At 58.7% G+C, this 57,671-nt stretch carries 40 protein-coding genes and 12 pseudogenes (2 of these 52 running past the window's edge); 25 read left to right on the top strand and 27 right to left on the bottom strand.

The features are described 5' to 3' along the window. The 4 genes from P9217_RS29130 to P9217_RS29115 all read left to right on the top strand — a co-directional run. Window positions 1–758 carry the 3' portion of a hypothetical protein gene (locus tag P9217_RS29130; protein WP_024505382.1) on the top strand. Its footprint begins 133 nt before the window's first position, so only the last 758 of its 891 coding nucleotides appear in the window; its start codon lies beyond the left edge, outside the window; the stop codon is at window positions 756–758. 232 nt (window positions 759–990) lie between these two features. Then, window positions 991–3,054 (top strand): type III secretion system export apparatus subunit SctV, encoded by a 2,064-nt coding sequence (gene sctV, locus P9217_RS29125; protein ID WP_063169272.1) that lies wholly within the window; start codon window positions 991–993, stop codon window positions 3,052–3,054. Window positions 3,055–3,107: 53 nt separating this feature from the next. Beyond that, on the top strand, window positions 3,108–3,650 hold the full coding sequence (locus tag P9217_RS29120) for a tetratricopeptide repeat protein (protein ID WP_082826568.1): 543 nt from the start codon (window positions 3,108–3,110) through the stop codon (window positions 3,648–3,650). Window positions 3,651–4,544: 894 nt separating this feature from the next. Then, window positions 4,545–5,015, top strand: coding sequence for a MucR family transcriptional regulator (locus P9217_RS29115; RefSeq protein WP_024505385.1), 471 nt, complete (start codon window positions 4,545–4,547; stop codon window positions 5,013–5,015). A 228-nt stretch (window positions 5,016–5,243) separates the two neighbouring features. On the opposite strand, the gene P9217_RS29110 is transcribed toward P9217_RS29115, so the two are convergent. Further along, window positions 5,244–5,456 carry a cold-shock protein gene (locus P9217_RS29110; RefSeq protein ID WP_008874821.1) on the bottom strand — a complete coding sequence of 71 codons (213 nt, stop codon included), beginning with the start codon at window positions 5,454–5,456 and terminating at the stop codon, window positions 5,244–5,246. Between the two features lie 1,543 nt (window positions 5,457–6,999). After that, entirely contained in the window at window positions 7,000–8,121 is a 1,122-nt protein-coding gene (locus P9217_RS29105) for a DUF418 domain-containing protein (RefSeq protein ID WP_063169274.1), read from the bottom strand. A gap of 751 nt (window positions 8,122–8,872) precedes the next feature. On the opposite strand from P9217_RS29105, the gene P9217_RS29100 reads away from it, so the two are divergent. The 7 genes and pseudogenes from P9217_RS29100 to P9217_RS29070 all read left to right on the top strand — a co-directional run bounded on the left by P9217_RS29100 (window position 8,873) and on the right by P9217_RS29070 (window position 19,025). Then, on the top strand, window positions 8,873–9,331 hold the full coding sequence (locus tag P9217_RS29100; RefSeq protein WP_224570033.1) for a response regulator transcription factor: 459 nt from the start codon (window positions 8,873–8,875) through the stop codon (window positions 9,329–9,331). A 244-nt stretch (window positions 9,332–9,575) separates the two neighbouring features. Further along, window positions 9,576–10,008 (top strand): annotated as a pseudogene (locus tag P9217_RS29095) (helix-turn-helix domain-containing protein); the annotation flags it as partial. A 619-nt stretch (window positions 10,009–10,627) separates the two neighbouring features. Continuing rightward, window positions 10,628–11,287, top strand: a complete 660-nt coding sequence (locus tag P9217_RS29090; RefSeq protein WP_024505389.1) for a response regulator transcription factor — start codon at window positions 10,628–10,630, stop codon at window positions 11,285–11,287. Further along, window positions 11,284–12,612, top strand: coding sequence for a HAMP domain-containing sensor histidine kinase (locus tag P9217_RS29085; protein ID WP_063169275.1), 1,329 nt, complete (start codon window positions 11,284–11,286; stop codon window positions 12,610–12,612). The genes P9217_RS29090 and P9217_RS29085 overlap by 4 nt, the downstream gene beginning before the upstream one ends. Window positions 12,613–14,562: 1,950 nt before the next feature. Next, window positions 14,563–15,867 (top strand): annotated as a pseudogene (locus tag P9217_RS29080) (pitrilysin family protein); the annotation flags it as partial. 9 nt (window positions 15,868–15,876) lie between these two features. After that, complete coding sequence (locus P9217_RS29075) at window positions 15,877–17,142, top strand: pitrilysin family protein (RefSeq protein WP_128311092.1); 1,266 nt, start codon at window positions 15,877–15,879, stop codon at window positions 17,140–17,142. A gap of 415 nt (window positions 17,143–17,557) precedes the next feature. After that, window positions 17,558–19,025: pseudogene (locus P9217_RS29070) on the top strand (NAD-dependent succinate-semialdehyde dehydrogenase). Between the two features lie 784 nt (window positions 19,026–19,809). Here the strand turns inward: P9217_RS29070 and P9217_RS29065 are convergent. Beyond that, on the bottom strand, window positions 19,810–20,325 hold the full coding sequence (locus P9217_RS29065) for a DUF2285 domain-containing protein (RefSeq protein ID WP_224570032.1): 516 nt from the start codon (window positions 20,323–20,325) through the stop codon (window positions 19,810–19,812). 793 nt (window positions 20,326–21,118) lie between these two features. On the opposite strand from P9217_RS29065, the gene P9217_RS29060 reads away from it, so the two are divergent. Together P9217_RS29060 and P9217_RS29055 are read left to right on the top strand one after the other, a co-directional pair. Then, window positions 21,119–21,574 carry a transposase gene (locus P9217_RS29060; protein ID WP_256748481.1) on the top strand — a complete coding sequence of 152 codons (456 nt, stop codon included), beginning with the start codon at window positions 21,119–21,121 and terminating at the stop codon, window positions 21,572–21,574. 763 nt (window positions 21,575–22,337) lie between these two features. Continuing rightward, a complete protein-coding gene (locus P9217_RS29055) occupies window positions 22,338–22,583 on the top strand; it encodes a tyrosine-type recombinase/integrase (protein ID WP_082826569.1) in 246 nt (81 codons plus the stop codon). Here P9217_RS29055 and P9217_RS29050 read toward each other — a convergent pair. The 3 genes and pseudogenes from P9217_RS29050 to P9217_RS29040 all read right to left on the bottom strand — a co-directional run. Next, entirely contained in the window at window positions 22,549–23,178 is a 630-nt protein-coding gene (locus tag P9217_RS29050) for a hypothetical protein (protein WP_063169279.1), read from the bottom strand. The genes P9217_RS29055 and P9217_RS29050 overlap by 35 nt on opposite strands. Window positions 23,179–23,370: 192 nt before the next feature. Beyond that, window positions 23,371–23,684: pseudogene (locus P9217_RS29045) on the bottom strand (ATP-binding protein); the annotation flags it as partial. 10 nt (window positions 23,685–23,694) lie between these two features. Then, a pseudogene (locus tag P9217_RS29040) lies at window positions 23,695–24,228 on the bottom strand (IS21 family transposase); the annotation flags it as partial. 516 nt (window positions 24,229–24,744) lie between these two features. Here P9217_RS29040 and P9217_RS29035 point away from each other — a divergent pair. Beyond that, a complete protein-coding gene (locus P9217_RS29035; protein WP_126066776.1) occupies window positions 24,745–25,104 on the top strand; it encodes a hypothetical protein in 360 nt (119 codons plus the stop codon). 569 nt (window positions 25,105–25,673) lie between these two features. Here P9217_RS29035 and P9217_RS29030 read toward each other — a convergent pair. Together P9217_RS29030 and P9217_RS29025 are read right to left on the bottom strand one after the other, a co-directional pair. Further along, window positions 25,674–26,990 (bottom strand): HipA domain-containing protein, encoded by a 1,317-nt coding sequence (locus tag P9217_RS29030; RefSeq protein WP_063169281.1) that lies wholly within the window; start codon window positions 26,988–26,990, stop codon window positions 25,674–25,676. Then, window positions 26,980–27,279, bottom strand: a complete 300-nt coding sequence (locus P9217_RS29025) for a helix-turn-helix transcriptional regulator (protein WP_210326673.1) — start codon at window positions 27,277–27,279, stop codon at window positions 26,980–26,982. Before P9217_RS29025 ends, P9217_RS29030 begins: the two co-directional genes overlap by 11 nt. 650 nt (window positions 27,280–27,929) lie before the next feature. Here P9217_RS29025 and P9217_RS29020 point away from each other — a divergent pair. Then, window positions 27,930–28,426, top strand: a pseudogene (locus tag P9217_RS29020) (aldehyde dehydrogenase family protein); the annotation flags it as partial. Between the two features lie 512 nt (window positions 28,427–28,938). Here P9217_RS29020 and P9217_RS29015 read toward each other — a convergent pair. Both P9217_RS29015 and P9217_RS29010 read right to left on the bottom strand, forming a co-directional pair. Then, a pseudogene (locus P9217_RS29015) lies at window positions 28,939–29,399 on the bottom strand (OB-fold nucleic acid binding domain-containing protein); the annotation flags it as partial. A 307-nt stretch (window positions 29,400–29,706) separates the two neighbouring features. After that, window positions 29,707–31,638 carry a potassium transporter Kup gene (locus tag P9217_RS29010; RefSeq protein WP_063169287.1) on the bottom strand — a complete coding sequence of 644 codons (1,932 nt, stop codon included), beginning with the start codon at window positions 31,636–31,638 and terminating at the stop codon, window positions 29,707–29,709. Between the two features lie 975 nt (window positions 31,639–32,613). On the opposite strand from P9217_RS29010, the gene P9217_RS29005 reads away from it, so the two are divergent. The 5 genes and pseudogenes from P9217_RS29005 (at window position 32,614) to P9217_RS28985 (ending at window position 39,037) form a co-directional block, all read left to right on the top strand. After that, window positions 32,614–32,892: an AlpA family phage regulatory protein gene (locus P9217_RS29005; RefSeq protein ID WP_063169289.1), complete on the top strand. Its 279-nt coding sequence runs from the start codon at window positions 32,614–32,616 to the stop codon at window positions 32,890–32,892. Continuing rightward, the gene (locus P9217_RS29000) at window positions 32,889–33,521 is read left to right on the top strand and encodes a hypothetical protein (RefSeq protein ID WP_127287488.1); all 633 of its coding nucleotides are present in this window, start codon (window positions 32,889–32,891) and stop codon (window positions 33,519–33,521) included. Before P9217_RS29005 ends, P9217_RS29000 begins: the two co-directional genes overlap by 4 nt. Window positions 33,522–34,223: 702 nt before the next feature. Beyond that, the gene (locus tag P9217_RS28995) at window positions 34,224–37,757 is read left to right on the top strand and encodes an autotransporter domain-containing protein (protein WP_082826570.1); all 3,534 of its coding nucleotides are present in this window, start codon (window positions 34,224–34,226) and stop codon (window positions 37,755–37,757) included. 243 nt (window positions 37,758–38,000) lie between these two features. After that, window positions 38,001–38,684, top strand: a pseudogene (locus tag P9217_RS28990) (integrase); the annotation flags it as partial. Between the two features lie 116 nt (window positions 38,685–38,800). Further along, entirely contained in the window at window positions 38,801–39,037 is a 237-nt protein-coding gene (locus P9217_RS28985) for a hypothetical protein (protein ID WP_063169293.1), read from the top strand. Between the two features lie 161 nt (window positions 39,038–39,198). Here the strand turns inward: P9217_RS28985 and P9217_RS28980 are convergent. Next, a pseudogene (locus P9217_RS28980) lies at window positions 39,199–39,399 on the bottom strand (SMC-Scp complex subunit ScpB); the annotation flags it as partial. A gap of 93 nt (window positions 39,400–39,492) precedes the next feature. After that, complete coding sequence (locus P9217_RS28975) at window positions 39,493–39,753, bottom strand: hypothetical protein (RefSeq protein ID WP_095769041.1); 261 nt, start codon at window positions 39,751–39,753, stop codon at window positions 39,493–39,495. A gap of 217 nt (window positions 39,754–39,970) precedes the next feature. On the opposite strand from P9217_RS28975, the gene P9217_RS28970 reads away from it, so the two are divergent. Next, the gene (locus P9217_RS28970) at window positions 39,971–42,133 is read left to right on the top strand and encodes a prolyl oligopeptidase family serine peptidase (protein ID WP_082826571.1); all 2,163 of its coding nucleotides are present in this window, start codon (window positions 39,971–39,973) and stop codon (window positions 42,131–42,133) included. Between the two features lie 38 nt (window positions 42,134–42,171). Further along, on the top strand, window positions 42,172–42,870 hold the full coding sequence (locus tag P9217_RS28965) for an OmpW family protein (RefSeq protein ID WP_063169295.1): 699 nt from the start codon (window positions 42,172–42,174) through the stop codon (window positions 42,868–42,870). 307 nt (window positions 42,871–43,177) lie between these two features. Here the strand turns inward: P9217_RS28965 and P9217_RS28960 are convergent, their stop codons facing one another. From P9217_RS28960 to P9217_RS28920, 9 genes and pseudogenes are all read right to left on the bottom strand, one after another. Then, window positions 43,178–43,378, bottom strand: coding sequence for a hypothetical protein (locus tag P9217_RS28960; RefSeq protein WP_244514237.1), 201 nt, complete (start codon window positions 43,376–43,378; stop codon window positions 43,178–43,180). A gap of 144 nt (window positions 43,379–43,522) precedes the next feature. After that, complete coding sequence (locus P9217_RS28955) at window positions 43,523–44,182, bottom strand: hypothetical protein (protein ID WP_063169296.1); 660 nt, start codon at window positions 44,180–44,182, stop codon at window positions 43,523–43,525. A 101-nt stretch (window positions 44,183–44,283) separates the two neighbouring features. Beyond that, window positions 44,284–44,939, bottom strand: a pseudogene (locus P9217_RS28950) (IS630 family transposase); the annotation flags it as partial. Between the two features lie 68 nt (window positions 44,940–45,007). Next, window positions 45,008–45,242 (bottom strand): annotated as a pseudogene (locus P9217_RS28945) (aldehyde dehydrogenase family protein); the annotation flags it as partial. 308 nt (window positions 45,243–45,550) lie between these two features. After that, a complete protein-coding gene (locus P9217_RS28940) occupies window positions 45,551–45,799 on the bottom strand; it encodes an aminotransferase class III-fold pyridoxal phosphate-dependent enzyme (protein ID WP_063169297.1) in 249 nt (82 codons plus the stop codon). Next, on the bottom strand, window positions 45,760–45,987 hold the full coding sequence (locus P9217_RS28935) for an aminotransferase class III-fold pyridoxal phosphate-dependent enzyme (RefSeq protein ID WP_263485461.1): 228 nt from the start codon (window positions 45,985–45,987) through the stop codon (window positions 45,760–45,762). The genes P9217_RS28940 and P9217_RS28935 overlap by 40 nt, the downstream gene beginning before the upstream one ends. Before the next feature lie 221 nt (window positions 45,988–46,208). Continuing rightward, window positions 46,209–48,191 (bottom strand): argininosuccinate synthase-related protein, encoded by a 1,983-nt coding sequence (locus P9217_RS28930; RefSeq protein ID WP_063169298.1) that lies wholly within the window; start codon window positions 48,189–48,191, stop codon window positions 46,209–46,211. Next, on the bottom strand, window positions 48,188–49,132 hold the full coding sequence (locus P9217_RS28925; protein ID WP_082826572.1) for a DMT family transporter: 945 nt from the start codon (window positions 49,130–49,132) through the stop codon (window positions 48,188–48,190). The genes P9217_RS28930 and P9217_RS28925 overlap by 4 nt, the downstream gene beginning before the upstream one ends. Window positions 49,133–49,789: 657 nt before the next feature. Continuing rightward, window positions 49,790–50,008, bottom strand: a complete 219-nt coding sequence (locus tag P9217_RS28920) for a helix-turn-helix transcriptional regulator (protein ID WP_029354714.1) — start codon at window positions 50,006–50,008, stop codon at window positions 49,790–49,792. A 109-nt stretch (window positions 50,009–50,117) separates the two neighbouring features. On the opposite strand from P9217_RS28920, the gene P9217_RS28915 reads away from it, so the two are divergent. Beyond that, entirely contained in the window at window positions 50,118–50,384 is a 267-nt protein-coding gene (locus tag P9217_RS28915) for a DUF2285 domain-containing protein (RefSeq protein WP_063169299.1), read from the top strand. Window positions 50,385–50,822: 438 nt separating this feature from the next. On the opposite strand, the gene P9217_RS28910 is transcribed toward P9217_RS28915, so the two are convergent. Then, on the bottom strand, window positions 50,823–51,056 hold the full coding sequence (locus P9217_RS28910; protein ID WP_082826573.1) for a helix-turn-helix transcriptional regulator: 234 nt from the start codon (window positions 51,054–51,056) through the stop codon (window positions 50,823–50,825). A gap of 115 nt (window positions 51,057–51,171) precedes the next feature. On the opposite strand from P9217_RS28910, the gene P9217_RS28905 reads away from it, so the two are divergent. Further along, window positions 51,172–51,453 (top strand): DUF2285 domain-containing protein, encoded by a 282-nt coding sequence (locus P9217_RS28905; protein WP_063169301.1) that lies wholly within the window; start codon window positions 51,172–51,174, stop codon window positions 51,451–51,453. Between the two features lie 438 nt (window positions 51,454–51,891). After that, window positions 51,892–52,848, top strand: coding sequence for an IS481 family transposase (locus P9217_RS28900; protein WP_063169302.1), 957 nt, complete (start codon window positions 51,892–51,894; stop codon window positions 52,846–52,848). Between the two features lie 175 nt (window positions 52,849–53,023). Here the strand turns inward: P9217_RS28900 and P9217_RS28895 are convergent, their stop codons facing one another. From P9217_RS28895 to P9217_RS28875, 5 genes and pseudogenes are all read right to left on the bottom strand, one after another. Continuing rightward, window positions 53,024–53,761 (bottom strand): LuxR family transcriptional regulator, encoded by a 738-nt coding sequence (locus tag P9217_RS28895; RefSeq protein ID WP_082826574.1) that lies wholly within the window; start codon window positions 53,759–53,761, stop codon window positions 53,024–53,026. A gap of 870 nt (window positions 53,762–54,631) precedes the next feature. Further along, window positions 54,632–56,038 carry an aminotransferase gene (locus tag P9217_RS28890; protein WP_063169303.1) on the bottom strand — a complete coding sequence of 469 codons (1,407 nt, stop codon included), beginning with the start codon at window positions 56,036–56,038 and terminating at the stop codon, window positions 54,632–54,634. Between the two features lie 190 nt (window positions 56,039–56,228). Next, window positions 56,229–56,649, bottom strand: a pseudogene (locus tag P9217_RS28885) (transposase); the annotation flags it as partial. 483 nt (window positions 56,650–57,132) lie between these two features. Then, window positions 57,133–57,639, bottom strand: coding sequence for a TIR domain-containing protein (locus P9217_RS28880; RefSeq protein ID WP_063169304.1), 507 nt, complete (start codon window positions 57,637–57,639; stop codon window positions 57,133–57,135). Window positions 57,640–57,648: 9 nt separating this feature from the next. Then, window positions 57,649–57,671, bottom strand: the 3' portion of a protein-coding gene (locus P9217_RS28875) for a DUF4231 domain-containing protein (RefSeq protein ID WP_063169305.1). 838 nt of this gene lie beyond the right edge of the window; 23 of the gene's 861 nt are visible here — the last part of the coding sequence; its start codon lies off the right edge, out of view; the stop codon is at window positions 57,649–57,651.

Genomic DNA, 57,671 nt, shown 5'->3' with positions numbered 1-57,671 from the left:
TGGCACCGCATCACCTTCGTGTAACTCTTCTTGGCAAGTCGATCGAACTGGAGGCGCTTGCACCCGGACTCAGTATCGAGGGCAACCGGAATATCGCCGCAGGCCAGTCCGTTGTTGTGCCCCTTCCTGTCGTCCTGCTCGTAGGCGAGATGTCCATTGCTTTGTCCGTGCAGGATGCAGAGCCGCCTGGTTCGACCGGCATACCGCGCCTACCGATCGGTGTGCTCGCCATGGTCATAATCAGCTCACTCGGGATCGGCGCGCTTTCAGGCACGATCTCCTATCTTGGCAATGCAAGTGGATCGAGCCCCAATTCACTTCGGGCTGAAGTCGCGTCCAGAACGATCAGTCACCGCGCTGACAATGAACTTACGGAGGCAGCGGCCCAAGAGCTGCAGGAGGAAGTCGATCGAGCGGGTCTTCTCGACGTCAAGATTGGGTCGGCAAAGGGTGTTGTGACCGCCGAAGGCACCGTCACGTCTGAATCGGTCATCAGTTGGCAGAAGCTTCAGCAATCGTTCGATCGTCGCACCAAGGGTACTCTAACACTGGTGAACGGAGTGCTCATCAAAGAGGAGAAGGCGCCATCCGCAATCGCGGTCGAAGCTGTGTGGCATGGGGTCCAACCATATATTGTCATCGACAGCGAGAAGTATTTTGTCGGCGCCATTTTGGCTGATGGATGGGTGGTCGAACGTATTGAGGACAGCCGTGTGCTGCTGAGCAGGAATGGCCGCATTGCTGCTCTCCAATATTGAAAGCTCGCAGGCCCCATCAAGCAGCACTCTATGGCCAGCCAAACATCCTGTCGCGCTCGGTGCTGACAAGCTGGCTGCGTTGGAAACATTTGCTGCCCAGCCATTTCGCGCCTGCTTGTGGCTCTCATGCAGGGTCACGCGCTGGCCAAGGCTGAGGCGCCTTCGGAGTTCGAAAGCCACGTTTCATGGCGTAACAGCAGAGTAAGTCTCAACCGATTGCAAAGGTGTCTCGATGGCCAACGTCCTGCGTGACTTCATCAAGCGTGCGCCGGCCAGCCCGGATTTAATGGTTGCGTTGATGCTGCTTCTGGCTGTCGCGATGATGGTCATGCCTATCCCGGTCGTGGTGGTCGACGCCCTGATAGGATTCAATATGGGGTTGGCCATACTGCTGATGATGGTTGCCCTGTATGTCAGTACTCCACTTGATTTTTCCTCTTTGCCCGGCGTTATTTTGATTTCCACTGTATTCCGTCTCGCGCTCACGGTCGCAACGACGCGACTGATCCTGGCCGAGGGGGAGGCCGGCAGCATTATTCATACTTTTGGCGATTTCGTCATTTCAGGCAATATCGTGGTGGGTTTCGTCATATTTCTGGTCGTCACCATGGTGCAATTCATGGTCCTCGCGAAGGGTGCCGAACGGGTGGCAGAAGTGGCGGCGCGTTTCACGCTGGATGCTCTGCCGGGCAAGCAAATGGCGGTCGACGCAGAGCTACGCAACGGCCACATCGATGCCAACGAATCCCGCCGGCGGCGCGCCGAATTGGAGAAGGAAAGCCAACTCTATGGCGCGATGGACGGCGCGATGAAATTTGTGAAGGGCGATTCCATCGCCGGGCTGGTGGTTATCTGCATCAACATGCTGGGTGGAATTTCGATCGGCCTGCTCTCCAAGGGCATGTCCTTCGGCGAGGTACTGCATCACTACACTCTGCTGACGATAGGCGATGCATTGATATCGCAGATTCCGGCCCTTCTGCTCTCCATTACTGCGGCGACCATCGTCACCCGTGTGACTGGGACGGCGAGGATCAACCTCGGTACAGAAATGGTCAGTCAGCTCACGGCCAGCACTCGAGCCTTGCGACTGGCGGCCGGCGTCCTGGTTGTAATGGGGTTCGTTCCTGGGTTTCCCCTCCCCGTCTTTCTGATGCTGGCCGCAGTGTTCGCTGCGGTAAGCATTGTCAAGGCTGATGTGCTGGGCGCCGGCACTGCCGATGCGAAAGGTGGAACTGCAGCGGAGCCTAAGCAAGCCGCGCCTGCGAAGGAATTCCCGATCGCATTTTTTCTAGCGCCAGATCTTATGCAGGCGGTCGATCAAGCCGAATTGCAAAAACATATTGGGCGCGTTTCGCTCCTGGTCACAGCCGATCTGGGCATTATCGTTCCTCGCATCCCTGTCTTGGTTGACGAGCAGCTGCCTGAATCGCAATTCCGAATTGATGTCGAGGGCGTGCCAGTCGAACAGGACGCCTTAGATCCAAACCAGATGGCGCTCCGAGCCGATGTAGCGCACGTCGACTCGAGCGGTGTCCCCCTTAGACGTGAGCCGAAAACGGACAGACTCCCGGTTGAACATACCCCTGCAAAGGCCCTTACGGGCGCCGGCACGGAGCATAGGGCTCCCGGCGAACTCCTCGCCTTGCGCGTCCATGCAGCGTTGACCCGCTACGCACCGCGATTGGTGGGCATCCAAGAGACCCGACATTTCCTGGGCCGAATGGAGCAGGAATATTCTGAGCTTGTGAAAGAGGTGCTACGCACGACGCCGATTCCTCGGATTGCCGATGTTCTGCGCCGCCTCCTGGAGGAAGGTATCCCAATCCGCCACACCCGTCTCGTGTTGGAGGCATTGGCCGAATGGAGCGAGCGTGAGCAGAACGTTGCCCTGCTGACGGAATATGTCCGTTCTGGTTTGAAGCGACAGATCTGCCACCGCCATGCCAACACGGAGGGCATCGTGTCCGCCCTGGTCGTCGAGCGCGAGAGCGAGGATGTGATGCGTGGCGCGGTTCGAGATTCGGATGCAGGCCCCTATCTCGCACTGGAGGATCGGCAAAGCGAAGCGATGCTATCACAGATACGTCAGGTCCTTTCGAACGCAGAACCGGGTCAAACCCGCCCTATTCTGTTGACGTCGATGGATGTCCGACGTTTCGTCCGCGGCTTTCTGACGCGAAACGGGGTTGATCTCGCCGTGCTGTCTTATCAAGACCTCGCCTCCGACTTTACAATTCGCCCCGCAGGATCCGTCACACTCCCGCACGGATCGAACAGCGGATTGTTAGAGTAGTCCCACCTTTCCTAACTGAACGCCACGCGCCTCCCCGATAACTGAGAGATAACATGAATAGTAATACAGTTTCTCCATCGCCTATGTTTCTGCGCCGGAACTCACTTCTTTTTGCCGTACTCGCCATTCTGCCTTTGGGCGGTTGCGCCAGCTGGCAAAAGCCGGCTCTTTCCGTGCAGGAGACATCTTCCCCCGAGTTGCTCAGCGCCGATCAAATCGATCCGGCTATGCGCGAACGCATTTTGCGCGAAGTTGGTCAGGATGTTCAAGAGCGGGCTTTGCGGGATGAGGTGAAGCAGCACCCGGACAATGTTGATGCGGCGATACGACTTACAAATGCCTTGGTGGGCCAGAAGCGCCCGCACGAAGCGGTTGAGGTGCTCGACAGCGTCTTGGTTGCAGCCCCAGGAAACGTACGTGCATTGAATGCGAAGGGCGTGATTTTGGACATTGAGGGGCGGCATGACGCGGCACAGGCCCTGTATCGGCGAGCTCTCGAAAACGAGCCAGGCAATCAGATGGTGCAGCATAACTTCAATCTGTCGCTTGCCTTTAACGGCAAGTCCGAACAACCAAGGTTAGCACGATCGCAATAGGTGGGCACAGTGCATGCGCAGCCTGTTCCCCGGCTCGAACACGCGCTCGGCTCCCATCATAGATGGCCCCCTGAAGAGAGCCATATCTATGCAAAACAGTTGCTCCAGATCTGGCCGGCAGAGATCGGCAGGAGAGCCGGATGACATCACGCGGCCACCCGCAAGGCCACCCGCCTCGCTTCGTTGCCAGAGCGCCCTCTCCCTCGCCGGTCACCGTCTCGCAATGCGGCGACCTGGCTTAAGGCGGTCGACCGAGCGCCCGATGCAGTAGCCATGAATACGTAACGCAGCGATGGACCCGCCGGATCGTGTCGCGCTTGTGCTGGCCGTCCCTGCCATTACAGCACGGTGATTGTAGCTGGATCATATTCTAGAGGCATCGATGGTGTGGATGCCTTCGATCCAAACAATCGATTTGTTGAATTCGTCCGCCTGAGGAAATTAGCTGCGGCGATCCGACTTCCGACGCCTGCAGGCGCAAAACCAACAGCGTGAGCGCTGCGGGTCCGGAGGCAGGCTGCAAAGTGCAATCACCAGCGCTGATAAGCGGCAAGTGAAGAATGTATCGCTCGGGCAACTCCTGTGTTGTGCACGGTTGCCCCGCGAGGTGAACTGTAGCAGCTTGGCAGCTCAGCGTTCACGAAAGGAGAAAAGATTTGGGGCCAAGCAAAGACCGGCTTTTTTGATTGTCTTGCTGTATCGCTATGGTGGGGCGGGCGCGACCGCTCCCATAATTCAATACGCTGCCTTTAGCGATGGACGATGACGGGATGCGTCGCCGAGACTTCAATGGTGGAGGAGCAGCGCACCCGTCGATCCATTTGCTTTCAGCGGCAACCGCCACTATGAAGCGACACTTCGCCCAACTGTGTTTCAAGCTGCCCGGAGAAGTTTATGACAGAAGAACCCCACAAGACCGACATCCTCATCGAGCTCACTGCCGATGTTGTATCAGCCTACGTCTCCAACAACCCCGTCCCGGCGGGGGAGCTTCCTGCCCTGATCGCCCAAGTGCACGGGGCTCTAAACGGCACGGCTGGACTCATACCGGCAGAAGAGCCTGTGCCTGTAAAAAAACCTGCTGTCCCGATCAAAAAGTCGATCGAACCGGACTACATCATTAGCCTTGAAGACGGCAAGAAATTCAAATCGCTAAAGCGCCATCTGGCGACGCACTATGGTCTGACCCCAGACGAATATCGCGCCAAATGGGGTCTGCCGTCGGATTATCCCATGGTGGCGCCGAATTACGCCGCTGCGCGCTCCGCCTTGGCCAAGACCATGGGACTCGGCCGCAAACCGAAAGAGCCGGAAGCCCCAGCCACGGCGCCGGCGAAACGGACCCGCAAGAAGGTCGCAGCCTAAATCCGTATCAACAGTCGTTCGGACGCGCAGCAGCCGTTGGCCCAATCTGCGCGGAATCAAAGGGCGGGGATGAGCCCCGCCTTTCCCGTCCAAGAGCCTCATTTCCAGAGTAATTCATGATGGCTCCAGCAATCCCTGCCGCGGCATTAACTTGCATGCTCCGGCCCGGGTTTCGAGCCGTCAATGCGTTCCGGCGATGACGAACCTTGCCAAGGCTTTCCCGGACCGTTAGCCAGCCTTGCTGAGGCTGCCTGCAGAGGACTTTCCCGTGCGGCGATCCTGTTCCACCTCGTAGTTGATCTTCTGGCCCTCATTAAGGGTCGACAGGCCCGCTCGTTCAACAGCGGAAATGTGGACAAAGACATCCTGACCGCCGTTGTCAGGCTGAATAAAACCAAAACCCTTCGTGCTGTTGAACCACTTCACCGTTCCAGTCGCCATATCCATTCCTTTGTAATAAGTCGCAACTTAGGCAGGCCATTCACGCCAGCCTGATTTGTACACGAGACTTTAGGCGCATCAAAATCGGAAAATTGCAAGGCCCACTCGATCGCCTGATCTCCAGCAGCAACTGCAACATATGCGAGGCGCGTGCCAGACGAGGCGTATGCCAGACGTTTCGTCGTGCGCTGTCGCTCGAACGTTGACAGAAACAATGACACACCTTGCAAACTCGGCACATCTTGTGGACGTGCTCGGGTCGCTTCTCGACTGCGATACCCGCTCCTGACCGGGTATCGTCGGCCAAAATGAGAGTTTTTGTCATGTGCCGCCAGACCGAAAGATCAGGCGCGCAGCGACCTGCACATTCAAACCGGAACCCGCGAACCTCGATTAGCTTCTGCCTGCTCCGAAGGGCGGTAGCCTGCTCTGAGGCGGGCCACTGTCGGGTTGAAAACCAACTGTCGGGTTCGGAACCCCAGATTGTCGGCAAGGTACGCGCCGCCCACTGGTTGGCCAAAGGGGCACTGGCTCCTGATCCTGCCGCCATGCTCGCCCGATCTCAACCCGATCAAGACAGGTCTGCTCAAAACTCAAGGCGCGGCTGCGGAAGAAGGCGGCCAAAACTTTCGACGCTCTCTGCGGAACTCTCGGCGATATCTGCCAGCTGTAGGAGCCAAATCAAAAACCATTAATTGCGACAGGTGATTTTATGACATTCATTGCGAAGAGGCCAGAATGAACAGCGGAAGAGAGTAGCAGCTCTCTGGTCGCGGCGAGGTGGATCGTCGACACGATCGGCACCTGGCCCGTGCGGGGATCGCACCGCAGCCAGCACCAGAGCCAGACCTTGACCGCTTGCCTTGCTCAGGCGCCACAACAACGAGTGGCTGGAAGCAGATCCACGTGAACTCAGCGATATCGATCAGACGATGCTTACCCTCATGAAAGCCGATCCCGACGCTGTCCAGCGCCGCGAAATCCTGACCAGCATATGGCGCATCGGATGCCACCGCCTGCACACTCACCATCGACATGCCGGAACTCGGAACCAAAGGCCGCAAGCCTCGCCGGCCTCGGCAAAATGGAGCGGCCGCGCCTTCATCCGGGGCGGCCGGGCCAATGTTCGCCAGGCCCTCTACATGCCCGGCCCTTCGCCCTGCGCTTCAACCCCGACCTCAAGGCAAAATACCAGGCGCTAAAGGCGGCAGGCAAACCCGCAAAGGTCATCATCTTGTTGCGAAAGCTCCTCATCCTAGCAAACGCTCTCCTCAAGGCGCAGCGAAAATGGCCCCTAAAACCCTTGACCGAAACGGATACCTTAGCCTTTCAGGTGAGGCGGGCCGAGATAGACCAACCGCGGGTTTAACTTCGCGAGTTTAAGCTGATTATGCCGATGCAACTCTAGCGCCTGCGCGACCGTTTTAGCTTCCATCAACAAGGCGGCAGGCTGGGAGGAAGTACCCTCCCCTGCCGCGAACAAGCTTTGGACAAAGCCCCACCTTGTCCGTAATGTGATCGGGAGGCCGGGGCGCGGCGGTGCTCAGCGGATGTGACGCGCGAGATCTGCGACCCTACCCATCAGCACTTCCATCGGTCCTCGCTGGAAGATGCGCAGCCAAAGCACCGCAAAAGTGCTGATAACCACAACGAAGCCAAAGAGCGTGGACAGGCTCTCGTCTTTGAAAATGTTTATCTTCATAAGATAGGCTATTCCCGCAATGTGCAGCACATAGGCCGTCAAAGACATCGAGCCGACTGCGATTATTGGCCAGACCAGCTTTCGCAGACGCGGGAGCGCATCCACAGCGAGCATGCAAGCCGCCAAGATGATCATTGCGCAACCGGTGCTGCCCACGATCGAAAGCGTCGTTTCGCTATGAGGTGCGGCTATCCATGACGACTTGACTATAAATGACGACTTGGAAGGCTCAAAAGCGCCGTCAACGTCAGACCACCACAAGGAGGTTTCAGTCAAAGCGCGGGAACTCAGCGCGAGCAAGGATCCCCCATGGCCCAACACGGCCAGCGCGACCCCCGCCAGACCAAGGCGCCAATGCGCTGCTAGCGTATTAAGATTAAGGCGCGCGATGGCCATGCCAGCGATGAGGAAAGGAACCCAGGTCACCGCGGGATAGTAGCCGTTGACCATGAGGTTGAAGACCGGGTCGAGGAGGTTGGGGGCAACCGACAGAAGGGAGGAACGGACTTGCGGGAGAACTAATGCCGTAGCGGCAGCGATCAAGCCCAGCTGATATGCGCTGAGCCGATGGAGCGGCAATACCAACAAGAAGCAAATTCCGTAGTATTCTAGGATGACTTCGACCTGGGTACCGAGGCAGCCCAGGATTGAGCCAAGCGCGAGCAAAACAAGGGCACGAATTGCGACTCTGGCGATGGCCTGTCTACCGGCTATCCCCGACTTCGGCGCCTTGCGACCTGTAATCAGGAGGATTGAAAAACCGGCCAATACGGCAAACAGGGCCGACGGCCGCCCATGGGTTAGTTCCATCAGAAACCCGACTAGTCCTCCTTCGCCGGGGTCGGGACCGAGATGGGCGGCATACATCCCGAAGACAGCCAGGCCCCGAGCGAGGTCGATGCCGACCAGCCGATCTACTACCGACCCATTCCTAGCGTCGGCAACCGGTGCCTTCATTACCATGGTAGATTCCCTTGTTGGGTGTGTGGATCGCGGGAGCCGCGATAGGAGAGCCGGTCGGCTGCTGCCGTCGCCTCGTGAAAGGGTTCAAAACATCGCGCCATCTGGCGCATCGAGCCGGCGACAGAGCTGTTCAGCCATTAGCCTGGGGTAAGAACAACAGATCGGCTCACAAAGCCTGTGTCACGGACCTGAAAAGTGGTGTCGCGGAACCGTCGTTTTTTGCATGATGGCTAAGCCGAGAGATCCACTGCACCGACGAGAGACTCAGCGACGTTAGATATCCGATCAGTACGCCGCGGCTCCGCCGGTGACGATCACCCCGGGTGTCAAGGCCAGGGCGTAAACCTGCCATAATCTGTGGTAGTGCGCCCGCGACCAATCCGTTCGACAAAGCTCGGCGCATGGTCGAGCCAATCATATTCTTCCATGTGGCTGTTGCCTGAAAAACCGAAGACGCCGTTCGCTGGTCCAGCTCCAGACCTCGGCCTGCGTCGGTCATTAGAACCGGCGCGCCTGTTTCCCAAATCAATTTGCTGATGCAGCCGCCGGGGGTCACATTGAGCAAAAGTGCCGAGTTCAGGACGGGTTTCATAGGGGCTCTTCGTTTGGCTTTGTTAACGACCCCTTTCTTGCAAGTTGTAGCTGACAGCAGCCTGAAAGCTCCCCAAATAATTCGCTGCCGCCGGTTCAGCCTATTGTCAGCTTCGACCAATAAGATGGGAGCCTTGCCCTCATACCGGAGCTCGGCAGCATGATGCGAATACTGCTCACTGAAGACGATAAGGACCTTGGAAGTGCTATGCACGATCATTTGGTGGCTGGTGGCCACGCGGTCGACTGGGCCAAGAACCTGTCCGAAGCGCGCGATTATGCAGCTGTGGTCGGCTACGACCTTATTTTGCTCGACGTTCACCTGCCGGACGGCAATGGGATCGACTATCTGCGGGAGCTGATCAAGGAACTTGAATCGGCACCGGTCATCATTCTGACAGCCTGCGATCGGATTTCGCATCGCATCGAGGGCTTCAACGCTGGAGCCGACGACTATTTGGTCAAGCCGTTCGATCTGGGGGAACTCTCAGCGCGTATCCATGCAGTGGCACGTCGCCATGGGCATTTTCCGGAGCCGCAATTTTCGGTTGGGACGCTTTCCATACAGGCAGCCGAGCGACGCCTCTTCCGCGACGGGCAGGAGGTCTACCTGACTTGACGCGGATGGGCGGTGCTCGACTACCGTCTGCCCCAGCCCTGCACGGTCGTTTCAAAAGGGAAGATCGTGGACGCGCTTTTCGGCAGACGGCGCTGATTCATACTCTAAAAGAAAATTCGGCTTCCAGTTGCCTTGGCCATGACTTTCCTTCCCGAGAGATGGGTGACAGTTCATTCCGGATAGATGGGTTACACTTTCGGCCCTTTGCAAGGAGAGCAAGGTGCCTTGGAAGGAGTGTAACGTCATGGAAGAGCGGCTGAAGTTCGTCGCCCGGCTGCTGGACGCGAGAAGATGGCGGTGCTTTGCCGGGAGTTCGATATCTCGCGCAAGACCGGCTACAAGATCCTCACGCGCTACAACGACAGCGGCCTGGAGGGCTGACGGACCGATCGCGGCGGCCCTATCGCCACGCCAATCAGCTTCCGTTTCAAATCGAGAAGCTGATTGTGCGCCTCAAGCAAGACAAGCCGACATGGGGTGCGCCGAAGATACGCGAGCGGCTGGCCCGGCTGTATCCGGATGTGCACCGGCCCGCGATCTCGGCCGTGCATGCCGTGCTCGACCGCCACGGCATGGTCGAGCGCCGCAAGCGCAGGCGCAACAGGGCGACGGGGACACCACTTTCAAACGGCTGTCGCCCTAACGATCTTTGGTGTGCCGACTACAAGGGCGAGTTCGGCAGAGAACACGGCCGGGACAGGGGATCACAAACACTTGACCGTTCCAGACCCTGGCAGTGGCGCATCGATTGACCGTTGGCTCTGTTCGTGGGCACCGAAAATAGGGCCTTCTTGGTCCTCGGCAGAGAATATGGCCCGGACGGGGGATAACAAACACTTGACCGTTCCAGACTCTGGCAGTGGCGCATCGATTGACCGTCGACTCTGTTCGCGAGCGCCGAAAATACGGACGACCCCTATGGTCAAAGTGCACTTCTGACCTGCTAGGCACTGTTCGATAACTGGAGGCACCCGCTACGGTGCCCTCGTATTTAAGACACCTGTCAGTTTCAAGCCTGGACATTGACGCGTGGCGCGGCTGCCATTCGTTGACCGCCACGTCGAATTGCCCGCCAACCAGTGTACAGCCGCCGGTGGTCACATTGAGCAAAAGTGCCGAGATCAGGAGGGGTTTCATAAGGCCTCTTCGTTTGGCTTTGTTAACGACCCCTTTCTTGCAATTGTAGCTGACAGCAGCCTGAAAGCCCCCAGATATTCGCTGGCGCCGGTTCAGCCTACTGTCAGCTTCGATCAATAAGGCAGGAGCCTTGCCCTCATACCGGAGCTCGGCAGCCTGATGCGAATACTGCTCATTGAAGACGACGACGACCTTAGAAGTGCTGTGCACGATCATTTGGTGGCTGGTGGCCACGCGGTCGACTGGGCCGAGGGCCTGTCCGGAGCGCGCGGTCATGCAGCTGTGGCCGGCTACGACGTTATTTTGCTCGACGTTCACCTGCCGGACGGCAATGGCATCGACTATCTGCGGGAGCTGATCAAGGGGCTTGATACAACGCCGGTCATCATTCTGACAGCCCGCGATCGGATTTCGCATCGCATCGAGGGGCTCAACGCTGGCGCCGACGACTATTTGGTCAAGCCGTTCGATCTGGGGGAACTCTCGGCACGCATCCGTGCAGTGGCACGTCGCCAAGGGCATTTTCCGGAGCCGCAATTTTCGGTTGGGACGCTTTCCATACAGGCAGCCGAGCGACGCCTCTTCCGCGACGGGCAGGAGGTCCACCTGTCTGGACGCGAATGGGCGGTGCTCGACTGCCTTCTACGCCGGCCCGGTTCGGTCGTTTCAAAGGGGAGGATCGAGCACGCGCTTTATTCATTCAATTCGGAGTTCGAGAGCAACACAGTGGAGGTTTATGTCAGCCGGCTCCGCAAGAAGATCGGCGGGGATAGAATAGCAACCGTGCGTGGCTCCGGATACAGGCTCGTGGTCACATGACGAACTCGAACAGCATGACGAGAAAGCTGATATCGTGGTTAGGCGGGGCAACGCTCCTGGTTTGGATCGCCGCCCCAACCATTGCTGCGTTCATTTTTTGCAATAATGTAAACGAAAGTTCGGATGACTTGCTCCAGGGGAGCGCAGAGTACAGAGAACCAGAGCTGATCAAGGTCTTGAATGGAAAACACGTTGATCAATACAATAACCACTTGCCAACTTATGAAAAGTACTGGACCTATCGTGAGCAGGTTATTAATAAGTACGGGGTAGTGCTTATTTCTGAACCGGAAGAGGGTCAGCAGCCCTTCCCTGATGCTCCCCTGAGTAACGGCTTTTGGCGAAACGCTGATTACCGCGTCTACACAGAGGAGATCCAAGACGGCGTGTATCATCAGTTGGCCGAACCGCTTGATGGCCGCCGTACCACAATCGCGAAGGGCGCACTTTTTGTCTTCCTTCCGACACTCGTGCTCCTGCCCTTTAGCTTAGCTGTTTGGTGGATCGTGATCCGGCGCTCGCTGCGGCCAATCGAGGTACTGCGACAGCAGATCGGATCGCGCGACGGCGGCAATCTGTCACCAATGGACTTGGGCGATTTCCCGGCAGAGTTGGCTCCAATCGCGGCATCCGTCAATCGGCTTCTCGATCGTCTGCGGGCGGCTCTCGAGGCCGAACGCGAGTTCGCCGCAAACAGTGCGCATGAACTGCGCACGCCGATCGCAGGTTCAATCGCTCAGATGCAGAGATTAGTGGCCGAGCTTCCCAATGGGTCGGCCAAAATGCGTGCGCGCGGCATCGAGCAAGCGCTGTCGAGCCTTGGCCGCCTTGTCGAAAAAGTGCTTCAGCTCGCTCAAGCCGAATCGGGGGTTGGCATGGCGGATCACGCGATCGATCTTGTCCGATCGGTTCGGCTGGAAATCGATGACCTGAGGAAAAAGCCGCAATATGCCGGACGCCTGCATCTTAACGTCGACGGCTGCCCCACTTTGATGCGCAAAGTGGATGTCGATGCGTTTGGGATCCTCCTTCGTAACCTGATCGAGAATGCGCTGATACATGGACTGCCCACTGTTCCGACAACAGTTTCCGTCCAAACTGATGGAACCATCGCTATTGCAAACGCCGGACCGGTGGTGCCCCTCCCCGACCTCGAAGGGCTTACAAAGCGATTTAGTCGTGGTGCTACTCCTGCTGCGGGCTCAGGCCTTGGTCTACATATCGCTAACATGGTTATCCAGCGGATCGGTGGCAGTCTAGAGCTTGCGTCGCCCGCCCGCGGTCGCAATGATGGTTTCGAGGCGATCATACGAATTCCTCAATGACACCGGTGAATTCGACGACAGTTGGACACAGGGCGGATTGCTGGCAAGGCTGCTGACAGGGCGAACTGTACGGCAGTATGTATACGGCGTAGAAATCGTACTTCACACAACGCATTTCGGCCGCGGCAATCAATGCCGCTATCATCGTCTGAGCAGTTCGATCGAAGCGACACGACATGATCGGCAAAATCGAAGGCTCCGCCTCACCGCTCGCTCGATTTCGCCCGGGGAGAAAAAAGGCCATCCGAGAAAGTGCAAGCCGCCGCGCAAAGGCGACGTGTCCAATTGTCTGGGTGCCCCTGTGCGCCGGCCCGATCGGGTTGGCGCAGGTCCAGTAAGGACCCGGACCAACCATTCCATTTAGACGACCGGCAGGTTTTAATCGGCGTCCGGATCGCCGTCCCAAAATGCCCCAAGTATACGGCTAGAAAGGCTGCCAACGATCGAGCTTTGGTCGGAGGCGTGCTTGTCAGCGTCTTGGGTGCTTGACCGGCCTTTGCAATGGCCATCGCCATCGCAAGTATCGTGCGTGGCCAGTGAGACCGCAATTTCATCAGCCTGGAGCCGACCGTATCGGTGCTTTTTTATGATTTAGGGATTTTTCGTTTTCCTCTTGGATCATCACGGGTTTGGAGAGGATCTGGTGTTAAGTGCCATTCGGAGCGCCGGCGAACGGCCCGAAATTAATGTGGTCGAGTGATGAAGCCTCCCGAATGCGTTAAACGAGACCCTTTATGGCGGCCCTGGCTGACAACAGTCTGAAAGCTGCAAGCGGCATGCGAAAATGGGGCGATCCTGAATGACGACAGATGCTATCAACATGAAAGAGGCTCGCCCTGAAAGCTGAGCACGCTTTATGCTCAGGCTGCTGACAAGGCCAAAGCAGCGTAAGTGCGTAGTGAAATCCAAGGTCCACATGGGTCGTCGCGCGTCCCATGCGCCTGGGAAGGCGCCGGCCCGGCCAAGCTTTCCCAGCTCGTCCGCATGATGCTTCGCTGAGCGTCAATGGACGTTGGCGCGAGACCAAGGCGTCGTGCGTTGCAATCCGGACGGTCCAGGGTATCAGGAGTTTCACGGCCTCGGCCCGCTTGGCTGGCCACAGTTGAAGCTCCAACGTACCGGCTGGCACCGGGAAATTGGGCTCTGCGCTGCCTCAACGCTGATGGCACGGTCAATGCTTGCCTACCGATGGGGCCGCCCATGCCGTGATGCTGTCGGTCGACGTTCGCAAACCAGACCCTCGCGAGACCCAGCGAAGGGGCTCGCCGGTACGACGAGGGACCTTACCTCTTTATGCGCGGCATCATTATCGAGGATGACATGTTGCCTTACACGTCGTCCCTCGCGCTCGGGTCTTTGTGGGGCGGATGAAGTCCTGATCGCGGTGGCACTGCTGCATGTTTGCGTAAGACCCATCCAGTCACGATCGCGCTGTCCTTCGATGTCGCGGTGCTGATAGGCGGGCAGATCGGTGTGCGCGGCGCCCGCCAAAGGATCGTCGTCACGCCGGAGGAGGCGAGCGTCATAGCCGGCGCGCCGGCGAAAGGCGCTTTCTGTCGGATGCCCGACAATGTCGGATATCGCAAGTATCAAGGTTGGATCAAACCTTGCGAATCGGGGCTTTCTTACTTGGCACGGGGCATGCTCAGGTATCCGCAAACACCCAATGGATAACGAGCAGACTTCCCATGGCCTCACCATGCCGAAAGTTTCCCGGACGCATCCAAAGATGAGGCTCGCGTCAGGCCCAGCAACACGCTGACGGCTCATGTGGCTCGGCGTCGCGTGCCGATCCACTTTCTCCCAATAGGCGTTCGGGAGACATAGATCCTTCAAAATGAGGAACAGATCACTTTGCCAGGAACGCAGCCCATAACCCCACTCTCCCTACCAGAACTACCAAGCAAGCCCCGCACTCATGGGCTTCGCAGGACGTCCGTTGCGTCCGAGTTGGTCGGCGCGGGGCCGGCTCCGATCCCCGTCGCATGGGAGGACGGCAAGGCGAGGGATTTCGTGCTCGACAACGGCATGGAGGTGGTCGTCATTCCCAACCACCGGGCGCCGATCGTCACCCACATGGTGTGGTACAAGATCGGCAGCGCCGACGAGCCGCCGGGCAAATCCGGCATCGCCCATTTCTTCGAGCATCTGATGTTCAAGGCGACGACCAACCATGCGGGCGGCGAATTCGACCGCGCAGTGTTCGAGATCGGCGGCTCCAACAACGCCTTCACCTCCTCCGACTACACCGCCTTCTATCAGACAGTGGCGCCGTCGGCGCTCGAGCTGATGATGAGCTTCGAGGCCGACCGAATGCGAAACCTCATCCTGACCGACGATGTCGTCAAGACCGAGCGCGATGTGGTCATCGAGGAGCGCCGCTCAAGCACCGACACCAACCCGCAGGACGTTCTCCATGAGGAGATCGACGCGACGCTGTGGCAGAACCACCCCTATCGCATCCCGATCATCGGCTGGATGCAGGAGATCGAGCAGCTGAACCGCGTCGACGCCACCGTCTTCTATGAAAAGTACTACTGGCCCAACAACTCCGTGCTGATCGTGGCCGGCGATGTCGAACCGGACACGGTGCGGGCGCTGGCCGAAAAGACCTATGGCAAGGTGGCGCGCGGACCTGACCTGCCGCCGCGCATCCGGCCGGTTGAGCCCGAGCAGAACACCAGGCGCACCGTCACGCTCTCAGACGCCCGCGTCAGCGTGCCCAGTTTTTCGACGCAGTGGGTGGTGCCGTCCTACCACACCGCCAAGCCGGGCGAGGCCGAAGCGCTCGACCTGCTGGCCGAAATTCTCGGCGGCGGTAACCGCGGCCGGCTCTACCAGGCGCTCGCTGTCCAGCAAGGTATCGCTTCCAGCGCCCGCGTCTATTTCCAGGGCACTATGCTCGACGACACCAAGTTCGCCATCTATGGCGCACCGCGCGGCGATGCCAAGCTGGCTGATCTCGAAGCGGCGGCCGCTGCCGAAGTTGCCCGCATTGCCGAGGATGGTGTCAGCAACGAGGAACTAGGCAAGGCCAAGGACCACTATTTGCTCAATATGATCTTTGCGGAAGACAACCTGGACTGGCTCGCCAGCATCTACGGCTCGACGCTGGCCACCGGCGGTACCGTGAAGGATGTCGAGGAACGGCCGAATCGCATCCGCAAGGTTACCCCCGAGCAAATCAAAGCAGTTGCCGCCCGCTATCTCGCGTTCGACCGTTCGACCACGGGCTATCTCTTGCCCAAGACGGAGAATCAAGAGATGACGCTCGGCGCTCGGCCCCATGCTGCGATGAACATCCAGGAGGTGAAGTCCGAAAAGGGCATCATCGCCTGGCTGGTGGAGGACCACACAGTGGAAATCGTCAACATCGGCTTTGCCTTCAAGGGCGGCACCAAGCAGGACCCGGTCGGGAAGGAGGGGATGGCCAAACTGATGGCCGGCCTGTTCATCGAAGGCGCTGGCCATTACGACAGCGGTGCCTTCCAGGTGAAGCTCGACCATGCCGGCGCCGAAATGAGTTTGGACGCGCAAAGCGACGACATCTACGGATCGATGTGCATGCTTTCCAAAAAGCAGGACGCGGCGTTCGGCCTGCTTCGGCTCGCGCTGAACGCGCCGCGCTTCGAGCAGGGGCCGATCGATCGCGTCCGCGCCGAGATTGTCTCCCGCATCGTCGGCAGCGAGCGAGACCCTAACGCCATCGCTCAGCGCAAATGGCTGCGCGCGATCTATGGCGCGCATCCTTGTTCAAGGCTGGGAGAAGGCACAAAAGAGAGCCTGCCCGGCATCACGCCGTCCGACCTCCGCGCCTTCCACCAGGCCATTTTCGCTCGCGACGGGCTCCATATTGCCGTGGTGGGTGACATTGACGCGAACACGTTGAGGGAAAGGCTTGACCAGCTGTTTGGTGATTTGCCTGAGCAACAAACCCTCGTCCCCGTCTACGATGTCGCGCCGAAACTCGGTCAACTGGTGGAGGAGAACTACGACCTGCCGCAGACTTCGCTGACGTTGGCCTGGCCTGGCGTGAAGCCTAGCGCGCCGGATTTCTACGCGGCCGTGCTGCTGAACGACATCCTTGGCGGCTCATACTTGACTTCCCGCCTTTACGAGGAGGTACGTCAAAAACGCGGCCTTGCCTATCACGTCAGCTCTGAACTAACCCTTGACTCGCTTCTGGTTACGACAGAGACACGCTCGGACTGCGCTGCCCAAACACTGAGCATCGTGCGAGATGTGGTAAAGCAGATGGCGCAGCAAGGACCGACCGGGGCCGAGCTCAAGGCGTCGAAGAAGCACCTGATCGGCGCCTATGCCATCGACCAACTGGGCTCGACCCGCTCGATTGCAGACCGGCTCCTGGATTTGCAGATTCACAAGGCCGACGTCGACTACAACCAGCGTCGCGCCCGCAGCATCGGTCGGGTGACGCTCAAACAGGTCAAGGCGGCGGCCAAAAAGCTGCTTTCGGCCGAGCCCGCCATTTTGGTGGTCGGCCCGCCGCTGGGCGGCAAGGATGAGTAAAGAAACTCATCTCACCTTCCTTCTTCATCGGGGCTTCTCGTGGGAAGAGCGAATGTGGAGGCCCGTGGGCCAAGCAGATCATGCAGACGCGCGGAGTCGTTTTCGCCGACCTTGCGCGGCATTGGCGGTCCGGCGGCCTCTCGCCGAAATGGCGCTCCTCAGCATGTATGCCGCCTTTTTGCAGAATTCAGTCGCATGCCACCAGCAGGCATGGTGGATGAAGCAAACATCCGACTGCTTAATCCATCAATTGATGAACCGCGGGCACTCAAACTAACGAAACTGCTGTCTTTTCATCGGGCTAGCGTGGTCTACCAGCTGCTTTGCCGAGGCCCTACGACGAACCCACTGGTGCAGAATACACACTGACGGCCTGTCGACCTGGATGTTCGCTGCGTTGAGGAGGAATCCGGTATTGCCCCTGTGCCTGCCGATGATCCGCCGTCTGAAATCCCCGCACCTGTTTGGAGCCATCGACCGCCTGCCGGCACTCGGCAGACCAGTTGGCAATAAGACGTTCGAGGTCGTCAATCCGTCGACCGGCGAAGTTTTGGCAGAGCTTCCCGATATGGGCGTGGAGGAGACACGTGCTGCGGTAGACAAGGCCTATGTTGCGCAGTCGGGATGGGCCGCGTTGACGGCCCGAGAACGTAGCGACGTTCTTTGGCGATGGCATCAGCTGATCATCGACCATGCAGGCGATCTCGCCGCGATTCTGACTGCGGAAATGGGCAAGCCGCTTGCCGAAGCCATTTCAGAGGTATCGCATGCGGCGGCGTATCTGCAATGGTATGCCGAGGAGGCCAATCGCGTCTATGGCGAGACGATCTCGGCACCCTCGACAGACCGCCGAATGCTAGTGATCAAGCAGCCCATCGGCGTTGTTGGCACGATCACGCCATGGAATTTCCCGGCCTCCATGGTGGCGCGCAAAATCTCGCCGGCCTTGGCTGCGGGCTGCACAATCGTGCTCAAGCCCGCTGAACAGACGCCGCTCGTGGCTGGCGCAATGTTCGCCCTCGCCCATCAGGCCGGCTTTCCCGATGGCGTGGTCAACCTGATCTATGCGTCCGAAGGTGATCGCGTGGGCCGTGAACTCTGCACCAATTCCAAAGATCAGCTTTACCGGTTCGAACGAGGTCGGACGGCTGCTGATGCGTCAGTGCTCTGACCAGATCAAGAAGGTCAGCCTTGAAACCGGCGGCAATGCACCTTTCATCATCTTCGATGATGCCGACATTGACGGTGCTGTTGACGGTGCGGTCCAGGCGAAGTTCCGCAATGCCGGCCAGACCTGCGTTTCCGCGAACCGCATTTACGTCCAATCGAGCGTTCACGATGAGTTCGTCAAGAAATTCGTGGAAAGAATCCGGCACTTGTCGGTTGGCGACGGATTCGATGCCGGAGTGGACATCGGACCGCTCATCGACAAGCATGCTCTGGCCAAGATCGAGTCTCACGTCGCAGATGCCATTGCGAAAGGCGGCACAATACGATGCGGGGGCCAGCGTATCGGCAAGAATGGCACGTTTTTCGAACCCACGGTCCTCACCGAGATTTCCAGCGTCATGGCAGTCGCGCAAGAGGAGACATTCGGGCCGCTCGCGCCGATCATTCGCTTCAACGATGCGGATCAGGTCGTGCGCGAGGCCAATGACACGATATACGGCCTCGCCGCATACTTCTATGCCTCAAACCTGAAGCGGGTCTGGCGTGTGGCAGAGGCTCTGGAATATGGCATGGTTGGCATCAACACGGGACGCATGTCCTCGGAGGCGGCACCGTTTGGCGGGATCAAACAATCCGGCATCGGGCGGGAGGGTTCCCGTCATGGCCTCGAGGACTATCTGGAAATGAAATATCTTTGCATGGGCGGGATTTGAAACCTGCTGCACTGTCTCTCCGCCCCACCGGGGGGCGGCCTGCGGTCAATGCCGCCACCTAATTGGAAGTTCCAAACGCCGTTGACCTGAAACACGGATGCCCGGCAGGAGACTGAGCTCGCTGTCGGGCCGGACATGCCTTGGGAGGGCATAAGTCAGCGCTCCTAGGGCCGATGGGCCACTCAGTTCGTGCGCCTTTTGCCGATTGCGTTGCATGTGCCGTGCCAAGCCAAAAAGCATTGATAAACCGCCGATGGATCAGCTTTTGCCCTGTTGCGCATTCTACATTGTGGGATATGCGACAATGCCCAAGCGGTTGAATCGTCGTGTTGCAGAACCCCAGACGGGTCATGACTGCTATTCTTAGGACAGTGCGCAGCAAGCCGCTACTCGCTGCACTCCAGGCACACCATTTCCATAATCAAGCGGTGGGTGCTATGTTGACCGAGCTGTCGACCAGGGAACGGTGTGAGGCCTCAGATCCCTCCATATTGTTGCACCCGCCGGTCCAACAGGACTGCAGGTCCGGCCTCAAAGGATCTTGGCTGCTATGGCGACATTGCGGTGCACGCCGCTTTCCGACCAATGATGTGCGTCCAGGTCGAGGCCGGCCCTAATGAACCACCGCCTTGGCACCCTCGCCCATCTCATTTCGGCATCGACAAGCTAGACCAGAGCGCACTTGCAAGGCGCCATGCAGTCCTGTCGGCGGGCGAACTGTTGGTGACGGGTACAGCTGCGAGCGAACGTTCATCCACCGACGCACAGCGCGGACTGTCGCTTTTCAAATTAGGAAATCTCTGTAGCCACCATTCATGAGCGCGCGGCCACGCGAGACGGCCCGACGGATGCGGTCGCGCAGATGATCGCGAGGATCCGCCCAGTCGGCATGGACGCGCCGTTGACCGATGAGAACTTCGGCGAGCTCGCGATGAGGTGCTCCGGCGAGCGAACCGTCGAGCGCACGAAGAACGAAGGACAAACGAACGCCGCGCTTTTCCGGCGCAAACAAGCGGGGGGGCAACTGTTGCCCTAGACTGAGAGCATTGAGGCACTCCAGTCCCCTCAGTCGATGCTTTAAAAGCACCGCGGGCCAGATGGCTTGCGTATGCAGGCAAACAGGGTGGAGGATATTCGCGCCCGAGACGGCGAGCTGCAGCGCGTGGTCCGCATTGCGAAGAAGAACATGCTGGCTCTTGTCGGGCGCCAGCAGGACGATTGCACGACAGGGCAATGCCGAGAGTTCGAACGGCGGTGTCGGCGACGAGGCAGGCAACCGTTCCGCAATGACCGGCAGCACATGGACGCACCAGAGCGGACACCAGAATACGACCGAAGCGCGGCCACAAGACTCCGCGAAACAGAACACCCCAGCGTGACAGGTCGCCGGCCGACGCGACCATATCGAGAAAGGATTGGAGAGACCAAGTCTTGCAATGCTGGCGCGCAGCGGTCAGATCGCGCTGGAACGCTGGATTGCGGCGTAAGAACTCCCAAGCCCACTCCCGCAGCGTCAGGCCAGCGGTGTAGTCGTATGATCTTTCATCCCGCCAATCGGCCTGATCCGCGCCAGTCAGGAGATTCATGACTGACATCCCCTGCCCGCGCCTGCGTGCGTCGAAACATTATGCCACTTCGCAAAGCATCGGCGAAGGCAGCAGACGTCGAAGACCCCGTTTCGTTGAAGCGTCAGCCATCGCCACTGTCGGCGACAGAAGATGTGCCCAAATTGCCACCAGACCGTCGAACTGGCACAGCGACGGCCAGCGCGACCTGGAATTGATCCCGTAACGGTCATCGGCTCCTGCGTCGCGATCCAGACGTCCCTTGAAGGCGCAGTAGCGCGGCAGTGGATCGCACGCTGCTTGTCGGCAAGTTGTCGTAGCGGCGGCGCCATAGGCACGGTCATCGGAGGGTCTCCTGCGGCAAGCTTTCGCCATTGGAGGCCAATCTCCCCGCTAGGGCAGCCTGTGCAGTTGCACAGGTGAAGCGGATCAATCAGGGGGAGCCATGGCGGAAACTGGATGATGGCGGCTTGAGGAGAGCGGCGTATCGAGGCGGGTGATGAAGCCTGCCAGTACCTCTCAAGGAGAGTGATACGCCATGAACGAGACTATCAACACATTGTTCGCCTTCGTCAGCCCGACGAAATCGATGATACCCTGACGGATGTACTTCGCAGCGGCGCGCGCAAATTGCTTGCGCATGCGATCGAGATGGAGGCCGAGGCGTATGCCAAGGCGGTCGACTGCCTGACGAAAGATCATATTGCGTCGCTGGCGCTCTACGATTTCCCCGCCCAACACTGGGATCATCTGCGAACGTCCAATCCCATCGAAAGCGTCTTTGCAACCGTTCGCTATCGCACGGTGCGTACCAAGGGCTCGCTATCCTCGAAAACCGCCCAGCTGATGGTCTTCAAGCTGTTGGCCGCGGCCAGGAAGTGGCGACGATTGAAAGGACAAAATCAGTTGCCGAAACTCATCGCAGGTGCCAGGTTCCTGGACGGAATCCAGGTCATCGAAACGAAGCCGCAGAGCGCCGCTTGATCAGCCTCGTCACCCAAATTCCAGCATAGCTCCATCGGAACTGCCAGCCTTCCTTGCCGATCAGGCGCATATCAGCGCTGACGATACCGAGGACGGCGATGGCGGTCACCTCCAGGCCGCCGAGTAACGACCCTCAAAACACCGCACTGGTCGAGGCCAGCCTGAACCGGTATCTTGTGCCTGCCCTCGGGAGTCGCTCTATCCACCATGTGATCGACACCGACATTGCTAACATCACCAAGAAGATCGTCGCCGGGGGTCACCCGCAAGCGGCTAACACGGCCTTCTGGTGTATGCGGGCATTTTTCAACTGGTGTCGCAAACCGCCGCAACGGCTCATCCGCGGTTTCCCCGCGAGGGATTGGAAAATCCGGATCCGGCCCCGATCGTCAAGCGCAAGCGAGTGGTGAACGATGCCGAACTGGCGGCTATATGAACGGGCTGTGAGCCCGAACCGGGCGATATCGGCTATTCGTTCGGCTCCATCGTCAAGCTGCTCATTCTGACCGGACAGAGGCGTACGGAAGTTGCCGCGATGCGTTGGTCCTCAACCTTGAAGCCGGAACATGGAACTATCGGGTGACCGCACGAAGAACGAAGAGCCTACGCTTATTCCGCTGTCCACACTGGCGGTGTCGGTCCCCCAGACGGTACCGAAGACCAATGACACGTTTTTTTCCCTGCGAGGGGCAACGAAAGAAGCCACTTCTCAGGCTACGCGAAGGGCAAGAAGGCTCTAGACGGCAAGGTCAATACTGACGGGGTGGCTTTGGAGAACTGGACCCTTCACGATCTGCGCAGGACGCTCGCGACAAATCTCGGCAGGCGGCAGGTATTGCCACACGTCATCGAGCACATACTGAATCACAAGGCGGCGTCCTTGACAGACATTGGCGAAATCTACAATCTCTATAGCAACGTCAAGGAGAAGCGCGAGGTGTTGCAGATGTGGTCAAATCACATCGAATGGCTGATCAAGCAGGCTGCGGATGACGCTCTGGCGGCGTAGCTGCTGGCATGGGCGGAAGATGCGGCGCAACAATCGTCAGAGCCTCATCGAATTGGAGAGCATGCTTGACCAGCAAATGCGCGGCCAATGCTTCGATGGCCGACCAGTGATCGAGTACTAGCCGGGCCGTGCAATCTTCGATCCGCCCCCAATCGGGGCGGCGCGGCATCAGGAACCGCAACTCACCATAGATTCGCTTGGCATCCGCGTAGTCGCTGCTCCCCTCATTCCCATCGGACGCATTCATCGCCATATCGCGCGGGTCCAGATAGCCTTCGAATGCGGATTCTGCAAAAGGACCTGCCAGACACGCAACTATCTCCCGGATCGCATCATCGCGTTCCAAACATCGATCCATATCGTCCTCGAAAATCGGCTTTCGCTTCGAGGTGAATCCTTGCGCTGAATAAAAACCCGCGCCTTCGACAACACCACCGCACTCTCCGTCACCGACGTCGGGGTAAATACTAACACTTGAGAAAGCAGGGAGTTCACGGTCGTCGTCGAACGTCTGACGGTGCAAAACGATGGCGGCCACCGCGTGCCCGGCTTCGTGATGCGCCACAAGCGGCAGATATTGGGAGGCTACATTCATGCGGTGCGGCTCTCAGGTCTAGTTTGCTTTTGCGCATAGGACCGCAATTGTCGTGCCAACTGGGAAAATCGTTTCGGGCAATGCGATCGCTCCGATAGCGTTGCGTCTCCTGTCTGACATTGTTGGGAAGTCGACACGCGCCCGTCGCAATGCGGTCGACCTTCCGCGCGAGTTGGGTGACCCGTGAAGGCGGCCGACCAGGACGATGTTGCGCTGATCGGCGACGAAGGCGCGGCCGGGCGAGATCGCGCATCAGGGGGTGACCGGCGTGTCGGCGAAGTCGAAGTCGTCGATGTCCTTGGCCAGCGGCAACTTGGCGACAGCGAACTGGTATTTGATGGAGCGGGCCTGCTTCTCCGATATCTCGGCCTGCAAGAGATCACCGACAATCCTGGGCGGCTCGTGCCGTCGCTTGATGGCGACGCGCCCATGATCTCGTCATAGGCTCTGCGCATTCCGTAGAGCTTCAGCGCTCCCATCAGTTCCAGTACCTCGGTGCGTTCCATGGCTGTTTGTCCTCCTGAGACTGTCATAGCGGGTGCAGTCGGCGACCGCTCGTGAGCTAGCTTCAGCGCTTGGGGAATGGAAAGGATCGTGCCCGGCGCCGGATCGCGGCTGCGGGCCAGGATGTTGAGGATCACCGGCGCCGACGATGCACCGTGCTCGATGGCTTCCTGACAGGCGGCCTCGACCGCGCTCAATCCGTCGGTCAGCACCCAGGTGAGGATCAACACCATCTGCCGGTCGACGTCATCAACCGCCTTGAGCTGCGCCGCACCTTCTCCATTGCCGACCGCACGACCCAGCCAAGGAACGGCGCGCGCCGTGTGCCAGGGATCGTAGGCGACCTCGTTGCGGCCAAAGGAGCGAACGTGTTCTCCCACGACCACGCCATCCTCTGGCGGATGCGATCCGATCGACATAAGCATGGATCTCGATGGGCCGACCGACGGCACTCGACAGCACCGAGTATTTGTTGTTGTCGAAGCGCACCGTGCAGGTCTTCGACACCGACGGGGGAATGCAATGGAAGCCGTCGAAGCGACCGGCAGCCGCTCCCGCTGCGGCTTGGCCGCATTCGCCGACAGCAGCCGGTCCCGCGTCTCACGCCGAGCTCCCATGCGGGGATAGGGCTGGTGCTTGCGCTCGTAGCGGAACTGCGTCTCCTCAGAACGCAGGACCTTGCGCACCACCTTGCGCGAGATCTTCAGCTCACGGCAGATCGCTTTGATCGACTTCCCCTGGACCAGCGACAGCCGACGTATCTTTGCAATCGTCTCTAAAACCAACATCCAAAACACAAATGCCTCCGATCAAGCCGGAGGCATCTTGATGACCCCATCGTTAAGGGGTCCCGTTTGGACGAAAATCACCCTTTAAACAGGGTCCCCATTCCACGAAAAATCAATGCACTACCTTCCAAAGCTGCGAGAGATCGCCACCGACCGCTTTGAAGGGGCTTTCGGCGGTCTCGTCAGCGAGGTTGTGGCATGAAGAAACATCAATCCACAGCATTGGGCCGAAGCATGCCACGGGCTCATGCCGCGGGAGAGCGGGAAGATATTCTTGAAAGAAGAAGCGGTCTCCGACATCAATACCGACAGGATGGGCAGCTTTCTCACATCACTTGAGGTCGAGCGTGGCAGTTGCGACCCGCAATGCAAGGCTGGCGGCGATGCATGCCTTTGCGCGGTTCCTGATTTCGGAGCACCCCGAATATTAGGATACGCTGCAACTGGTGGTGACACTTCCCTTCAAGAGGGCGCGTGGGTGGCACCTGTCGAATATCTCGATGAGCCCGGAAATCAAGAGCGTCCTGGCGCGTATCGTCCGCCGCACGCCTTCTGGACAGCGGGATTACGCTCTGTTTTCGCTGATGTTCAATACGGATGCACGAGTTCAGGGATCCTGAATCTTCGATTGTGACCTTCGTCTGGTATCGCCCTGTCCCGCCGAGCAAAGCAACGACCGCCCCACACTGCTCACCCGGTTCGGTGTTCCATACTTGCTGCGCACACATGGCTGCGGGCGAAGGAACCACCATGGCGGAAAAAAGCATCCATCATCGCCCTTTGCGGGACACGACGGCCATCCACCTCGTCAAGGCGGGTGTTGACATCGCCACCATCAGTCGATGGCCAGGCCACTCGGGCTGAACTAACGATGCGCTACGCCCAGGCCGGTATCGATATGAAGCGGCAAGCGCTCGAACAAGGCTTCCCCGACGTGATGTCATCGGCAAAAGATCAGACGATCATCGCTTTGATGGCTGGATGTTTGGCTGGCTGCACCGCTTGTAGACGCTCAGTTATGTGGAGTTGTATCGCGGGAAGTCGCGCGTCTTGGGCTTTTGCGGTGTCAGCTCCACATCTCTCCGCAGTGCACGTTGTCACTGTTGAAGAGCCGTTTGTTCAATCTTCGTCCTGGCACGGCAAGGGTTGTCGATATTGTGGGCGTCTTGCGCTTGCCGAGCTTGTCCGAAATCCAGCGCCGGATCAGGCGTGAACACTGTTGCGTAGTTCGTCAGCCAGAGCGCGGAGAACGTCGGCGCTTCCTTCCAGCGCCGTAAAAGCGTAGGGATTGAGGAACTGTCGGCCCCAGAACAGATTGCGATCTGTGCCGGATAGCGTAGCTTCCTCGCTGACACGCGGCCAATTCTCCGCAATGCATCGGAGCTGGCCTTCAACAATCGCAAGAGCTTCCGGCGCGCTGAGCAGGAAGTGATGCGCCGCTTCAAGGCAGGACGCTATCCGGCTCATGCGGTTATTGCCGCTGATGAGCATGGCCTGGCTGGCCTCCTGGCCACTGCGGGCCTGCGGACAAATATCGTACGCAGGCGTGAGGGTGAGCTTAGCGCCGTCCCAGAATGCCGCATGGTTGCGGGCATGATCGTCGGTGTTGCCGCAAAGTATGTTGAAGACAATGCGGCTGAACAACTCGCGCAGAGTTTCCGACGGCGCGGTGAATCGGTGGCGAATGATCTCCGCCAAATCCTGGTAGCTGGCGTAACGCGCCATCATCTCATCGAGCGCGAGCATCGTCAGCGCTGAGACCATGGATTTGCGTTGCCAGCCGCCCGTGACCTTGATCCGGTCGAATCGCTCGACGAGCAACACGTCGTTGCCTGCGGCGCGAACGAGCGAGACGGATGCCGCTCTGATGCCGCACAAGGCGGCAAGCCGCATGGCTATGAATTCTCCTTTGACGACGCTGTAAAGGTCGGCAGACGAGGAAAATTTCGCGACATGCTTGACGGCGTCACCCTCGATCAGCGCCTTTGGCCTTGCGCCGCCGATCGAGCTGCCGTGATGCAGCGCCTGATCTAATTCGGGGGTGAGCGGAATACCTTTCTCTACCCGCTCCGCCGATTGGACAAGCTCTTCGAGAGTGGCATTGGCCAGTGCGCGCGGCTCGTAATGCATTGGCGAAAACTGAAAATCGAGCGCGCCGATGCGGTCCGAGCCTGATTCCAGCAAGAACGTCAGTTCTGAAATATCGAGCCGCGCGATTTCATCGCCCTTCACACCGAATTTGCGGTTTAGGATAACCCGTCGTCCCCAGGCATCAGGGGCAGCATCGCGGATGCATCCCGGCATGGTTAGGCCAGGAAGCAAAGGCAATTCGCCTGCCTTCAGGGGCAGTTCCGGGAGATAAAGCGGGATCGCGCTTCCCAGTTCACGAAAGCTCCTGCCATAGTTGAAGCTGACGAGTCCGTCATGGGCATATAGCCGCCCGGCGACAACCGGCGCGGTCTCGCCCGGCAGCCAGACCCAGACATAGGCTTCGTCGTACTTGGGGACCTTAGAACTCATCGACGATCTGCTTGCCGGCCTTGTAGACGTGCTTCGGCAGCAGCGCGATGCGATCGTCCATGCGGCCTGTGAGGGCTGTGATGCCATTGCCGTCGGCATCGAACAGCTTCACACCGACAATGGCAGCAGCTTCGAACATCAGTCCGATTTCGACTTTGGGATCGCCCTTCTCGATGCGCTGCAGGGTGCTGCGTGAAACACCGATTCTCTCGGCTAACTCCTGTGCGGTTAACCGGTGCTGCATCCGGCCAAGCCGGATGGTCTTACCGAAAAGGCCAAGCGCTTCCATCGCGTAGCGCGAATAGGTGCGTTTATACGTTGCCTTCATTCGGGTCTCTGTGACCTATGCATGATCCATATCGCCTTCTTTCGAACTTTATATAGGTAATGTCACAGAGCGACTGCCAAAGTCAAGACTCCGTATCGCAAGCGTTACCCATCCGAACGAGGAAGGCGGATATTGCCGACGGCTCCTGCACAACCGGCCAGCTCTGCGCGTCTCGGGCGAGGCGGAGATCTGGCGCTGGATCGCGGACAGCCTTGAGACGCCTCGCATGAGTCATTCATGGGCGGTCCCTGGTGCGGGGCCGCGGCGCTCGACTGCTGGCCGACATTCTCGGCGGCGGGACCCGCATCCGGCTACACCAGCACTTTTCGACCGCATACGCGCCCAGCTTCTCTCCGAAATCATTGCCAATGAGCGCGAACCTCATGCGATCGCCGAGCTGGCCTGGCGGCGCGGAATCTACGCACGCATCCGTATTCGAGACCGCCCAAGGGAGGCTGACTAGCGTAACGCCCTCCGATCTAAGCGCCTTCCACAAAGCCGCTTTCGCACGCGACGGGCTGCATGTGGCGGTCGTAGGCGACATAGATGCCAAGCCCTGAGAGTAAGGCTCTACCAGCTGTTCGGCGATTTGCCTCAGAAACTGGCGCTTGCCGGCGCGAACCAGTGGTATCGCGAGGGCGAGCACGCCGAGCGCTTTTCCTCCGCCCTCCACTGACCACAGACCCGCACGCAACGAAGCCGCGCTCGATCTTATCGTGGCGTGGCTAGGTGCAATGTTTGCTCTCGCCATCAGGCCGGCTTTCCCGATGGCGTGGTCAACCTGATCTATGCGTCCGAAGGTGATCGCGTGGGCCGTGAACTCTGCACCAATTCCAAAGATCAGCTTTACCGGTTCGAACGAGGTCGGACGGCTGCTGATGCGTCAGTGCTCTGACCAGATCAAGAAGGTCAGCCTTGAAACCGGCGGCAATGCACCTTTCATCATCTTCGATGATGCCGACATTGACGGTGCTGTTGACGGTGCGGTCCAGGCGAAGTTCCGCAATGCCGGCCAGACCTGCGTTTCCGCGAACCGCATTTACGTCCAATCGAGCGTTCACGATGAGTCCGCCGAGAAATTGTGGAGAAGGTCCGGCACTTATCAGTGGTCCGACGTCTACTCCCGGAGCGAAGCCGTCGCCAACCCAAGATCGAGTCCCACATCGCAGATGATAATTCGATGCGGGGCCGAACGATAAATATGCATGCTTTGGCCACCCCGAGGCAGGGCTCATTGAGATGATCCGACCGCCTTGGAACAAAGATGGGGTAGAGCAGATGAAGCGTTGGCAGCGTGTCTCCATTCGACGCGAGCGCTTAGGATGGGATCACGATCATTCGCATCACGCGCAGCCGCAAGGGCGATGCCATGGCTACTTTGGAATCGTTGAAGTGGTTTGAGCCGGACAGTCACAAATACACCCGTTACGCCGCGGCTCAGGAAACGGGGCGGCGTCCGGCGGTGGAGGTGCTCGCTGACTTAAAAAGGGTGCGGGCAGTCGTTGCGCTTGAGAGCGACGACATTTGGGATCCGGCACGGGGTGACCTGCTGCCAATCGGCAGTTAACAGGGTCCGACAAAAGTGTGCACAACATGCTGCTGAAGTGGCCTCCGGAAGCGCTACCGGAAGTTACGCGTCTTGAACTTGATAGGGTCGATATGGTCATACTGCATCGACGATGTCGCGCCCCTTCGGCATGCCGCGCGGATCGATGCCCGATCCGCCGTGATGAGCCTCGTCCCTCGGCCGTGCGGCAACGGAAACGGCGTCTTGCGGTTTCCCACGCTGGCCAGCCCGGCCGACAGATCGGTCAGCTCGTGGGCGACGAGGTGCACCACCTCCTCTTCCGTCGGATGCGTCCGCGGACGCCGAGCATGGCCGAAGCAAGAAGCACGCGCCGGAATTTCTCGAGAGATCTTGACCCAGACGACGACGTTTGCCGCACCCGTCTCATCCTCCAGAGGAACATGAAGCCTTTGGCCGAGCCCGGCCGCTGCCGGACCAGCACCAGGCCGGCGGCCTCGAGCCAGCTTCTGCCTCGCGCCTGCATAGCATCCTGACAGGTCACGGTGCGGCGCCGGTTAGGCGGCACGCCGATTTTGGCAACGCTAGCCTGTGAACTGAAGAATGAAGGTCGGACTTGCGGCACATCGATTAGGTTCAAATGATAAGTTGCTGCCCGGCGAGGTCGTTTCAGCGCATCTCGACTGGTGGGTCGGCAAGACAATGCGGAACGGAAATGATCGCAGGCGTAAAGGACGGCTTTCGGGGCCGGAAGCTTCAGGCCTGGAACCGGACCCCAGTTTGGCGCAAGCATCGTGGCCTCCGCCCGGTCAGGCATTCACCGGCTCGCGAAATGCCAATTGATTCTGCTTAACCGGGCATACCTAAACGGCCACTTGCGTTCCGATCTCGACCACACGTCCGGTCGGGATCTGGAAATACTCCGTCGCGTCGGCGGCCGTGCGCGCCAAGCCGATGAACAGCTTGTCCTGCCACACCGGCATGCCGGAGTTGGGTGACGCCTTGAGCGAGCGACGCGACAGGAAGAAGGACGTCGTCATGATGTCGAACTTCCAACCCTGCTTGCGGCAGATCGCCAGCGCACGCGGGATGTTAGGCTGTTCCATGTAGCCGAAGGTCAGTGTCACCCGCATGAACAGCTCATTGATCGTTTCCATCTTGATCCGCTCGCTGTCGGGCACCACGGGCTGCTGCGCCGTCACCACAGAGAGGATGACGTTCTGTTCGTGCAGCGCCTTGTAGTGCTTCAGGCTGTGCATCAACGCGGTCGGCGCACTGGCGGGATCGCTGGTCAGGAACACGGCCGTACCGGACACCAGCTGCGGTTTCTTCTTCAACAGATTGCCCGCAAGGAAATCGAGCGGAATCTGGTTCCTGCGCGTCTTGTCAAATAGATACCTGCTGCCTCTTATCCAAGTCCACATGGTCATCACGATCACTGCGGCAATGGCAAGCGAGGCCCAGCCGCCTTCGAATACCTTGACGATGTTAGCTGCAAAGAAGCCGGTATCGATGAAGACGAACACCGCCATTAAGGCTATCGCGACGCCGAGCGGCCATTTCCAGATGCGCGTCATCACAACAAAAAGCAGTATGTTCGTCACCAGCATATTGCCGGTCACCGAAATACCGTAGGCCGAGGCCAGCCGGCTGGATTCGCCGAAGCCGACCACCAGCAGCATCACCACCAGCGCCAGCATCAGGTTGATGCGCGGCAGATAGATCTGGCCCGACTGTTTTTCCGACGTGTGCTGGATGACGAAACGCGGCAGCATGTTGAGCTGTACCGCTTGCCTGGTCAGCGAAAAGGCGCCGGAGATCACCGCCTGGCAGGCGATCACGGTCGCCGCCGTGGCAAGCACGACCATCGGAATAAGCGTCCAGCCCTGGTTCATCTCGAAGAACGGATGACCGACAACGCCGCCATTTGCCAGCACGAAGGCGCCTTGCCCGACATAATTGAGCAACAGACAAGGGAACACGATCGCCAGCCAGGCGAGCACGATCGGCTTGCGGCCGAAATGGCCGAGGTCGGCGTAGAGCGCCTCGGCTCCGGTGACGGCGAGGAAGACTGCACCAACCGTAACGAAGGCGACGTCAGGCGAGTTGACCAGGAACGACACGATGTAATGCGGGCTGATTGCCAGCAGGATTTCCGGGTCGTCCATGATGTGGTTGAGCCCGGAAAGGCCGATGGCCAGGAACCACAGCGCGGTAACGGGTCCGAACACCAATCCTACGCCGCCGGTGCCAAACCGCTGTACCGCAAACACGATCGCCAGGATGGCCAGTGTCAGCGGCACCACATAGGGCTGGAACGTCGGCGTGACGACATTCATACCTTCGACCGCCGACAGTACCGAGATTGCCGGCGTAATGACGGCGTCGCCAAAAAAAAGCGCCGCGCCGACGATGCCGATGCCGATGCCGATGCCGAGGATCACCGCAGAGCAGGTCGGGAAACTGTTGCGCGCCAGCGCCATAAGCGACAGCACTCCGCCCTCGCCTCGATTGTCGGCGCGGAGCACGAACATGATGTATTTGATCGTCACGGTGATCGTCAGGGACCAGATGATCAGCGAGAGTACGCCGAGGATGTCGCCACGGCTGGCGACGTTGCCACCCGCTGATGCATGCAACGCCTCGCGAAATGCATAGATCGGGCTGGTGCCTATATCGCCATAAACGACACCTAGTGCGCCCAACATCAGCGCCTTGGTGCTGTGCTGCTCGACCTCAGAATGGCTCGATTGTTCGACAGGTTCTGCCTCGTTACCAGCATTGGTAAGGGCCATGGACGACACTCCGATAAGCGCGCGGTGCTCTACGCTTGCTGCACTGCAATATCAAGTTCCGTCACGTAATGTCTGCCGTCTCGCCTGTCGTTGCTCGCCTTGGTAGACTCGCCAGCCCGCAGCCCTACCGAGCAGCAATAGCGCCCCGGCAGAACCCTCAATCGCCCAGATCAATGAATGGTTATCGCCCACAGTGCCCCCCCGCGATGCGGCCGATGGCGACCAGGGTGTCGTGGGCGCACAAGGATGGCGCTTTCCTGATGACGCCGTGCTCCAGGTGTGATCGCACCGTTGCTGCGCAAGCCATTTACTTGCTCGTCCCAGCGAGGACCGTGGCCAACTGGAACGCAGGGCCACGCCGCTCACCGGCCGCACTTTGCGGCGCAGATAACGATTCGATCTCCGCGGCGAGATTCTGGTTGAAGAAGCCACCAAGCTTGTCGAAGGACACACGGTCGTAATATCGACATGCCAGTATCCGCAACCCAGAAAAGCTCCTTGGGCTCCGCTGCGCGCGCCACGAACAACCCGATCTTCTCTGCGAAGAGGACGCCGTAATCCTTCAGGTTGAAGCCAAACCGGGGGGCGGCCGTGACGTATGGGCGAAGGGCTAGGAGGCGGGTTCGGTGAGGAACGGCATTGATGTCCACGCCGTCTCCTGGAAAGACAGAGGAATGCGGTGTCACCGACTGGCGCCGGAGGTTGATCCGGTGATTAGGAGGAGCACTCGTTGTCGGATTCTCGACGATGTCGGACATCTGACACAACGCTGCCAGAGCGATCACGTTGTTCCGAAACGATTTTCCCAGTTGGCACGACAATTGCGGTCCTATGCGCAAAAGCACTGCGATGCCGCACCGACTGGAAGAACTCATCAATGATCACGCTTTTCGAACATGTGGGCGCCGCTACCAACACTAAGCGTTCCCGATCAAACGGAAGCCTCTATCCCTTCTTTCTGAAGGCTGTCCGGACATGAACGCATTTGATGTCCGTCCAACGCTGGATGCTCCCGACGACGATCTCTATCTTTGGCTTGAAGATGTGGAAGGCGAGCGGGCACTTGCCTGGGCCGCCGGCCAGTCGGCAAAGACCCTGAAGCACTTCAGTGGAACGCAGTTCGAGCGCGACCGCGCGACTCTGAAGGCAGGCCTGTTCCCTAAGCGGCGTCGCATCTCCCCCGGCCGAGTCGCATGGCTTGAATCCGATATCAGGGCTTGGATGGAAACTAGATCTGAGAGCCGCACCGCATGAATGTAGCCTCCCAATATCTTCTCCCGTCTGTGGCGCATCACGAAGCCGGGCACGCGGTGGCCGCCATCGTTTTGCACCGTCAGATGTTCGACGACGACCGTGAACTCCCTGCTTTCTCAAGTGTTAGTATTTACCCCGACGCCGGTGACGGAGAGTGCGGTGGTTTTGTCGAAGGCACGGTTTTCTATTCAGCGCAAGGATTCACCTCGGAGCTAAAGCCGATTTTCGAGAACGATATGGATCGACATTTCCAACGCGATGAAGCGATCCAAGAGATAGTTGCGTGTCTGGCAGGTCCTTTTGCAGAATCCGCATTCGAAGGCTATCTGGACCCGCGCGATATGGCGATGAATGCGTCCGATGGGAATGAGGGGAGCAGCGACTACGCGGATGCCAAGCGAATCTATGGTGAGTTGCGGTTCCTGATGCCGCGCCGCCCCGATTGGGGGCGGATCGAAGATTGCACGGCCCGGCTAGTACTCGATCACTGGTCGGCCATCGAAGCATTGGCCGCGCATTTGCTGGTCAAGCATGCTCTCCAATTCGATGAGGCTCTGACGATTGTTGCGCCGCATCTTCCGCCCATGCCAGCAGCTACGCCGCCAGAGCGTCATCCGCAGCCTGCTTGATCAGCCATTCGATGTGATTTGACCACATCTGCAACACCTCGCGCTTCTCCTTGACGTTGCTATAGAGATCGTAGATTTCGCCAATGTCTCCGGTGCGGGCTCACAGCCCGTCCATATAGCCGCCAGTCTGCTGCCTTCGAGTGGCCCATGTTGGCCGCGGCCAGGAAGTGGCGACGATTGAAAGGACAAAATCAGTTGCCGAAACTCATCGCAGGTGACGGTCTGGTGGCAATTTGGGCACATCTTGTGTCTCGTCGCCAGTAAACACGGATGCCCGGCAGGAGCTGAGCTCGCTGCCGGCGGAAATCGTAGAGCGCCAGCGACGCATTCTGATCTTTCGTCAGGCAGTCGACCGCCTTGGCATACGCCTCGGCCTCCATCTCGATCGACCTGAACCGGTATCTTGTGCGCCATCCGGACGATCTGGGAAAGCTTGGCCGGGCCGGCGCCTTCCCAGGCGCACGGGAAGCGCGACGACCCATGTGGACCTTGGATTTCACTCCGCACTTACGCTGCTTTGGCCTTGTCAGCAGCCTGAGCATAAAGCGTGCTCAGCTTTCAGGCCGAGCACTCATCCATTGTTGACAGCACCTGTCGTCATTCAGGATCGCCCCATTCTCGCAGGCCGCTTGCAGCTTTCAGGCTGTTGTCAGCCAGGGCCGCCATAAAGGGTCTCGTTAAACAATTCAGGAGGCCGTTCCAATGAACAATCAGTTTGCGAGACTTTTTCGAGGACCAGGTATGCAGGCTTGTTTCAGGACAAAGAACTTTCTGGCGGCAACCACCGCGATGACGACGGTATTCCTGCCGGCTGTGTCTCTCGGGGTGGGTCTGGTAGCATTTCCAACTGGAGAAGCGTTGGCCGACGACCCGATTTCGATCCCGCTGGAGTATGTCGGGGAAGGCCATGACCGCCTGGGCATCTGGGCCAAGATCAACAATGGCAACGCGCAGCGATACGTATTCGACACGGGCTCGGACCAGCTCAACACGCAGATCGGGTCAGAGGTGACCGGGGTCCGCCCGATTGCCGACACGCCTTACGTATATACGTACGGGGACGGAACGTATGGTAATAAGCTTCAGAACGTGGAAATTGATAAATTTACATATGTCGATCCAGATCAAAAGATAACAATCGACGGGCCGTCTGTAAGCGATAAGAAATACCGGGCTGCTCGCATTCTCGATTTTGTCTATACCCATGCGTATTGCAAGGACAACAATCTTAAGTGCACGCCGGGATCCGTGACGGATGGACTTAAAGATATGTATGGTCAGGATCTCCAAGAACCTTATCACGCCGATAAGGAGCAGCGGGCGAAAATGACCGCTGGCAAGATGGCAGACGAAGGCGGCGATTTCGCAGGTACATTCGGGGCCGGCGATTTTCTTGGCAAGACAAGTGTCTGGGGCATGATGGGCAGTGTCACCAGGTCTGGCTACGTGGTCTCCGCCAATGTGAATCCGGATTCCGAGAGCGACCAAACGCCTGGCTGTTCCCCCTGCACGATTGTCAACCTCAATCCAAGCCTCCGGGCCCAATATACTAATGCCATGCCATGGGGAGAACCCGAGGAAAAAGATCAGGATTCTTATCAGAATTTTCCTGGCTCTGGCGCCAATGCCTCGACCGAATACGAAGGCAGCTACAATCTGCAGTACACGGTTAAGGATGGAGCCCCACCAATCACCGACCCCAACAAGACCGCGGTATTGCTCGACACCGGCACACCGGGCGGTGGCAGTCTGGAGATCAGTGATGCGATGCTGAAGCAATTTCAGGATGCGGGCGTCAAACTTAAAAATGTTCGGAGAAATGAGCAACGCGAGATCGTAAGCGCATCGGGCAACATCCCGAGCGTTACAATCGCAGGAACGGATGGCGATCCGGTAAGGCTGGACAATATCGACTTCACCTACACCAGCGGCACGACGGAACAACCCAATGACCAGACCAGTTTTGTTGCCGGTCTTGACTTCTTCAAAAACAGATCGGTCATTTTCGATCTGGAGAAGAAGTATACCGCTTATACGTCACATTTCGTCACTGCCAGCAACTTCTCTACCGATTCATCCGCACCCGAAGGGACCGGTCTGAGCAGGATCACGACGAGCATGGGGAATGAGGGCGGGTTCGGCATAGCGGGTGTCGTCTCCGGCTCCGGATCGCTGACGCTTGATACAAAGACGGTGGTCCGGATGACGAATGTCAACACCTACACCGGCGAGACGAATATTGCTCAGGATGCCTATCTCTCGCTTGCGGGGCTCGGCAACATCCAACGGTCAGCGAAAGTCGTTGCAGACGGCACGTTCGATATCTCCGAACATGGAAATGGCAGCGACTATTGGGGAATCTCCGACGCCTACAACGATGCCCGTATTCGTAGCCTGAGTGGCAGCGGAACGGTCGAACTGGGCAAGCGTACCCTGGTGCTAACGGATTCGAACGACACGTTCGCCGGCAGCATCAACGACCTCGACGTTGATAACAATAATATGGGCGGCAAACTATTCGTTGCCGGTGGCGTGCAAACGCTGAGCGGAAAGAACAATTTTTCCGGCATGACGACGGTCGGTTCCGGCGCGGGATTGCTGCTTGCCGATACAGGTGTGCTTTCCCATGATGCGACCACGTCCGGCTTTCTCGGGAATGACGGGCAGATCGGGGGCACGGCTATCGCAAACAGCGGCGGTGTCGTCGCAGGCGGCGGCACCTACGGTGCGGTCACCATTTCCGAGGGCGGCACGGTCGCTCCTGGCAGTGCGACCGATCCGAGCAGGATCGTCACCACACTGACTGTCACGGGCGATTTCGCGCAGCAGTCCGGATCGATCTATCAGGTCGACCTCGCAAGGTCGTCCGATCTCATCGATGTTGGCGGAGCAGCGGCGATCGACAGCGGCGCGCAGATCGAGCTGCTGCGGCAGGGAACGCTATCGGTCGATGCCCGATATACTCTGCTCTCCGCAGCAGGCGGCGTAAGCGGCACCTATGGCGGGCTGACGGGGGCTCTGGCGACAGACGCGACGCCCTTCGTCGATTTCCAGCTCGTCTACGATGCCAACAATGTCTATCTCGATATCAGCCGCACATCGACGGCGTTTGCCGATGTAGCCAGCACCTTCAATCAACGCTCGGTCGCCGCAGCGGCTCAGGCGCTTGGAAGCGGTAATCCGATCCAGGACAACATCCTGTTCCTGACGGCGCCGGAAGCCCGCAACGCTTTCGATATGCTATCAGGCGAGGTTCATGCTTCCATTCATAGCGGCCTCATCGAGGACAGTCATTCTGTACGCGATGCCGCGAGCGAACGGATCCGTGCGGCGTTCGACGGCGTCGGTGCCTCCAGCGTTCCGGTGATGACTTATGGGCTGGGTGGTCTGGAACTGGCCCCGGCAACGAGTGAGAATTTCGCCGTATGGGGCCGTGGCTTCGGCGCCTGGGGTCATCTCGACAGCGACGGCAATGCCGCCGGTCTCGATCACTCGACAGGCGGCTTTCTGGCTGGCGGTGACGCGGCTGTCGGCGAAAGCTGGCGGCTCGGCCTCATCAGCGGCTACAGCCATACCTCCTTGGAGGCGGACGATCGCGCGTCGTCGGGCTCGAGCGAGAATTACCATCTCGGTCTTTTTGCCGGCACGCAGAACGGCAATCTCGGTTTTCGTTCCGGCCTTGCCTATACCTGGCACAGCATCGAGACCGGCAGGTCCGTGGTCTTTCCAGGCTTCGCCGACAGCCTTTCGGCCGATTACGACGCCGGCACGTTCCAGGCCTTTGGCGAGCTCGGCTACCGTATCAATACGGCTTCGGCTTCCTTCGAGCCCTACGCTAATCTCGCTTATGTGAATTTTGACGCCGATGGCTTCACCGAGAATGGCGGCGCAGCCGCCTTGTCGAGCGGGGATCGCTCGAGCGACACGGCGTTTACCACGCTAGGTCTGCGTGCGTCGACGGTACTGACCCTCGGCACCGTGACTGCTACCGCGCGCGGCGGTCTTGGCTGGCGCCACGCCTTCGGCGACGTCAGGCCGGATACCGCTCTTGCCTTTGCTGGCGGTTCCTCCTTCGCCATCAAGGGCGTGCCGATCGCAAAGAACGCAGCTCTGCTCGAAGCTGGGCTTGACGTAAACATCACCGAGAACGCGACGTTCGGCATCGCCTATCAGGGACAGATCGCCTCGGATGCCCAGACACACGGGTTCAGCGCCAAGCTCGGCGTCCGTTTCTAAATCACCCGCAAAAGAGATTGGTTATGAAGTCAGTGAGTGCATTTTCTTTTACCGTCGTTCTCGGCTCAGCGACGGTGATGTCTGTGTCCGCCGCGCGAACGGACGATGCCTGCTACAACAAGGCACAAAGCCTATGATGACGCAATGTTCAATCGACGACCTGAAGCCAGTCGATGGCGAGCTTGACAAGCTCTACAAGGAGATGGAGACCCGGCTCAAAGAGTCCCGGCGCATGTCCAGGAACTGGTCGAGACCGCGAGGGGCTACAACGCCACCTCGGAGAACACGCGCGACGCCTACCCCAAGGATTGGCGGCATTTTTCCTCCTGGTGCCGGCGCGCTGGCTTCGATCCCCTGCCTCCGGGCTCGAAGGTGATCAGGCTCAATATCAGCGCCTGTGCCTCGGGCACCGCCGCCGGCGATCCGAAGCGTGGCGCCCCTGCCCTTTAGTTTGCGACCATCGAGCGGCGGCTTTCCGGCCTCGCCTGGAACTTTACCCAGCGCGGCCGGCCGTTGGACCGCGCGGAGCGGCATATCTATAAGGTTCTTGCCGGCATTCGCCGCAAGCACGCAAAGCCACCGCGGCAGAAAGAGGCGGTCCTGGCGACGATCTGCTGGCGATGATCGCCACGCTCGGCCACGACCTCAGGGCCTGCGCGACCGCGCTATTTTGCTCCTGGGCTGTGGCGGCGGCCTGCGGCGCTCCGAGATCGTCGGTCTCGACGTCATGCGCGACGACAACAGCGATGGCGCCAGCTGGATCGAGATTTTTGACGGCAAGGGCTGCTGGTCACCCTGCGCGGCAAGACCGGCTGGCGCGAGGTCGAGGTCGGCCGCGGCTCCAGCGACCACACCTACCCCGTAGTCGCGCTCGAGAGCTGGATCCGCTTTGGCCGCATCGCACGTGGACCCCTGTTCCGCCGCATCTTGTCGATCAGGTCGATATAATACGAAAAAGCCGCCGCCATTCGGGACGGGCGTCGGCTATCATGTCCAGCCATTATGCGGCGAGCGGATAGCTTTCGCCGGACCAGGCAGAGAACTTGGCGGCAAAAGCCTTCATCTCGTCGACCGCGAATGTGGTGCGCGGTTGCGAACTCGACTTGCTGGGCGAGAGGGACCTCGCCGAGAAAGGCGCTGACATGAGCGGGATGCTGCTTGGCCAAATCGAGATCCGCAAAGCAATCGGCCAGCGCCGCGTCGTCCAGCTGTACGCTGCAGGGCGCGTTCACGTCGTCAAGACGGATGCCAAATGCTTGCTCATAATGGCCGCAAGGTAATCGTTTCGGGTCGGAGACACAAGTTGCCGCCTCCTTCGCCGTAGAGTGGCCCGATACAATCACGATCGATATTGCCACCTCTTATCGATAGTGATCGCATAGTTCCCTGATTCGACTCTCAACCGCTCATATCAAGCGATTACTTCCATGTATCTGCTGCGCTAGCCCGTCCTGGCCTTGGAGTGTCGCTCCTCACCTCCTCCACCACTCACCAGCCCGATGGGAGTATCGCCCGCCAGCAGCTTCTCCTTGCTGAGCAGCGCGGCAACCTCAATCGCCTCGAAATCGGGCAAATCCCGCAGTGTGTCGAGGCCGAAGTGCAACAGGAAGGTCTTGGTCGTGACGTAGGTGTAAGGCGTGCCAAATTCAGCGGGCAGGCAGACGTTGACCCACAACAATCAAGGGGACGGTGCAGGCCAAGATTGCGGCAGGGCTTGGGCCCCCCACCCTTCTCCTCAGAACTCCGCTGCTTCCAGCTGGCGGCTGAAACTCACAGGCGCAGCCAGCTTGGTCTCTAACAGCATCGATCGCATCATGGTGTCTGCCATGAATCCGTGTGCGTGAAGCGCTCCAGAGCGAAGATGTTGGGCGTCAACCAGGTTCACTCCAATGAGCTTCACTTCTCGAGTTCTGCACAGTGTCCACGACTGGCGCCGGAGGTTGATCCGGTGATTAGGAGGAGCACTCGTTGTCGGATTCTCGACGATGTCGGACATGTGACACAACGCTTCCAGAGCGATCGCATTGTTCCGAAACGATTTTCCCAGTTGGCACGAAGGTTGCGGCCCTATGCGCAAAAGCACTGCGATGCCGCACCGACTGGAAGAACTCATCAATGATCACGCTTTTCGAACATGTGGGCGCCGCTACCGACACTGAGCGTTCCCGAGCCGACGGAAGCCTCTATCCCTTCTTTCTGAAGGCTGTCCGGACATGAACGCATTTGATGTCCGTCCAACGCTTGATGCTCCCGACGACGATCCCTATGTCTGGCTTGAAGATGTAGAGGGCGAGCGGGCACTTGCCTGGGCCGCCGGCCAATCGGCAAGGACTCTGAAGCACTTCGGTGGAACGCAGTTCGAGCGCGACCGCGCGGCTCTGACAGCCATTTTCGACAATCGCGACAATCTTCCCCTGATCGCGCGCCGTAGTCAGTACCTCTACAATTACTGGCGAGATGACGGTAATCCACGCGGACTGTGGCGCCGGACCACCCTTGCCGCCTACATGAAGGCGGATCCCCAATGGGAGCTACTGCTCGATCTGGATGCTCTCGCGGCTAGCGACGGAGAGGACTGGATCTGGGACGGCGCGTCCATCGAGCCGGAGAGACGGGAAAGAGCCGTTCTGCGCCTGTCGCGCGGCGGCAGCGACGCGGTCGTGCATCGCGAATTCGACCTGATTTCTCTGAGCTTTGTCGCCGACGGCTTCAACCTCCCCGAGGCCAAAGGCTACGTTAATTGGCTGGACCCTGACACGCTTCTGCTTTCCAGTGCGCTTGGTAATGGCATGGCCACCCGCTCCGGCTATGCGCGCACAGTTCGACTGTGGAAGCGTGACGCGGATCCCCTCACCACGCCGGCAATCTTCGAGGCCGGGTTCGAAAGCTTCCAAGTGTCTGGTCATTCGGACCGCACCGGCCGCAGCGAGCGCCTTTGGTTCATCGAGCAGCCGGCCTTCTTCGAGAAGATCAGCTGGATCGGCGATAGGAGCGGGCCGAGGAGGCAGATCGATCTTCCTCGCGACGCGTCGTGGCGGGTCTTCGGCGACTGGCTGGCGGTAAGGCCGCGCAAGCCCTGGACGGTGGGAGGCACCACCCATCCCGCCGACGCGCTGATCGTCATCTCGCTTTCCACTTTCCTCGCCGGCGGACGCCGTTTTGAGACCCTGTTTCAACCAGGGGAAAGGCGCTCCATGCAGTCATTCTTCTGGAATGACGGGAAGCTCATTATCTCTTACCTCGTCAATCTCGCACCGCGTTTCGAGATGTTCACTCCCGGCCACCAGGAATGGACGCGCCGAGTCCTGAACACCCTGCCCGCCGAAGGTACTGTCGACGTCTGGTCATTCGATGCGGCAGTTCACGAGACCAATGGAGAGGTCCTGATCTGTGCTCAGGATCCGATCACGCCGCCGCAGCTCTTGCTGTTCGATCTGAATGCCGCGCCGTCTCTCAGCGCTTCAGCAATCCTGAAGCGCAGCCCGGAGAATTTCGATGCATCCGGACTGGTGGTCACGCGCCACGAGGCAGTCTCTATCGATCATGAGCTGATCCCCTATACGCAGGTTGGTCCGGCGAACGGGAACGGAGATGCTCCGATTCACCTTTCCGCTTATGGCGGGTTCGGCGTATCATTCCTGCCCTACTACAACTCCCCGCTGGGCAAGCTGTGGCTCGAGCGCGGTGGCACGTGTGTCGAGGCGAACATCCGCGGCGGCGGCGAGTTCGGCACCCGCTGGCACGAAGCCGGGCGCAGGGAGGGCAAGCGTCTCGCCCACGACGATTTCGCCGCCGTTGCCTCCGACCTCGTGCGAAGGGGCATCACCCTGCCGAGGCGGATTGCCGCCGAGGGTGGCTCAAATGGCGGCCTGCTGATCGCAAACATGCTGACCCGCTATCCTGAGCATTTCGGGGCTCTGTTCTGCACAGCACCGCTTATCGACATGCGTCGCTACACCAAGCTCTTGGCGGGCGCGAGCTGGATCGACGAATATGGCGATCCGGACAAGGTTCACGATTGGGCTTTCCTGAAGGAAATCTCCGCCTATCACGCCGCAGCGCCGGGACAGCCCTATCCGCCTATCCTGATCGCCACCACGAAACGCGACGACCGCGTCCATCCGGGCCATGCGCGCAAGATGGCCGCAAAACTGCAGGCTCTTGGCTATCCCGCTTACTTCTACGAGGCCAGCGCAGGCGGGCACGGCTGCGGCGAGGACAATCGGGAGCAAGCCGCATTCATCAGTCTAGGCACCAATTTTCTCCGCAGCGCAATCGGCTTCAACGATCACCCTCCGGAGACGGCGGAACGCGTTGCAACGCAAGAGGGGCATTTGAGGTCCATCAACAATTCATTCGAGCAGGAGACGAAATAGTGCAGTGCATCCTTTCTGAACATCAAGGAGTGAATCTCATGGCGAGAACGCGAATGGGCGTAGCGCGGGCAACAGCAGCGGCGGTGGCCCTGATCATGGTGGGACAGCAGGCCGTCGCCGCGGAGCCTGCGCAAGCAGAGACCGTCCTGGCGGAGACGGGAGCCTCGGTCACCGAAGCGCCAATCCCTTGGCAGGTCCGCCTGCGGGCGTTGGGCGTCGTTACGAAAGATCTGGGCTACGTTGATACGCTTCCCGGCTCCGGTCTTTCGTATTCGGACACGGTGACGCCGGAACTCGATATCTCGTATTTCTTCACCGACAACATCGCCGCCGAACTCATACTCGGTACCACTTATGCCAACATCGCGGGCCAAGGGACGATCGGAGGGTTGGGCAACATCGGCAAAGTTTGGCTGCTGCCGCCGACACTCACGTTGCAGTACCATTTTACCGATCTCGGCGCGTTCAAGCCTTATGTCGGCGCCGGCGTGAACTACACGATCTTCTACAACCAGGACACTGGCAGCGCTGATGCTCTCAAGGTGAAGAACACGTTCGGCACGGCGCTGCAGGTCGGATTCGACTACATGGTGGACCAGCACTGGGGCCTCAACTTCGACGTGAAGAAGCTTTTCCTGAAGCCGGACTTCGACGTCACGGTGACCGGCGCGAAGCTGACGGGGAAGGCGGAGCTCGATCCCTGGCTGATAGGCGCAGGTGTCACCTACCGCTTTTGAATATCAGAGTGAAGTCTGCTTCCCGACTGCCGGTTTAAATGAAGGGCGCCTCGCGCGCCCTTTTTTACGGTCGACACTGCAGCGCAAGACCTCATGAAGCTATTGTCGGGCGGGGTTCTCTTCCGGCGGACCAAGAAGATGCACTGGCCAACCGGCCTTGCGCCTGAGGTGGAGTGCTTAGAAGCGCTTTGGATCGGGACGGGCTTTGGTATTGTGGGTGGAATGCTTCAGCCAGACCATTTGCCAGCATCGTCTCCCGGACGTCATGTGTGAGCTTCTTTGTCAGCGCAAGGCGAACACGGATCTCCTAGCAGGCCGTTGAAGAAGTGTCCCGTTTGGCCTTGAGGATTGCCTCGTCGCCGTTGTGATAGAAGGTGATGTCGATGGAGCCGTCGTCGAGCAGTTCAGCATGGCCGTCGCCTGTGACCTCGTCCATTTCGTCGAATCCGACCCATGTGAAGAAGACCGTCGACGGGCCGTAGCCGAGTTCGAGGGTTAGATGAGCCAAACGCCAGTGGGGCGTCCTGGGGACGACGCGCGCGAGATTCTGGTCGTGGTGGCCAGCCCAATACGATGTGAGAAGTTGCTGCCGGTGCGGGTACCGGAGGTCGCCGATAGTGACAGCCGATGTTCGACAGCGGCAAGGACATGCTCAGCCGTCAACGCGCCGAGGGCTTGGCCGGGAATGGTGGTGATGGAACCAATCCAGAAAGCGGCGGCTGCCCAGGAGAACGCCTTCGCGGGACTTTGACTCCAGTCCGCACACCCTGCTCAGATAGTCCGAAAAAGAGGTCAGAAGCGGAGCATCCGGATTATTATCTACACTGGGAACAGAAGCATGGAAGCGTTCTGGAGCCACTCGCCGCGCGTTTACCAGTGCCGACACTGCTCCAAGCTGACTATCTGCCATGACCACCTGCCGAACGTAGTCCGTTGATGCCACCGGTACCCTTCGCGGTCTGCTCCAGCGGGAAGATCGGGTCTGATCGACCCTGCTGACCTGTGCGGCGGCCTCTCTCGCTAGGGCGTCCCCCTTCCTGTCGTCCTCCTCCGCCGCTTTCGGCTGCTTTCGGCCCGCCGCCCTCGCCAAGGCGTCGTAGTCGGTAAGCGCGTCCTCCGTCTCCTTTAGGGGCTTCATCGCGTGACTAGAGTTTAGCGCGTGTTTGTAGGCGGCGGACCGAATGGTCGTCGAAATGCCACTCAGCGCCACCGCAAGATGCCCTAGGGCTTCCGCCTCATGATCTGACAGCGGCACGTCACGATTAGAGCCGATTGCCCTGCCTTCTTCCAGTTTCACAATGTTTGTAGTCATTTCCTGCTCCATCGCGTTGACTGAGATACGATGGAGACGGAAGTGGAGAACAAATTTTTACAAGCAACTAAGATGATATTCTCGTCAACGGGACAATAGTGGACGTTGAGGGCGGCGAACAGGGTGGTGGTGCCGTTGCGCTTGTAGTCGTGCCTCATCGTACCGAGCCGCCCCTTCTTCATCGGCAGGCCGGGTGGGTGCGGTCGAGCGCCGGATCTGGCTCTTTTCATCGACCGACAGAACGATGGCATGGGCCGGCGCATCGAGATAGAGGCCGACGACGGCGCGCAACTTGTCGACGAACTTCGGATCATTGGAGAGCTTGAACCTGGCGCCAGCGGTGGGGTGCGAGACCATGCGCCTTCCAGATGCGCCTGACGGCGCTGGCGCTGATTGCGGCGGCTTGCGCCATCATGTCGGCGGTCCAGTGGGTCCTCTCGCCCGGCGGATCGGCAAGCGTCAGTGCCACGACGCGCTCGCCGACATCGGGACCGAGCGGCGGAATGCGCCACTGTCGCGTCTTGTCGCGCAGCAGCCCGTCACAGCCTTCCGCGGCAAAGCGCTCCTGCCAGCGCCAGACGTCGGTCTTCGACTTGCCGATGCGGCGCATGACCTCGCCGGTGCCGACGCCGTCGGCGGGCAAAAGCACTATCTCGGCGCGCCAGACATGCTTTTGCGGGGCGTTGCGATCCCTGATCAGCGCCGTCAGACGGACGCGATCGGCCGACGAAACGGTGAACGATCTTCCTGTGCGCATGCGCCAGACTCGCACGCGCAGGCCAGAAAGGGAATCTCTGATTGGACTCCTATGTCAGGCGGGAACCACTAGACGCCGAGACCGCCGATGCAGACATGTTTGGTGTCGAGATAATCCACGATGCCCTGGAGGCCGCCTTCCTTGCCGAGGCCCGATTCCTTGACGCCGCGGAACGGCACCTCCGGCGTGGTGATCAGGCCTTCATTGACGCCGGTACTTCAGTCCTTCCATCACGCGGAAGGCGCGACCGAGATCGCCGGTGTAGAAGTAGGCCGCGAGGCCGAACTCGGTGTCGTTGGCGAGCGGCGTGCCCGACCTGAGACATGGGTGACGTTTTGTACCGGACACGGATGAAGTGCACCCCTCGGGTGAGCGTTTGCTCGATAATATCCACTGAAGTGAAGCAGTCGGTCTTAATGCTGGAACTCATGCCACCCGACCGACCCGGGAATTCGCAGCAGCGGCGCCGTCGAGTGCAGAACGAATGCCGTCAACCAAGGGGTCGATCTCGCTTTCGGTGATTATATAGGGCGGACAGATTCCAAGCACTTCTCCCATATTGCGGATCATGACGCCGTGCTCGCGGCACCGCCGCTCGACATCGCCGATCCTCAGCTCGGGCGCGAAGACGCGACGGGCGCACGATCCTCGACGATCTGAACCCCCGCGATGAAGCCGCGGCCGCGGGCTTCACCGACAAGCGGATGGTCGCCGAGCGCGTCCGCGAGGGCTCCATGCAAGTGATCGCCGAGACGACGCGCCTGGGTCACGAAATCGATCTCGCTGTAGATCCTGATCGCCTCGGCGGCGACGGCCGCTATCACCGGATGACCGGAGTAGGTGAAACCGTGACCGAACACGCCGACCTTGTGGGCCTCGTCAGCGGCGCATTGATAAATCTTGTCGAGATAATGACGCCGCCAATGGGCAGGTGACCGGATGAAAGCCCCCCGGCGATCGAGAGCATGTCCGGTTCCATCCCAAATGTCTGGCTACCAAACCAGTTCCCGGTGCCTCCGAAGCCGCAGACCACCTCGTCGGACAGCATGAGGATAATTTCTCACTTTCTTGCGAAGATCGGGGGTGTCCACGGTCATTCGTATTACGCGAGATCCGCGAGGCCAAAAACCATCATACCAGAGAGGCGAAACTGCTATCTAGGTGTTTAGATGCAAGAAATTAATCCTGCATTGTTCCCGCACCAGGAACACCCGAGAGGATACCAAGCAGTATTGAACCTTGTTGAAAATGCTCTCGGCGCGCTGGGCGTTATAATTTCTCGAAGGCGATCACAAGGACGTCGCGATAAGCGTACGGCATTTTCAGGTTTTCGGCCACAATCGACGATACATCGTGAAAGGTTTCGCGGTCGTTGCAGATCACAAAATCATTCGGGGAGTTCATTTCGACCTCGCCGAGGAACTCCTTTGAGGCGTCGGTGATCATGCTCATGCCGCCGGTGACGTTGACCCGCCCAATCATATAGCAAGCAATGAAGTCCACCCCGTCCTGGTGAAGGCCCTCGGGTGCCGGTTTGCCATTTACACCATCGCGCGCGACAATCCGGTAGGGATGGATCTTGATATTCCAACGATCATGTCGGGCGGCTTCACATAGAATTCTGCAGAAACCTGTCAGAATCTTTTCTAAGACGGGATGGTCTATAAAGGAGTTTTCAAGGGGCTCGAAGTGGCGCTTGAAGCCGCCATTCAGATGATTGACACTTTTTGATTGTTCGTAGGGGGCGTGGGGTAGGAGCCTAAAGATTCCGTCAGTCGCGTCATATTCAAAAGCGCTATAGCGCCGGTAACGATATGTTCCGCCGTCACGCATGTATTCATCGAGAAGAAGTCGATTCCAATGGTCAGCAAAGTTCTTCCAGGCTGCATCAATTTCGATGCCAAAGCAGGCTTCGGCGCGCTCGCCTTTTGAAAACCACCATCCATTTGTCACCAGACCGTCAGTGCATTGTTGACTGAGGTTGGCCGGCGCCTGGGGTGCGTTGTTTTCCACGGGTGTCTCCCTTTTGGTGACTTGGCGAGGACGGAACGCTTTGGACAACGCTATGTGGGTTGCGGCTTGGTATTCCCAAAGGTCGCGGTCCCTAATGTATCTCGGCGTCCTGGCTCGGATCGACCGAGGTAAAAAGCGTGTGTGATCGACTATGTAGCTGACGCTCCCGCTAACGCCCTCGAGGGCGGATGCAATGGCCCGTTCGCACATCTGGTGAATAGTACTGCCCCATGCACCTGAAACCGCCTCTTGGGACCAGGCTTGCTCAAGCCCTTGCTTCAAAACGATTGATGCCACGTCAAGAGAAGCGGTTTCGAGGTGACGCAGCGCGTCGAAGATAATGGCCGCGGCAGGGGCCTCGCGGACTTCGAGAACCTTTTGGCCGGTTGTGATGTGTTCAAGCCCGACAAAGCGGCCGTGCCCGAATTTGCCGACCGTGTTATTCAGGAACGGGATTGCGTCGACCAATGCAACATCACGGTCATCAATTGACACGAGACTTCCGTCTGCAAACCCGAGTTTGATCTCTACCGGCTGCTCTGCGGGAATGTGGCGCGTCCAAGCAAATGCCTCCTCGGGGATGGAAAAGTTCTCGGGATCTTCCAAAGGCCCCGACTCGAATTCCCGACACCAGAGGTTTTCGTCCGCGCTCCACGTGCGGTCCGCCACAAAAGTCGCTCCACACTTGGACAGGTCGGAGGTCTTCTGTTGTCGGGATATCACAGAGCATTCATACGGACTGCCGAAGTTGCCGGAAAATCCTGAGCGCTTAATGCTATTGTTAAGGCGCGGAAGACTGTTTTGAGAAAGGTTTGCTGTATGAAGAACCAGCCGTGAGTTGATTGACCTAGCATGATTAACAACCAAAGATGCGATTATGGGACGGCTCAACGAACTGCTCAACGGATAGATGCCAAGGTACTTGGCGTGGGCTCGAATGGCTGATTTCACGCCTTGTTCGACAAAGGCATCCCGCCCTTCGAGGCAGACAAAGCGCGCGCCGAACATGGCTGCCGTCCGTTCCAACAAAGGCTGATCGATGCGCGTTCCGACATCCGCTGCGACAGCTTCAATGTTCGCAAAGCCAAGGCTTTGCAGCTTGTAGAGAAGATAGGTGCTGTCGAGACCGCCGCTGAACATGGTTGCAACTGGTGCGGTTCGGTCCGGAAAAGCCTCCAGATCTTCAAAACTCGAAATGCCGCCGATGGCGGGTTTGGTGGAAGCCAAGATGGGGTTCATTTGGATGTCCTGCTCTCAAACCAGATGCCAGCAAACGTCGCAGCGAGGACGAGGCCTGCGCCTATCAAGCTCGGTACTGTCAAAGGCTCATTCAGAAGAAGGTGCGCTAGAACGAAACCAAAAAAAGGTTCTGTTCCCATCAAGAAGCCAACCCGTGTCGGTGTGGATTTTCTCACTGCGGCATTTTGAATGTAGAATGCAGCGAGGGTGCAGAAGAGTGCAAGGAAGGCAACAGCGCCCCAAAACTGAAGGGTGGCCCTCACAACAAGGCCTGAAATTCCGAACTGAGCGACGGCCAAAACGAAAGTAAGTGTTGCCACCGTCGATCCTTGGATGGCCGTCAGGGCTGCAGATGAAATCTGCCGGCCGGCCAGAAGGCGTTTGGTGGAAACGACCATAACCGCTCGCAGAATCGCGGCCCCCAAGACAAGCGCGTCACCCGGGCTGAACCTGCTGATCCCGCCAGTGAGAATGCCGACACCGATGCACGCTATGGCAGCACTTGCCAAAATGCCCGTAGGTGGAAGTCGCCGTGATAGCCCATAGTCGATGCTCGGCGTGAAAATCACACAAAGCGATATGATCAAGGCCGTGTTCATTGCGCTTGTCGATGCAACGCCGTAAGTTTCAGCAATAAAGATGCAAAAAAGTATTGTTCCCAATGCGAAGCCGCGGATGAAATCGCCCCAGGAGACCAATGCGATCTCATGTCTTGCAGCCACTGCCGTAATGATCGTAGTAATCAGGAAGCGATAAAGAACAAGTATCGAAACCGGCGCGTAGAACAGTGCGCCTTTCCCGACCGGATAGCTCGCCCCCCAAACGAATGCGACTCCCAGCAAGGCTAGATCCACCGAGAAAGATGGCGTCCGTGTTTTCCTGACAGGTATTGGAGAACTTTCGAAAACGTCCACCTTCAAAGTTTCCTTTGTGTTAGCCATCCACCCCTGCTGCGAGGGTCAAACAGATCAGGTCGTTCAGCCTCTTGGGCGATCCGTGCCGCGGCGTACTTGTTTTTGGTAACGCAAGTGCCGTGCCGATTCGGAAAACCATTGCTAGACAACAACCTGGTCGCCTTGATAGTTCGGCGGTTCATGTCCATTGTTGTCAGAATGCCGACAATGACTTCAACTGCAGGGATCCTACCGGCAGGGCCTCAAGGCGAACACGCGGCTCCAAGATGCCGACACGATGGCTGGTTCAGCCATGCTTCGACAGTTGCCTGTTTTTTCAGTTCCTTTGCTGTTCGTGCGCTAACCGCAACGCTCCATACTAGTCTCGCGTGGCTGTCCCCGTGGGGTGGGCGGCAGAAAGCGATTAGGCCCGCTGAAAGAGGCGAACCGCATCCGAAGGATCGTAACCAAGAGAAGGACCTGAAGCGAGAGCGAAGGTTGCGGGAGGCCGCGGCGGGCCTAAAAGGCAATGCCGACCGCCCCAGGAAAGGCTGACAAAAACCGCAGCGGCCGACTGTCCAATAGGGTGCGCCGGGCCAGGGCGAGCCAAATGGCAGGGGCTGCCGGGGGACCCTAAGAAAAGCCTGGGTTCACGAGCACCCGGCGCGCGCCATCAGGCGGCCAGCTACTTGGAGGGCGGGTGTATCATGCCTGTTTGTCGGGCCGAACCAGATCCATGTGGCTGACGCCGAGGGCCAATGCCAGTTCATAGATCGTGATAATTGTCGGATTTCTTCGGCCTTTCTCCAAGCCGCTGATGTACTGCTGACTGAACCCGGAAATCTCCGCAAGCTGCTCCTGCGTCAGGCGCTTCCTTTGCCTGATCCTCTGCACATTCCGTCCGACCAACTTGCGCATATCCATGCACGCAAGCCAGCGGATCAGGCGGCTTGAGTTTATCAACTATAATATGTAATCCACATTTAGCAGGCACAGGGCTTCGCGGGTCCATTGGCCGGAGATAGAATTAGCGATGTTGCAGCCCAGATCGAACACGCCGTTCGCCGACGAGGTCCCCTGGTCGGACCGCATTACAGCCTACGACAAGGACCACTTTACAACCTATATGAGGCTCCTGGACGCCTCGGCCGACAACGCCACTGAAGAGGAAATGGCCAAAGTGATCCTCGGCATTGATCCGGCACGCGAACCTGAGCGCGCACGCAACGTTCTTCGCAGTCATCTCGACCGTGCAAACTGGGTGGTGACGAGCGGCTACAAGGATTTGTTCGCCAGTTGACGAAATGGGCGGTGCGGTCGCTTCGCTTCAAGCAACGAAGTCGCGCAACCGCCATGCATCGACGTATCACCACAGCGCGGATGGCCCAGCGCTTCGCTGTCTCATCATTTTGTCCTCCGCTCGCCAATGGCTGCTTCCCAGGAATGGGTGCGGCGGCGAATCATGACAGGAACGGGTCCGCCGTCTGAGCCGCACCGCATCCGAAGGGCCGGATGGACAACCTACTGAAAGCTCACAGCTGGCTAAGGGTTGCGGGACGCCGCGGCGGGCCTAGAAGGATGCGGCGCCACCTGCTGAGAAAGGCACAAAACAGAGCGAATTGCGAGAGTCTAACGACGCGCTAGGAGGCGCAGCGGAATGGTCGAGACGCCAGAGCCAAGAAAATCGGGGCTCGACCCACCGGCACACGGCACGCGCGGTGATGGGCGCGGGCGCCCACTACGTGCGCAGGCTCAACAGAATCTCACACGGATCAGCATCGAGGGCCGCAGTTACGTCGAGAAACTCAATGACATCGAGACGCCGTTCGCCACCCTCATATTTCGCCACGAAAGATTGCGGACGACCAAGCTTCTCAGCCACCTGCGCCTGCGTCAGCCCTTTGACATTGCGCAGTGAGATCAACTGGGCCAGAAACCGCTGGTGGCGGGGAGATCGAAGAGATTTGGGCATTTAGGTGAACCGGCAGGTAGAGACCGGCTCAGCGACTAATCCCCGTTTCGGATTATCCCATTTTGGGATATTCTGCCTTGGATCCAGCGATCAACATGCGAGGTTCGCGGCAGACATGAATCAATCAACGGGAACAGATAGGACTCAAAGCTCAACACTGCTCGACGAAGTCCCTTGGTCTGACCGTCTTACCGCCTACGACAGGGCGCACTTTACCATCTATATGAGGCTCCTGGACGCCTCAGCCGATGAGGCGCCCGAAGAGGAAATGGCCCAACTGATCCTCGGCATTGATCCGGCACTTGAACCGGAGCGCGCCAGGAAGGCGCTTCGTAGTCATCTCGACCGTGCGAACTGGATGGTGACGAGCGGCTACAAGGAATTGTTCGCCAGCTGACAAATTCGCAGTGCTCGGTCATAGAAGCGTTCCTGTGCCATTGGTCAGGCTGATCGGGGCCTGCACCACAGACGCGCCGGCAAAATGGACCCGGTGGCGAGCACAATTCAGTTCCCAGGAAATCGGGGTTTGGCAACTGTCCGAGCGTCTGACGTGATAGAAGGTTCCGCTCTGTCTGGATGGGTATTAGCCCGGAGCAGCACTCCATATCGTACCGGCGCTCGACGAAGGGTCCACCTCTTCGCTTTCAAGCCGCATAACCGATAGCCATCGCCCTAAGTCAAGGGTTAGAGATTACCGGCAGGCAGGTATGCAAGCGGGCCATCCTCGGAAACTATATAACCGCACGACTAGCTGTGAGCTTTCGGGAGGTTGTCCATTCGGACCGGACCGGGGAGACTGGAGTTACCAAGCTTCAGCACTCACCGGAGGGTCCGAATGAACATCCATAAGAATGCCCGTCTCACACCGCTGCGTCGAGAGGAGATGGCGCTGTCGGTGATAGAAGGCGCTTTCTCCAAAGCCCATGCGGCGCGTGTCTACGGCGTGTCGGCCAAGATCGTGGCGCGCTGGGTCGAGCGCTACAAGTCCGAAGGGCGGGCCGGCATGATCGACCGTTCCTCGCGGCCCGCCAATATGCCGCAGGCCACCGCTGCGTTGATCGCCGAGCGCATCATGGCGCTGCGGCGGCAACGTTGGACCGGCAAGCACATCGCCCATGAGGTCGGCGTCTCGCCCGCCACCGTTAGCCGGGTTCTCAAGCGTGCCGGACTGTCGCGGTTGCGGGATATCGAACCGGCCGAGCCGATCCGACGCTACGAGCGCGAGCATCCTGGCGAGATGATCCATATCGATATCAAGAAGCTCGGTCGTTTCGAGCGCATCGGTCATCGCATTACCGGCAAGCGCACCGGCAATGCCAGCTCGCGCGGCAGCAGTTGGGAGTTCGTCCATGTCTGCATCGACGACGCCTCCCGCATCGCCTTCTCGCAGATCCTGCCCGACGAGAAAAAAGAAAGCGCCATCGCCTTCCTCAAGGCGGCGGTGGCCTACTACGCCAGCCTCGGCGTCACGATAGCCCGCGTCATGACCGACAACGGCTCCTGCTACAGATCAAAGGCCTTCGCCAAGGCCTGCCGCGATCTCGGCCTCAAGCACGTCAGGACAAGACCCTATACACCCAAGACCAATGGCAAGGCCGAGCGCTTCATCCAGACAGCACTGCGCGAATGGGCTTATGCCATCGCTTATCCGACTTCAGATCACCGCGCCGCAGAGTTGCCGGTCTGGCTGCACAGATACAATTGGCACCGTCCCCACGGGAGCCTAAAGTCCAAAACACCTATCAGTCGCCTCGCTCTAACCGAGGACAACCTGTTGAGGCTCCACAACTAGCTCGTCAGCGACGACACACCCGCTCGAGCACCCATAGACTATGATCACCGGCGCGGACTGGAAGAATACGGCTGCATCGCCCGAGCCGGCGGAACAGAAGATCTCGGCATCCAGTCAACGCTCGATACAAAGCGCGCGATCGAATGGCCCGAGCACAAGGGGATCAAAAAGCTTCTCAGACAATTGAGGACCCTTCGGACCCCAAAAGGGCTATAGCCTGATTTTGGGTTCGCACGCCTAGCTTCTTCTTGGCATTGTCCAAATGAAAAGCGATCGTGCGTGGCTTGATACCCAAGATGCGGCCGGTCACCCAGGCTGAATTACCCCGCGCTGCCCACCTCAGGCACTCATATTCGCGGGATGTCAGCGAAACCCCATCCACTGTTCGATCGCTCGGCAATTTGCGGCGAACGCAACGATGAAAGCAGGCCGCCATCAGTTGAAGAGCTTGTTCGTACCGCTCAGCGACCCGAAGAAATACTGGACGAGGCTCATCGGCGGCAAAAGTAACCGCAGCGATGCGGCCGCGGAGATCGACAATTGGGATCGTCAAACCGCAGCAGATGCTGAATTGAGCCGCCTCATCGAATAGCTGCTGTTGAGCCGGCGACATTTTATCGCCTCCCAAATTCGATCCCCAGTGAAACGGGCAGCCGCCATTTCGAGCACGCAAGACCACAGGATCGAGTTTCTCATACTGATTTTCCAGATACTGTCTGGTCCAGCGGGGTGGATAGTTTGAAATTAACCTCGGTTTGCCGGAAGGCCGTGCTGGCAAGGAGAGGTAGGCAAAGAAGATTAGGTCAAGTCGTCCGGCCGCCTCAGCCATGGCATCCCGGAAATCTGCCTCATCGATACTCTGTGACAGTCTTTCAAGGAATGTCTCGAAAACAAGTGGCATGTGCCTCGTCATCGTCGCGCTCGATTCTTCCTCTTTCTGCACGCCTTCCGGCTGCGTCGTGTATGTCCCGACAAACGTGATTGAATTCGCGGGCGTCGCTGGGCTGACCGGGCTCCAGAATGCTGCCACACTTTCGATCTTCGTCGGTCATCCCAATCATGCTGGGCTCACCCGATGGGCGTCTGGCAGACGCCTCATGATCTCAACAGCTCAATCAGAGAATCTCCATGCATTAAATCATGACCGCCCCTGCACCGACCAAATCAGGAGAAATCATCCTGCGCTGACCAAAAGCCATCATTGACCCCAGCTTTTGCAGGAATTTGGGTCGGCATTAGCATAACAATTCGGATAGCCGCTCATCCCCCACCCGGGGCGCCGTGATCCGCAAAGAAGTGTTGCGATGCTTTCTTTTCTTTGATAGGCAAATCGTCTCAACAATATTAAAATGCCTTTCCTTGTGAACGGGGTGGCGTGTGAGTATCGTCCTTCTATATACCTGACGTGATAAAATTCACCGCAATGATTATGGCCCGCTGCAATGATGTAAAGGGCACGTCTAAGCTCAATCTGCATCGGAACGTGCAGATGACCTTTACCAGACCCTCGATCCCGCACGGGCCATAATGATACTGATTACGTGGGTCAAAAAGGGCGCCCTGCCGGCGGGGAGGTACACCCGCAGGGCGCGCCGCACAGAGGTCCTGGTCGTTGGGCAACAGGACAGCGGCGGCAGAACTGATTCGGTTACAAATCGTGACTGAAATAGCCCGGAGCATGCTCAAGATCAGATATCTGGAATTCAACAGTTTTGGGTCTGCTCGGCGCAGTAGCGCGCAGGGACATGCCTGCCTCCGGACTCGCTCCTTCGCGATCGCAAAATCATACGGCACCCTCGGCCTTCAGCGCGCGATAGGTGGTATCGACCGACTTTACCGTCGCGTCGACAATGATGTCGATCTCTTTTCGGGTAATGATCAGGGGGGGGGCATAACCGAGGATGTCGCCATGCGGCATGGCCCGTCCGATGACACCATTCTCAAACAGAGCAGCTGCAGTGCGCACCCCGACCTGAAGGTCGGGTTCGAATGGTATCCTTTGTTTTGGGTCCCGCATCATCTCTACGGCCGACAGGATACCCACTCCGCGAACTTCACCAACGATGGGATGTCCCGCCAGCTCGGCCTTCATCCGGTCTTGCCAATACGGTCCAACATCGCGGACATGCTCCAGAATATTTTTTTCTTTAAGCAGTCGAATATTGGCGAGCGCGGCTGCGGCACAAAGCGTGTGCCCCGAATATGTCCAGCCGTGGCCGAGTGCGCCGTGCTTCTCAGTTCCTTGTTCCAAAACCGACCAGACACGGTCGCCAATGATTGACCCGGAGATGGGGAGGTAGGCGGAACTCAAACCCTTTGCGATGGTCACGAAATCCGGACGCATGTTATACAGGTGGGAACCGAACTTCTCGCCGGTTCGCGCGAAGCCACAGACCACTTCATCCGCGATTAGAAGGATATCGTATTTGTCGAGCACCGCTTGAATGGACGTCCAGTACCCTTTGGGGGGCGGCACAATACCTCCTGTCCCAAGTACCGGCTCTCCGATAAAAGCTGCAACCGTTTCCGGTCCTTCGGCCAGGATCAAGGCTTCAAGCTCATCGGCACAGCGCCGGGAGAACGCTTCCTCGCTCTCCTCGACACGCGCCTGGCGGTAATAGTGCGGCGTGGTTGTATGGCGCACCAAATCCAGAGGCAGGTCGAAGAAATTGTGAAAGAAGGGAAGGCCAGTTAGGCTACCCGTGACCAATCCAGACCCGTGATAGCCGCGATTTCGCGAGATGATCTTTTTCTTTTCGGGCCGGCCAAGAATGTTATTATAGTACCAGACCAGCTTGATGTTGGTTTCGTTGGCATCGGAACCGGAGAGGCCGAAATAGACCCTTCGCATGTTCTGACCGAAATACTCGACCACGGCCTCTGCCAACAGGGCGACCGGCTCCGTACCTTGGCTGGCATAGACGTGCGCGAACGGCAATTCGTGTGCTTGCCTGGCAATGGCCTCGGCGATCTCCGTGCATCCATATCCCATGTTGACGCAGTAGAGTCCTCCGAAACCGTCGAGGCTCCTTCGGCCTTCGGTGTCCCAGATATAGACGCCTTCCGCACCGGCCATAATCCTATTTGGCGTTTCGCCTCGGCTGTGCTTGGCCAGATGCGTAGAAGGATGGAAGACGAAGCTTCTATCCTTCTCCCGGAGTTGCTCGGTTCCCAGATTGCTCAAGCGCATGTCCCTCTCCTCGCGATAAATTGGCGGAGGGCACTCGGCCAGCCACCTGTTTAGCAAATAGCATACCGGAAACGTCCCTTGAGTTTCTCGGGAATGCAGGTTATTCGCCGTGAAATTCGCGGGATCGGCCCGAATTGCCGTGAAAACTAAGGCGTCACCTTCGCCTTAGCCGAGGGTCGGGGGCGCGTCCTGCAAACACGAACAGCTTACGACGCGCATGCGCCCAGCATAGTGCCCGATTAGCGGGCGATATTGACGGATGAATAGCGCTCGGGACGCTGTTCCCGCCGGCCGCGCGAGGCACGATAGAGCGCCGGCGGCCATGTTCCGCCGAACTGCCGGTCATCCCTTACATTCTGACGGTCCGGATCGGTCTTGCCCTTCCCAAGGGTGGTAATGAGGTGATCAGGGGCAAAGCACATTCGCCTCGATCAGCAGGCAGCGGGTTCCGTGCCGCGGCACAGGCTCCAACCTGGTTGGCCAGCGCTGAGAGGCTGAGGTCGTGCCCTCGCGCATATTGATAGCTTTGGCGGTGCGGCGGCTGGTGCTCGGCAGACTTCTCGAAGGAGCATAGCCAGAAGGTTCGGCCCGGCAAAGACGCGCGGCGAGAGCTCCTTGCCATTGACATCTTGATTCGCAGCCGACCAGCGCCGCCAAGTTCTATCGTCAGCGTGTTGCCTTTCTTGCGATCGCAAATTCGTGGTTGCTGCGCAGGGCGAGCCGAGCTGCGGCTCGCAGGAGGGGGCGAGCCGACAGAATTGCGCGGCCTGAAAAGCTGCCTCCATCAATGCTGGCCGCTCGTGCAGTCTCGAAACGCTGGATCAAGCCTCAAACATCGAACAGCCGCTCCTTTTCCTCGCGAAACCAGCGCCCTCGCGCGACATGATCTTGTCTGACGATCCGACGCTTCGAGCGGGGCTCCTCTAATAGGTTGCACATGACCTGCAGCTTTCAGCCAAACTCAGCAAATCGGACGTCGTGCTCTTCTTATCATCGCTCGGCAAGCTCGGAACACGCTGGCGGACGTTGCTAAGGCTAGTCGCCGCCAGCGGATGGCGAGGATGTTTGGGCGGCTAAGTGCTTTTAGGTGGCGATTATAAGCCGAGATCGCGATAGGTGCTTTCGCCATAGCTCCTGGCGCCATCGCCACGCTGAGCGTTTGAAAGCCGATGAAATTCGCTCGGCCAATTGGCTAGCGCGTGCTTGATGGCCTTCATCTTGAACGGCACGTGCACAACACATTTGTCCCTGATGATAGGCGGACAGCTCACATCTTGTTGCCGCGAGCCGTTAAGGTTTGCTGCGATTATCGGCAGACCTAGATCAAGAGCCAATTCCATTTCCCAGCGCACGAAGCGAAAAAGGTTTTTCGTCTTCTCACCGATCAGGACAAGTACCTGGCTCGATCCATTCATTCTGTTGCGAAGATTGCGTTTAACATAATCTTCGTCCTGTGCTCGGCTCGTCATATTGTCCAGATCGTGAGCGTTCGCGAATTCAAAACTCACATTCTCGCTGGCGTTCCACCCTTTCATAAAGCGGTATGCCCAAGCGTCTTCATCGCCGTCAAATATTACATAGGTCGGATCGCTGTATGCCATTGTTGTCTCTTAGTTGTTTTGACGAGCAACCC

The sequence above is a fragment of the Mesorhizobium sp. WSM4989 genome (assembly GCF_029625795.1).
Taxonomy (GTDB): Bacteria; Pseudomonadota; Alphaproteobacteria; order Rhizobiales; family Rhizobiaceae; genus Mesorhizobium.
Note: the sequence above shows the minus strand (reverse complement) of the source record. Positions and strands in the feature narration are given on the sequence as shown.

What these genes read in the sequence shown, in the direction of transcription:
- P9217_RS29085 (WP_063169275.1), top strand. Translation starts at nt 11,284, where the DNA reads ATGACGAACTCGAACAGCATGACGAGAAAGCTGATATCGTGGTTAGGC.
- P9217_RS28975 (WP_095769041.1), bottom strand. Translation starts at nt 39,753, where the DNA reads ATGTCCGACATCGTCGAGAATCCGACAACGAGTGCTCCTCCTAATCAC.
- sctV (WP_063169272.1), top strand. Translation starts at nt 991, where the DNA reads ATGGCCAACGTCCTGCGTGACTTCATCAAGCGTGCGCCGGCCAGCCCG.
- P9217_RS29100 (WP_224570033.1), top strand. Translation starts at nt 8,873, where the DNA reads ATGATGCGAATACTGCTCACTGAAGACGATAAGGACCTTGGAAGTGCT.
- P9217_RS28930 (WP_063169298.1), bottom strand. Translation starts at nt 48,191, where the DNA reads ATGAACCCCATCTTGGCTTCCACCAAACCCGCCATCGGCGGCATTTCG.
- P9217_RS28900 (WP_063169302.1), top strand. Translation starts at nt 51,892, where the DNA reads ATGAACATCCATAAGAATGCCCGTCTCACACCGCTGCGTCGAGAGGAG.
- P9217_RS29105 (WP_063169274.1), bottom strand. Translation starts at nt 8,121, where the DNA reads ATGGTAATGAAGGCACCGGTTGCCGACGCTAGGAATGGGTCGGTAGTA.
- P9217_RS28890 (WP_063169303.1), bottom strand. Translation starts at nt 56,038, where the DNA reads ATGCGCTTGAGCAATCTGGGAACCGAGCAACTCCGGGAGAAGGATAGA.
- P9217_RS28910 (WP_082826573.1), bottom strand. Translation starts at nt 51,056, where the DNA reads ATGCCCAAATCTCTTCGATCTCCCCGCCACCAGCGGTTTCTGGCCCAG.
- P9217_RS28915 (WP_063169299.1), top strand. Translation starts at nt 50,118, where the DNA reads ATGTTGCAGCCCAGATCGAACACGCCGTTCGCCGACGAGGTCCCCTGG.
- P9217_RS29090 (WP_024505389.1), top strand. Translation starts at nt 10,628, where the DNA reads ATGCGAATACTGCTCATTGAAGACGACGACGACCTTAGAAGTGCTGTG.
- P9217_RS28895 (WP_082826574.1), bottom strand. Translation starts at nt 53,761, where the DNA reads ATGACGAGGCACATGCCACTTGTTTTCGAGACATTCCTTGAAAGACTG.
- P9217_RS28995 (WP_082826570.1), top strand. Translation starts at nt 34,224, where the DNA reads ATGAACAATCAGTTTGCGAGACTTTTTCGAGGACCAGGTATGCAGGCT.
- P9217_RS29075 (WP_128311092.1), top strand. Translation starts at nt 15,877, where the DNA reads ATGACGCTCGGCGCTCGGCCCCATGCTGCGATGAACATCCAGGAGGTG.
- P9217_RS29010 (WP_063169287.1), bottom strand. Translation starts at nt 31,638, where the DNA reads ATGGCCCTTACCAATGCTGGTAACGAGGCAGAACCTGTCGAACAATCG.
- P9217_RS29120 (WP_082826568.1), top strand. Translation starts at nt 3,108, where the DNA reads ATGAATAGTAATACAGTTTCTCCATCGCCTATGTTTCTGCGCCGGAAC.
- P9217_RS28965 (WP_063169295.1), top strand. Translation starts at nt 42,172, where the DNA reads ATGGCGAGAACGCGAATGGGCGTAGCGCGGGCAACAGCAGCGGCGGTG.
- P9217_RS28880 (WP_063169304.1), bottom strand. Translation starts at nt 57,639, where the DNA reads ATGGCATACAGCGATCCGACCTATGTAATATTTGACGGCGATGAAGAC.
- P9217_RS29110 (WP_008874821.1), bottom strand. Translation starts at nt 5,456, where the DNA reads ATGGCGACTGGAACGGTGAAGTGGTTCAACAGCACGAAGGGTTTTGGT.
- P9217_RS29025 (WP_210326673.1), bottom strand. Translation starts at nt 27,279, where the DNA reads ATGGAAGCGCTTGGCCTTTTCGGTAAGACCATCCGGCTTGGCCGGATG.
- P9217_RS29005 (WP_063169289.1), top strand. Translation starts at nt 32,614, where the DNA reads ATGAACGCATTTGATGTCCGTCCAACGCTGGATGCTCCCGACGACGAT.
- P9217_RS28905 (WP_063169301.1), top strand. Translation starts at nt 51,172, where the DNA reads ATGAATCAATCAACGGGAACAGATAGGACTCAAAGCTCAACACTGCTC.
- P9217_RS29000 (WP_127287488.1), top strand. Translation starts at nt 32,889, where the DNA reads ATGAATGTAGCCTCCCAATATCTTCTCCCGTCTGTGGCGCATCACGAA.
- P9217_RS28970 (WP_082826571.1), top strand. Translation starts at nt 39,971, where the DNA reads ATGAACGCATTTGATGTCCGTCCAACGCTTGATGCTCCCGACGACGAT.
- P9217_RS28925 (WP_082826572.1), bottom strand. Translation starts at nt 49,132, where the DNA reads ATGGCTAACACAAAGGAAACTTTGAAGGTGGACGTTTTCGAAAGTTCT.
- P9217_RS29115 (WP_024505385.1), top strand. Translation starts at nt 4,545, where the DNA reads ATGACAGAAGAACCCCACAAGACCGACATCCTCATCGAGCTCACTGCC.
- P9217_RS28955 (WP_063169296.1), bottom strand. Translation starts at nt 44,182, where the DNA reads ATGACTACAAACATTGTGAAACTGGAAGAAGGCAGGGCAATCGGCTCT.
- P9217_RS29030 (WP_063169281.1), bottom strand. Translation starts at nt 26,990, where the DNA reads ATGAGTTCTAAGGTCCCCAAGTACGACGAAGCCTATGTCTGGGTCTGG.
- P9217_RS28920 (WP_029354714.1), bottom strand. Translation starts at nt 50,008, where the DNA reads ATGGATATGCGCAAGTTGGTCGGACGGAATGTGCAGAGGATCAGGCAA.
- P9217_RS28935 (WP_263485461.1), bottom strand. Translation starts at nt 45,987, where the DNA reads ATGCTGTCCGACGAGGTGGTCTGCGGCTTCGGAGGCACCGGGAACTGG.
- P9217_RS29050 (WP_063169279.1), bottom strand. Translation starts at nt 23,178, where the DNA reads ATGAATGTAGCCTCCCAATATCTGCCGCTTGTGGCGCATCACGAAGCC.